The sequence below is a fragment of the Arthrobacter sp. alpha11c genome (assembly GCF_054149985.1).
In genome coordinates this window covers 2,122,965-2,180,635 of record NZ_CP196747.1, presented here as the reverse complement: position 1 = coordinate 2,180,635, position 57,671 = coordinate 2,122,965, and the positions used below count along the sequence as shown (strand labels likewise).

The 57,671-nt window shown below is 63.1% G+C and carries 35 protein-coding genes, 1 tRNA gene and 6 pseudogenes (2 of these 42 cut by a window edge); 28 read left to right on the top strand and 14 right to left on the bottom strand.

Annotated features, from left to right (window positions below; translation table 11 throughout):
• A protein-coding gene (locus ACTAQJ_RS09870; RefSeq protein ID WP_498701863.1) for a TIGR03089 family protein crosses the window boundary here: on the bottom strand, positions 1 to 293 show its beginning. Its footprint begins 403 nt before the window's first position; only the first 293 of its 696 coding nucleotides appear in the window; it begins with the start codon at positions 291 to 293; its stop codon lies beyond the left edge, outside the window.
• 364 nt (positions 294 to 657) lie between these two features.
• Here ACTAQJ_RS09870 and ACTAQJ_RS09865 point away from each other — a divergent pair, with 364 nt between their 5' ends.
• The 3 genes and pseudogenes from ACTAQJ_RS09865 to ACTAQJ_RS09855 all read left to right on the top strand — a co-directional run bounded on the left by ACTAQJ_RS09865 (position 658) and on the right by ACTAQJ_RS09855 (position 6,278).
• Positions 658 to 1,203, top strand: coding sequence for a WhiB family transcriptional regulator (locus ACTAQJ_RS09865; protein WP_431119087.1), 546 nt, complete (start codon positions 658 to 660; stop codon positions 1,201 to 1,203).
• A gap of 29 nt (positions 1,204 to 1,232) precedes the next feature.
• A pseudogene (locus ACTAQJ_RS09860) lies at positions 1,233 to 4,606 on the top strand (glycosyltransferase).
• Complete coding sequence (locus ACTAQJ_RS09855) at positions 4,599 to 6,278, top strand: DUF5719 family protein (protein WP_498701862.1); 1,680 nt, start codon at positions 4,599 to 4,601, stop codon at positions 6,276 to 6,278. The pseudogene ACTAQJ_RS09860 and the gene ACTAQJ_RS09855 overlap by 8 nt, the downstream one beginning before the upstream one ends.
• 3 nt (positions 6,279 to 6,281) lie before the next feature.
• Here the strand turns inward: ACTAQJ_RS09855 and ACTAQJ_RS09850 are convergent.
• Positions 6,282 to 6,799 (bottom strand): annotated as a pseudogene (locus tag ACTAQJ_RS09850) (metallopeptidase family protein).
• A 111-nt stretch (positions 6,800 to 6,910) separates the two neighbouring features.
• On the opposite strand from ACTAQJ_RS09850, the gene ACTAQJ_RS09845 reads away from it, so the two are divergent.
• From ACTAQJ_RS09845 to ACTAQJ_RS09825, 5 genes are all read left to right on the top strand, one after another.
• Entirely contained in the window at positions 6,911 to 7,318 is a 408-nt protein-coding gene (locus ACTAQJ_RS09845) for a DUF3499 domain-containing protein (RefSeq protein ID WP_431119095.1), read from the top strand.
• Positions 7,319 to 7,462: 144 nt separating this feature from the next.
• Entirely contained in the window at positions 7,463 to 7,681 is a 219-nt protein-coding gene (locus ACTAQJ_RS09840) for a Trm112 family protein (protein WP_498701861.1), read from the top strand.
• Positions 7,682 to 7,735: 54 nt separating this feature from the next.
• On the top strand, positions 7,736 to 9,214 hold the full coding sequence (gene ahcY / locus ACTAQJ_RS09835) for an adenosylhomocysteinase (protein WP_498701860.1): 1,479 nt from the start codon (positions 7,736 to 7,738) through the stop codon (positions 9,212 to 9,214).
• Between the two features lie 147 nt (positions 9,215 to 9,361).
• Positions 9,362 to 10,582 (top strand): L,D-transpeptidase, encoded by a 1,221-nt coding sequence (locus tag ACTAQJ_RS09830; RefSeq protein ID WP_498701859.1) that lies wholly within the window; start codon positions 9,362 to 9,364, stop codon positions 10,580 to 10,582.
• A 207-nt stretch (positions 10,583 to 10,789) separates the two neighbouring features.
• On the top strand, positions 10,790 to 11,617 hold the full coding sequence (locus ACTAQJ_RS09825; RefSeq protein ID WP_498701858.1) for a pentapeptide repeat-containing protein: 828 nt from the start codon (positions 10,790 to 10,792) through the stop codon (positions 11,615 to 11,617).
• Between the two features lie 104 nt (positions 11,618 to 11,721).
• Here ACTAQJ_RS09825 and ACTAQJ_RS09820 read toward each other — a convergent pair whose 3' ends face one another.
• Positions 11,722 to 12,525, bottom strand: coding sequence for an RDD family protein (locus tag ACTAQJ_RS09820; protein WP_431119105.1), 804 nt, complete (start codon positions 12,523 to 12,525; stop codon positions 11,722 to 11,724).
• 126 nt (positions 12,526 to 12,651) lie between these two features.
• Here ACTAQJ_RS09820 and ACTAQJ_RS09815 point away from each other — a divergent pair, with 126 nt between their 5' ends.
• Positions 12,652 to 13,647 (top strand): stage II sporulation protein M, encoded by a 996-nt coding sequence (locus ACTAQJ_RS09815; protein ID WP_498701856.1) that lies wholly within the window; start codon positions 12,652 to 12,654, stop codon positions 13,645 to 13,647.
• 154 nt (positions 13,648 to 13,801) lie between these two features.
• A complete protein-coding gene (locus tag ACTAQJ_RS09810; RefSeq protein WP_498701854.1) occupies positions 13,802 to 14,914 on the top strand; it encodes a TIGR01906 family membrane protein in 1,113 nt (370 codons plus the stop codon).
• A gap of 11 nt (positions 14,915 to 14,925) precedes the next feature.
• On the opposite strand, the gene ACTAQJ_RS09805 is transcribed toward ACTAQJ_RS09810, so the two are convergent.
• Together ACTAQJ_RS09805 and ACTAQJ_RS09800 are read right to left on the bottom strand one after the other, a co-directional pair.
• Positions 14,926 to 16,758 carry an AMP-dependent synthetase/ligase gene (locus tag ACTAQJ_RS09805; RefSeq protein WP_498701853.1) on the bottom strand — a complete coding sequence of 611 codons (1,833 nt, stop codon included), beginning with the start codon at positions 16,756 to 16,758 and terminating at the stop codon, positions 14,926 to 14,928.
• A 10-nt stretch (positions 16,759 to 16,768) separates the two neighbouring features.
• Positions 16,769 to 18,524, bottom strand: a pseudogene (locus ACTAQJ_RS09800) (dolichyl-phosphate-mannose--protein mannosyltransferase).
• A 138-nt stretch (positions 18,525 to 18,662) separates the two neighbouring features.
• On the opposite strand from ACTAQJ_RS09800, the gene rsmI reads away from it, so the two are divergent.
• Both rsmI and ACTAQJ_RS09790 read left to right on the top strand, forming a co-directional pair.
• Positions 18,663 to 19,592 (top strand): 16S rRNA (cytidine(1402)-2'-O)-methyltransferase, encoded by a 930-nt coding sequence (gene rsmI, locus ACTAQJ_RS09795; RefSeq protein ID WP_498701852.1) that lies wholly within the window; start codon positions 18,663 to 18,665, stop codon positions 19,590 to 19,592.
• Between the two features lie 160 nt (positions 19,593 to 19,752).
• Positions 19,753 to 21,234 carry an NAD-dependent succinate-semialdehyde dehydrogenase gene (locus ACTAQJ_RS09790; RefSeq protein ID WP_223936356.1) on the top strand — a complete coding sequence of 494 codons (1,482 nt, stop codon included), beginning with the start codon at positions 19,753 to 19,755 and terminating at the stop codon, positions 21,232 to 21,234.
• A gap of 130 nt (positions 21,235 to 21,364) precedes the next feature.
• Here ACTAQJ_RS09790 and ACTAQJ_RS09785 read toward each other — a convergent pair whose 3' ends face one another.
• From ACTAQJ_RS09785 to ACTAQJ_RS09775, 3 genes and pseudogenes are all read right to left on the bottom strand, one after another.
• Complete coding sequence (locus ACTAQJ_RS09785; RefSeq protein ID WP_498701851.1) at positions 21,365 to 23,890, bottom strand: transglutaminase TgpA family protein; 2,526 nt, start codon at positions 23,888 to 23,890, stop codon at positions 21,365 to 21,367.
• Positions 23,887 to 25,489: pseudogene (locus ACTAQJ_RS09780) on the bottom strand (DUF58 domain-containing protein). The gene ACTAQJ_RS09785 and the pseudogene ACTAQJ_RS09780 overlap by 4 nt, the downstream one beginning before the upstream one ends.
• A 12-nt stretch (positions 25,490 to 25,501) precedes the next feature.
• Positions 25,502 to 26,590 carry an AAA family ATPase gene (locus tag ACTAQJ_RS09775; protein WP_431119118.1) on the bottom strand — a complete coding sequence of 363 codons (1,089 nt, stop codon included), beginning with the start codon at positions 26,588 to 26,590 and terminating at the stop codon, positions 25,502 to 25,504.
• A gap of 158 nt (positions 26,591 to 26,748) precedes the next feature.
• Here ACTAQJ_RS09775 and ACTAQJ_RS09770 point away from each other — a divergent pair.
• The 5 genes and pseudogenes from ACTAQJ_RS09770 (at position 26,749) to ACTAQJ_RS09750 (ending at position 32,841) form a co-directional block, all read left to right on the top strand.
• A pseudogene (locus tag ACTAQJ_RS09770) lies at positions 26,749 to 27,644 on the top strand (TatD family hydrolase).
• A 294-nt stretch (positions 27,645 to 27,938) separates the two neighbouring features.
• Positions 27,939 to 29,081, top strand: coding sequence for a resuscitation-promoting factor (locus ACTAQJ_RS09765; RefSeq protein ID WP_498701850.1), 1,143 nt, complete (start codon positions 27,939 to 27,941; stop codon positions 29,079 to 29,081).
• Positions 29,082 to 29,107: 26 nt separating this feature from the next.
• Complete coding sequence (gene rsmA / locus ACTAQJ_RS09760; protein WP_498701849.1) at positions 29,108 to 29,989, top strand: 16S rRNA (adenine(1518)-N(6)/adenine(1519)-N(6))-dimethyltransferase RsmA; 882 nt, start codon at positions 29,108 to 29,110, stop codon at positions 29,987 to 29,989.
• On the top strand, positions 29,986 to 30,978 hold the full coding sequence (locus ACTAQJ_RS09755; RefSeq protein WP_498701848.1) for a 4-(cytidine 5'-diphospho)-2-C-methyl-D-erythritol kinase: 993 nt from the start codon (positions 29,986 to 29,988) through the stop codon (positions 30,976 to 30,978). Before rsmA ends, ACTAQJ_RS09755 begins: the two co-directional genes overlap by 4 nt.
• A gap of 36 nt (positions 30,979 to 31,014) precedes the next feature.
• On the top strand, positions 31,015 to 32,841 hold the full coding sequence (locus ACTAQJ_RS09750; RefSeq protein ID WP_498701847.1) for an ABC-F family ATP-binding cassette domain-containing protein: 1,827 nt from the start codon (positions 31,015 to 31,017) through the stop codon (positions 32,839 to 32,841).
• Between the two features lie 632 nt (positions 32,842 to 33,473).
• Here ACTAQJ_RS09750 and ACTAQJ_RS09745 read toward each other — a convergent pair.
• Together ACTAQJ_RS09745 and ACTAQJ_RS09740 are read right to left on the bottom strand one after the other, a co-directional pair.
• A pseudogene (locus ACTAQJ_RS09745) lies at positions 33,474 to 34,735 on the bottom strand (IS110 family RNA-guided transposase).
• Between the two features lie 255 nt (positions 34,736 to 34,990).
• Complete coding sequence (locus tag ACTAQJ_RS09740) at positions 34,991 to 35,590, bottom strand: TetR/AcrR family transcriptional regulator (RefSeq protein WP_477520956.1); 600 nt, start codon at positions 35,588 to 35,590, stop codon at positions 34,991 to 34,993.
• Between the two features lie 262 nt (positions 35,591 to 35,852).
• Here ACTAQJ_RS09740 and ACTAQJ_RS09735 point away from each other — a divergent pair.
• The 10 genes from ACTAQJ_RS09735 to sufU all read left to right on the top strand — a co-directional run bounded on the left by ACTAQJ_RS09735 (position 35,853) and on the right by sufU (position 50,594).
• Positions 35,853 to 35,924 (top strand) — tRNA-Gln (locus ACTAQJ_RS09735).
• Between the two features lie 124 nt (positions 35,925 to 36,048).
• Positions 36,049 to 37,548 (top strand): bifunctional UDP-N-acetylglucosamine diphosphorylase/glucosamine-1-phosphate N-acetyltransferase GlmU, encoded by a 1,500-nt coding sequence (gene glmU / locus ACTAQJ_RS09730; protein WP_498701846.1) that lies wholly within the window; start codon positions 36,049 to 36,051, stop codon positions 37,546 to 37,548.
• Between the two features lie 2 nt (positions 37,549 to 37,550).
• Positions 37,551 to 38,531 (top strand): ribose-phosphate diphosphokinase, encoded by a 981-nt coding sequence (locus ACTAQJ_RS09725; protein WP_498701845.1) that lies wholly within the window; start codon positions 37,551 to 37,553, stop codon positions 38,529 to 38,531.
• Between the two features lie 303 nt (positions 38,532 to 38,834).
• Positions 38,835 to 39,410 carry a 50S ribosomal protein L25/general stress protein Ctc gene (locus ACTAQJ_RS09720; protein ID WP_431119133.1) on the top strand — a complete coding sequence of 192 codons (576 nt, stop codon included), beginning with the start codon at positions 38,835 to 38,837 and terminating at the stop codon, positions 39,408 to 39,410.
• A 126-nt stretch (positions 39,411 to 39,536) separates the two neighbouring features.
• Positions 39,537 to 40,121 (top strand): aminoacyl-tRNA hydrolase, encoded by a 585-nt coding sequence (gene pth, locus ACTAQJ_RS09715; RefSeq protein WP_431119135.1) that lies wholly within the window; start codon positions 39,537 to 39,539, stop codon positions 40,119 to 40,121.
• Between the two features lie 143 nt (positions 40,122 to 40,264).
• Complete coding sequence (locus ACTAQJ_RS09710; RefSeq protein WP_498701844.1) at positions 40,265 to 43,006, top strand: helix-turn-helix transcriptional regulator; 2,742 nt, start codon at positions 40,265 to 40,267, stop codon at positions 43,004 to 43,006.
• A 38-nt stretch (positions 43,007 to 43,044) separates the two neighbouring features.
• Positions 43,045 to 45,708: an AAA family ATPase gene (locus ACTAQJ_RS09705; protein ID WP_498701843.1), complete on the top strand. Its 2,664-nt coding sequence runs from the start codon at positions 43,045 to 43,047 to the stop codon at positions 45,706 to 45,708.
• 469 nt (positions 45,709 to 46,177) lie between these two features.
• Positions 46,178 to 48,640 carry an ATP-binding protein gene (locus tag ACTAQJ_RS09700; RefSeq protein ID WP_498701842.1) on the top strand — a complete coding sequence of 821 codons (2,463 nt, stop codon included), beginning with the start codon at positions 46,178 to 46,180 and terminating at the stop codon, positions 48,638 to 48,640.
• A 114-nt stretch (positions 48,641 to 48,754) separates the two neighbouring features.
• Positions 48,755 to 50,083, top strand: a complete 1,329-nt coding sequence (locus ACTAQJ_RS09695) for a cysteine desulfurase (RefSeq protein ID WP_431119142.1) — start codon at positions 48,755 to 48,757, stop codon at positions 50,081 to 50,083.
• 58 nt (positions 50,084 to 50,141) lie between these two features.
• A complete protein-coding gene (sufU, locus tag ACTAQJ_RS09690) occupies positions 50,142 to 50,594 on the top strand; it encodes a Fe-S cluster assembly sulfur transfer protein SufU (RefSeq protein ID WP_223936373.1) in 453 nt (150 codons plus the stop codon).
• A 43-nt stretch (positions 50,595 to 50,637) separates the two neighbouring features.
• On the opposite strand, the gene nhaA is transcribed toward sufU, so the two are convergent.
• The 4 genes from nhaA to ACTAQJ_RS09670 form a co-directional block, all read right to left on the bottom strand.
• Positions 50,638 to 51,936, bottom strand: a complete 1,299-nt coding sequence (gene nhaA / locus ACTAQJ_RS09685) for a Na+/H+ antiporter NhaA (protein WP_498701841.1) — start codon at positions 51,934 to 51,936, stop codon at positions 50,638 to 50,640.
• A 159-nt stretch (positions 51,937 to 52,095) separates the two neighbouring features.
• Entirely contained in the window at positions 52,096 to 52,317 is a 222-nt protein-coding gene (locus tag ACTAQJ_RS09680) for an SCO4848 family membrane protein (protein ID WP_498701840.1), read from the bottom strand.
• A gap of 1 nt (position 52,318) precedes the next feature.
• A complete protein-coding gene (locus ACTAQJ_RS09675; protein WP_431119148.1) occupies positions 52,319 to 52,816 on the bottom strand; it encodes a DUF2505 domain-containing protein in 498 nt (165 codons plus the stop codon).
• Between the two features lie 50 nt (positions 52,817 to 52,866).
• On the bottom strand, positions 52,867 to 54,468 hold the full coding sequence (locus ACTAQJ_RS09670; protein ID WP_498701838.1) for an SDR family oxidoreductase: 1,602 nt from the start codon (positions 54,466 to 54,468) through the stop codon (positions 52,867 to 52,869).
• Positions 54,469 to 54,525: 57 nt separating this feature from the next.
• On the opposite strand from ACTAQJ_RS09670, the gene mfd reads away from it, so the two are divergent.
• Positions 54,526 to 57,671 carry the 5' portion of a transcription-repair coupling factor gene (gene mfd / locus ACTAQJ_RS09665; RefSeq protein WP_498701837.1) on the top strand. Its footprint extends 487 nt past the window's final position, so 3,146 of the gene's 3,633 nt are visible here — the first part of the coding sequence; the start codon lies at positions 54,526 to 54,528; the stop codon falls past the right edge of the window.

Genomic DNA, 57,671 nt, shown 5'->3' with positions numbered 1-57,671 from the left:
GTTACCAGCAGGTCCGCGGCGGAGCCATCGAAGACCACCTCCATGCCCAACTGCCAGGCGGCGAGTGCCCACACAAAAGATTTCCAGTGCGCCGGGAGGTCCAGCCGGATAGCCTTGCCCGGCTCGGCGTCCAGTTCGTCCTGCAACAGGTTGCTGGTTTTGGCCACCCAGTTGTCCAAGACCCGCCCGGAGAGCTCCACGCGCTCGGAATCAGGGCCGTACCACGTCAGTCTCGGGGACGTGGAATGGCCGGATCGCAGGGTGGTCATCAGGTTCGCTGCCGGGATGCTCATGGATCAATCCTGCCACGGCGGGGGCGTCGGCCCGCAGGAGAATGTGAAATGCAACACACCTCCGTTAAGTCCAGTCGATGGACATCCGGGGTGGTCTTGGGAATTCCGCGGAATGTCAGGAGTTGTTCATGCAAAGTGATGCTGGGCTTCCGTTTTAGCCCTGGCTAGCCGCGCCACGGCGGAAAACGTTGGGCGTGGCGCATCCCACGTTTCTACAGATTCTTGATTATTATCCCGGCGCGGCTTGACTGGTGGGTAGTTACACGCGTGTAATTAGTAATCAACGCCGCTGCACAGATTCCGGGAACAACGCCGGGAATCGGAAATACATCCAAGCAGCAGCTGCAAAATCAGGAGGGACGCCATGGGGCAAGCGTTGCGTATCCAGGAAGATGCAGTCGTCGCAGAACATGCGTCGGTGAAATACCGTTCGCGGGAAGTACCAGGGGACTGGTACGTGGACCCAGCGGATCCGGAAGCGGCAGACCGATACAACCAGAACGTGCAGCAGTCGTTGGAGGATCAAGCAACTGCCCTCCTCGCTGCACACGAAGCGTTGATCGGAGACCTGCCTGCCGGGCCGGACGAAGACGTGGATGACCCTCCCATGGAGTTGCGTCGTCCTCAGGAAATCCCAGGACAGCCGGTGTGGATCGGACTGCCGAGCCAAGGTGACTTCGATGACGAGGGCGAACTCGGTTGGCAGACTGACGCCTTGTGCGCCCAGACAGATCCGGAAGCATTCTTTCCGGAAAAGGGTGGATCAACGAGGGATGCAAAGAAGGTCTGCGGAGCGTGCAACGTCCGTTCGCAGTGCCTTGAGTACGCCCTCGCAAACGACGAACGATTCGGCATCTGGGGCGGGCTCTCCGAGCGCGAACGTCGCCGGCTAAGGAAGCGGGCAGTCTAATTCTTAAGGAAGTACACGTTACCGCCGTCGTGGTTGCCCACGACGGCGGGACTATCTCCCCAGGACCTTGGCGGCACTGTCGGACCAAACGCGTTCGGCAGATGCCGCCATTGGCATTGATACAGGATCCACGGACAACTCCCTCGACTTGCTCCGTGAGGCCTTGGGGCAAGCAAACGTCACCAAATTCGTCCAGGCAAAATCTGGCTTTGGCGCCGCTGTCCAGGCGGGCCTGGACGAGCTTGCTCCCAAAGATGCTGCCAAAAACGAGGACGTTGCCAAGAACGCTGAAGCTCCCGGCCCTGTCGAATGGATCTGGCTCCTTCATGACGACGCCGCTCCAGCACCGGATGCCTTGGCCGAGCTTCTCCACGCCGTGGAACGAACCACGTCTGTAACTGTTGCCGGCTGCAAGCAGCTTGGGTGGGACAACGATCGCCACGTGGTGGACGTCGGCTTGTCCACCAGCCGCTGGGCTGAACGCCTCACGCTGATCGACGCCGACGAAGTGGACCAAGGCCAATACGACGCCCGCACTGACACCTTTGCCGTGAACTCTGCGGGCATGCTGATCCGCAGGGACGTCTGGGAACAGCTGCAGGGCTTTGACCCTGCGTTGCCGGGCAGCGGCGACGACGTCGATTTCTGCTGGCGCAACTGGCTGGCCGGAAACCGCGTGGTGGTGGTGCCAAGCGCGCGCATGTTCCATGTGGAGCACCGCCCGCACGGTCTTGGGACGTCCTCGGCGGCGCGCAAGGCACAAATTCACATGCGCCTCAAGCACACGCCGTGGTGGAACCTGCCATTCCAGGCAGTGGGGGCGCTCTTGGGCGCACTCGTCCGTCTGGTGCTGAGTGTTTTGGTCAAGGAACCGGGCTACGGATTCTCCCAGTTCACGGCCACCATCGCCGGCTTGGTGCGGCCCCTCGCTATTGCAAGAGGCCGCGGGATTGCGGCGAGGACCCGCCGCGTGCACCGTTCGGTGGTCCGGGGCCTCCAAGCGTCGTCGCGTGAAGTCCGTGCCAACAGGCGTTCCCTGCTGGAGGCCATCCGCCCCAGCGAGGAAACTACTGTGGCCTCGGATCTCCTCGCCCCCGAACCCAGCGGCGATGCCTCTGACGATTTCGCAGCGCTGGCCACCAACGAACGCGGATGGGTAGGCACCGGCGCAGTTGCCGCTGCCCTCATTGCGTTTGCCGCTTCTTTCGTTGGGCTCTTCGGCCTCCTTCGCACAGGAACTGTGGCCGGAGGGGGGCTCCTCCCGTTATCCGAGTCACCCTCCGATATCTGGGCCAATGCCTCCACGTGGTGGATTTCCCTCGGTGCAGGACTGCCCGGGCACGGTGATCCCTTCGCTTACGTGTTGTGGCTTCTTTCCTTGTTTGGCGGTGGCGATGGCAACGCGGCAACTGTGTGGTTGCTGATCCTGGCCATGCCACTGTCTGCGATCGGTGCCTGGTTCGCCGCCGGGGCCTTGACCACCCGGCGCCGGTTCCGGTTTGTTGCGGCTCTGGCTTGGTCCGGGGCACCTGTACTGCTGGTAGCCATTAACCAAGGCAGGCCGGGAGCCTTGGTGGCCCACGTCCTGATGCCGTTGCTCATGCTGGCGCTGATACGCGCGTCGGGCTCGGCGATAGGCGGGGCCCATGCCGTACGGGCACCTTTCACTCGTCGCCCGACGCCCGTGCTCGGAAAACCGGGCATCAACGGCACGCCGTCCTGGACCGCCGCGGCGGCTGCCGGCTTGGCTATGGCTGCAATCACTGCATCGGCGCCGTCGCTCTTGGGGCCAATGACGGTGGTCGTCGTCCTGGTGGCCGTGGTGCTCGGACCGCGGGGAAAGACACTGTGGTGGTCGCTTTTGCCCAGCGCCGCGCTGTTCATTCCCTACGGCATTTCAGTTCTTGACCGCCCCCGCTCCTTGCTTGCCGATCCGGGCCTGCCGCTCAGTTTCGACGCTGCACCACTGTGGCAGCAGTTCCTGGGCCAGCCCCTGGCTTTCGACATCGACGGCGGCCTCACAGGTCTTGGGATGTTCGGGCCGGGCGCTGTGCCGTGGGCCCTGGTGCTTGCCCTGCTGGTCAGCGTCCCTGTACTTCTCTTGGCCGTAGCGGCGCTGTTCCTTCCCGGCAAGCGCACCGTCCTGGCCCGCGTCTTCTGGTTGGCCGCGCTGGCTACGTTGGCCAGCAGTTGGCTGATGGGCCATGTGGCCACCGGTGTCAACAACAATGTGATTGTTGGTCCGTTCACCGGGCCGGCGGTTTCAGCAGCCGGAATCCTGCTGCTCAGTGCGGCGTTGCTCGGTGCCGATAAGATCTTTGCAGTTCCCACCAGAACGTCTGATGCCGCCCGGTGGAAGTCGCCCTTGCGGCGCGTGGCTTCGGGTGTGGCCCTTGCCCTACTTCTGGGTGGGCCCTTGGCCGGGATTGCGGCATGGGCAGGACAAAACGTCCTGCAGCCCCTACCCGAGGCCCCTGTCGCTACCAATACCGCTGACGCCGCTGCGTCGGAAGCGGGTAAGAAACCATCCTTGGGCTCCGCCCGCCAGGTGCGGCCGGTGGACAACAGCACCTTGCCGGCAACCGCCGTCGACCGTGGCGAGGGACCCGAACGTACGCGAACGTTGGTTATCACCAGCGGCGAGCAGGGCGCCTTTACGTCCTCTTTGATGCGTGGTGCCGGGACTACGCTGGACGACTTGTCCACCATCGCCTCGGCCAGGACCATTATTGGGGCGCCGGGTCGTGAAGAGATTGCTACCGACGACGCCGCTACCGCCTCCCTCCGCAGGGCAGTGGCCACCATTGTGGCCAGCACAGGGGTGGACCCCCGCGACGATCTGGAGCAGCTCGGTGCCGGTTTTGTGGTGCTCAAGGCCGCTGATGACGCAGCCCAGCTGACCGCCAGCAGGATCGACGCCGTTCCAGGCCTCGTTGCTGTTGGACAAACCGACGCCGGGTGGTTGTGGCGCGTAACGCCGCGGAATTCCGCTGCCGCCACCGCCGCAGACACCGCCCATAGAGTTCGCATTCTCAACGCTCAAGGTGAGGCCATCGGCTCTCTGCCCTCGGCAGAGGTGTCCGTAGACACAGCTGTGCCCGCGGGTGACGAGGGCCGTCGGGTGGTCCTGGCTGAACGGTCCGATCCCGGCTGGAGTGCTTGGATGGATGGGCGCCAGCTGAAGTCGACCACCTCCGGATGGTCCCAGGCTTTCGAACTTCCGGCCAATGGAGGCAACCTGGAAATCCGGTACACCAACCCTTGGGGTCTTTGGTTTGGGATCCTGCAGGTCGTGGTGTTTGGTCTGACCGTGCTGCTGGCCGTTCCGATGCCCGCCCGCCGCTCGCGAACCGGCATGTCGAGGGACGAAGTCTCCCTCCGTAAGGAGTACAGCAGTGTCTGAGGACCCAAAGAAGCAGGTGGACGATCACGGGACGCGCGGTTCCACGCAGGATGCACGCAGCTCCACAAAAGACGCCCGCAATTCCGCCAAGGGCGCGCGCAGTTCCAATAAGGGGATCATCACAGGGGTCTTGTCTGCAGCGGTGATCCTTGCCGCGGGAGGCGGAGCGGTTGCGGCCACCTCGATGGTTCCAGGGCCCTCTGGCGGCTCTGCAGTGGACATCCGGCAAGCCGATGTTCCGGCGGGCCGCTCCCTGGGCGTCTGCCCGGAACCTGCGCGCCTTGTCACGGGATCCGATGTGGACACCGATGCTGAGTTCAGCCCGGTTTCCACCACTGCAACCAGTGCGCTCAACGCCCTGGTCCTGAGCAACCCCGCAGGAACCATTCCCGGCAGCAAAGTGACGTCGCTGGCAGGCGACGCAGTTGCGGAGATTGCAAAGACCCCCACGAGCACACCATCGCCCACTTCCGGTCCACCGGTTTTGGCGGCAGCGGCTGCGACTATCAGCCCCGTGACCGCTCCTACCGTGGTGGGTGCTGACCCGATCGGAAACGAACAGGCCTCCTTGGCCGCGAATCTGAGCTATTCAGCCAAGGACGGCGACCTCCGCGGCCTTGCGGCGGCTCCGTGCCAGCAACCCGGAAACGACGCTTGGCTGTTGGGCGCGGACACCGCGCTTGGCCGGACCGCGGTCCTGAACCTCAGCAATGCATCGGAAACGCCCGCTACCGTCAACCTGGACCTCTTCGGTGCCCAGGGACAGATCCAGGCGCCCGGCGCACGGGGTCTCCTGGTGGCTCCGGGGACAACGCGTTCGGTTAACCTTGCCGGCCTTGCCCCCGGCGAATCGCAACTGGCAGTGCACGTCCGCAGCTCGGGCGGACCCGTTGCAGGGACCATCCAGCAGAGCGTGCTGCGCGGACTGGTGCCGGGCGGGGTGGAGTTCCTGTCCCCAGGTTCCGGGCCGTCCAACCTGCAGGTGATGGCCGGCGTCGACATCCAGGATGCAGCGGCGATCAAGGCGCTGGGCAGTAAATCCGGCTTTACCGATGCCGTTCCCGCGCTTCAAATAGCCGTACCTGGGTCCACGGACGCCGTGGTTCAAGTCCGGCTGTACGGAGCCAACGGTGAGCGCCAGCTCCCCAATGGGGGAGTAGTGACCGTCAAGGGCGGCACGGTAGCTACGTTGGACCTCGACGGCGTTCCGGCCGGCAGCTACACCGTGAGCGCGAGTTCCGATGTTGCGTTCGTGGCTTCAACCCGGATTGCCCGGGGGGCCAAAGCGGAGGAGCCAACGGATTTCGCTTGGTCGCCGTCCTCGGCCCGCCTAGGCAGCCAGCATGTGGTGGCAGTGCCCCGTGACGGGCAGAGTTTCTTCAGCTTCGGTGTTCCCGAGGGACGTGCAACTGTTAGCTACGCACCGGTGACAGCCGATGGGAAGGTGGGCAAGTCCGAGGACGTGGACATGTCCGGTGGCACAACATCGCTGATCGAGCTTCCGGCAAAATCCGGACAGGCAGTGGTTGCAGGGTACGTGGTTTCAGCATCAGGGGACCCTGTGTACGGGGCGCTTATCCTGGGTAGGCAGGACCGCGCCGACGTCTCAGTGCTGGGCATCCAGGATGCTGCCGCGGGGCTCGAAAAAGTTCCTGTGACAGTGGGCTATTAGGCGCTACTGGTAACGACGCCGGTACACGGGATCCAGCGTCTCCGGGGGACACCGAGCATTTCCGCGGTGTACTCCACCACGACGTCGTGGACGAGGTCCTGGAGCTCTTCCCGTGTTCCGGCAGTCTGTTCCACCACACGGCGGTACACAGCGATCATGGGTGCTTCGCCGCGGCTGCTTGGAGTGTAGGACCCCATGGGGGCTGCCGTACCTTCGGCGACCAATTGCTCCAGGTTCGGCGGGATTTCGTCGACGGCGAAGAGCACTCCATCCAACTGCTTGCCCCACATGTCCTGGAGGCGTTCAGCTGAGTCCAGCACCATGTCGTCGAAACGCTCGGCACGGGTCCGGAAGCCGGGAAGACTGGGGAGCATGAGTTCCCCACGCAGTCCTCTGCCGTGACGGTTTCTCCGGCGACGCCGGAAACCACGGACATCCGCGCCGGTGTGTTCCTTTGCCTGATCGCCTTCGGCGTCAGTCCACCGGATTGTGAAGCCAGGAACATGTGGCTGTGACTGCATATATCGACTTTAGTCCCGAGGAACCTCCAACGCGACATCATGGTGAACAGCGCGCCGTGACCGGCGCAGACTGCAGCTTCCGGGCGGCCACGGCCAGCCAATGCGCAGGGTATGGGCCAAAGGGCGCTAATCTGGGATGTTGTGGGTGCCATTCGTCAGTGTTCAAGGTCCGCCTGCCGCCAATCCGCGGTGGCTACTTTGACGTACGTGTATGCCGAGTCCACGGCGGTCCTCGGCCCGCTGGCCACGTACGCCGAACCGCATGCGTACGATCTTTGCGCCCAGCATGCAGCATCCCTCACAGTTCCGCGGGGCTGGGAAGTCTTGCGCCTGGCCATGCCAACAACACCTCCCGAGCCTGGTCCGGATGACTTGCTGGCACTTGCCAACGCGGTGCGGGAAGCAGCTTCAGCGGCAACGGACACCCCACCACGTACCAGTCGGCCGCACGTCGAGCCGCCCGCCATGGTTGAAGGTACGCGTCGCGGCCACTTGCGGATTCTGCGCGAACCGTCCTAGGTCCGTCCTGGCTCTGCCAAGTGCGGCCAGCCCGGGACTCAAATCGTCGTCGGCTCCTTGGTGGATGGCCCTGCGCTGTAGGCTGGAATCTGCAGATAAATCCGCCAGCGGCGCCACACCCGCGCCATCCAGGGAGCATCATTCATGCCAAAGGTCAGTCCTGAACTGTTGTCCATCCTGCGCTGCCCCGTAACGGGCTCACCGCTGGTCCAGGAGGGCGAGGAGCTTGTTTCAACGGCTGCCGCCGAGAACGGTGAAAAGGTCCGTTACCCGATCGAGGACGGCATTCCCTTGCTTCTGCCCCCGGAACTGCTTGGTGCCTCCAACGCCGCAAGCTCCGGCCAGCACCACGCCAAAGCCTGAGTACTTCCAGACAGCAATCCCGCACGGTACGCCTAAACATCTATAAGGACTTCCATGACTTTCGACTACAAAGTGGCTGACATTTCCCTTGCCGAGGCAGGCCGCCACCAGATCCGTCTCGCTGAGCACGAAATGCCGGGCCTGATGTCCCTTCGTGCTGAGTTCGGCCCCTCGCAGCCGCTCAAAGGCGCCCGCATCGCCGGTTCGCTGCACATGACGGTCCAGACAGCCGTCCTCATTGAAACCCTCACCGCCCTGGGCGCCGAAGTTCGTTGGGCCTCGTGCAACATTTTCTCCACACAGGACGAAGCCGCTGCCGCCGTCGTCGTCGGTAAAGGTACGCCGGAGGATCCGCAAGGCGTTCCCGTCTTCGCCTGGAAGGGCGAGACCCTCGAGGAATACTGGTGGACCGCAGAGCAGATCCTCACCTGGCCCGGAGCGGACGAAAATCCGGAGCTGGGTCCCAACATGATTCTGGACGATGGCGGCGACGCCACCCTGCTCCTGCACAAGGGCGTCGATTTCGAGGCTGCAGGTGCCGTTCCCGCGGCCACCGAGGATGATCCTGAAGAGTACGTCCTCATCCTGGACCTCCTTCGCCGGACCTTGGCCGCGGACCCGCAGAAGTGGACACGCGTGGCCGCCCGAATCCAGGGCGTCACTGAAGAAACCACCACGGGCGTGCACCGGCTCTACCAGCTCGCGGAACAGGGCAAGCTGCTGTTCCCGGCCATCAACGTCAACGATTCGGTGACCAAGAGCAAGTTCGACAACAAGTACGGCATCCGCCACTCGCTGCCGGACGGCATCAACCGTGCGACGGACGTCCTCATGGGCGGCAAGGTTGCCGTGGTTTGTGGCTATGGCGACGTCGGCAAGGGTGCGGCAGAAGCACTGCGCGGCCAGGGTTCGCGCGTTGTAGTTACGGAGATAGACCCCATTTGTGCCTTGCAGGCCGCCATGGACGGCTACCAAGTGGCCAAGCTGGAATCTGTCCTTGCCCAGGGTGACATCTTCATCACCACCACCGGCAACAAGGACGTCATCATGGCCGAGCACATGCTGGGCATGAAGAACAAAGCGATCGTGGGCAACATCGGCCACTTCGATAACGAGATCGACATCGCCGGGCTTGCCAAGGTTTCTGGCGTCAAGAAGGTGGAGATCAAACCGCAGGTTCACGAGTGGGTCTTCGATGCCGGTTCGGACTCCGAGCGGTCGATCATTGTTCTGTCTGAAGGCAGGCTCCTGAACCTGGGCAACGCAACGGGCCACCCGTCCTTCGTGATGAGCAACTCGTTCACAAACCAGACGATCGCGCAGATTGAACTCTGGACCAAGAAGGACCAGCCGGCCGGGGAACGCGAGTACCAGAAGCAGGTTTACGTCCTGCCCAAGATCCTGGACGAAAAGGTGGCACGCCTGCACCTGGATGCGCTTGGCGTGGAGCTGACGGAACTGAGCAAGGATCAGGCGGACTACCTGGACCTGGATGTCGCAGGCCCCTACAAGCCGGAGCACTACCGCTACTAGGCCAAGTTCAGTTTTGCCGTGGCAGTAACCTCAACGCGGTAGCCTCAAGCCAGCGGTGAAAGGCCGGACACGTGAGCAGCGTGGCCGGCCTTTCGGCTAGAATTGGGTGTTCAGTATTGCTTGCCGGGGGACAGGAAGACAGGAACCATGACGGAAGTCGCCAAACGGAAAACGGGCAAGATCCTTGCCATTGCAGGGGTCTGCGCCGCCATCGTCGTGGGCGGTATTGGCGTTGCCACCGTTCCTGGATTGCTGGCCGGTTCCACCCCGAATGGCGTGGGAACAACCCAATCCTCTCCGACGCCAGAGGCCAAACCCGTTGAGCTGGGCATCACGCCGCTGGACGGCGCTGTGGAGTGGAATCCCGTGGTTGGCCCCCAGATCAAGGCCGTCAACGGCAAGGTCAAGGACGTAGTTTTGGCGCCGGCTGACGGCGGTACACCTGTGCAGGGGAAGACCAGCGCGGATGGCAGCACGTGGACAACCCTTGAGGTCCTGAAGTTCAAGACCCAGTACAGCTATTCCTTCACCGTCGTGGACACTGCAGGTAAGGAAACCAAGAAGACGCAGACCTTCACCACGGTCAGCGCTGCTTACGAAGCCGATGCCTCCATCTATCCCCGTAATGGCACAGTTGCCGGCTCAGGCCAGCCAATCGAAATCAACTTCAGCGAACCTGTGGTTGACAAGGCCGCGATGGAAAAGCGCGTTGCGATCACTGTTTCGTCGGGCCAGCCAGTCGCCTGGCATTGGTACTCGGACAAGAAGGTCCGCATTCGCCCGGAGGCATTCTGGGCGTCGGGAACCACGGTCACAGTGGATATGAAGCTCCTGGGCGTCGACTTCGGCAACAAGATGATCGGCAACGGGGATGTCGTTTCCACTTTCACTACGGGACCGCAGCGCGTGGCTGTAGTGGATGACAACACCAAGACCATGAACGTGTACTTCGATGGCCAATTGATGCACACCGCACCCGTATCGCTGGGTGGCGAAGACTGGCTCTCGCCCACCGGCTACGCCGTGATCCTGGAACAAGAACGCAAATCCAAGTTCAACGCCGGAAGCATTGGTCTCAAACCCGGGGACAAAGGCTACTACGCTCCGATGGTGGTGGATTATGCCAACCGCCTCACATGGTCCGGCGTCTATGTCCATCAGGCCTTGGAGTCCGCTTGGGGCGCCATTGGACGCGTGAACGTCTCCCACGGCTGCGTTGGCTTGCTGCCCGAGGATGCTGCCTGGTTCTTCAACAATATGAAAACCGGTGACGTGGTGCAGATCCTGAATACTGGTGCGCCGGCTGTTGAACCCCTGGAGGGCTTCGGCGACTGGAACATCCCCTGGGCCAGCTACGCCCAGCGGTAGCCACCGTTTCCAACCGGGTACAGAATTGCTATTAACATCGAGGCAGTGATTATTTCTTGCGGTCTTTGATTCTCCTTTCCGGTTCCGCATCTGCCCGGACCTGTTATTTGTGCTGCCCTCCGTGGTGATTACGAGTCTTCCCTAGGGGAACCCGCGCAGGGTTCCCAGCTCCTTCCACCGGATTCCATTTCATCGCTTGGAGCACTAATGACTATTTCGCCAACCCTTCGCCCGGACTGCAGCAATTGCTTCGCCCTCTGCTGCACCGCCCTTGGCTTTGCCCGCTCGGCTGATTTCGCGATCGATAAACCGGCTGCATCAGCCTGCCCGAACATGGCCAGCGACTTTTCCTGCACTATCCATCAACGTTTGCGGCCCCGCGGATTCAGCGGATGTACTGTCTTTGACTGCTTCGGCGCAGGCCAAGCGGTTTCCCAACGCACGTTTGGGGGCACGAGTTGGATCCAGGATCCGGCGTCCACGTCCTCGATGTTCGCTGTCTTCAAAGTCGTCAAGCAGCTGCACGAAATGTTGTGGTACTTGTCCGAAGCTGAGCAACGCGCTTTCGATCCCGAACTCGCGGCCACCGCCCGCCGGCTGTCCACAGAAATTGAAACCACATCCCAAGGCGAAGCGTCCGCAGTCCTGGCTGCCGACGTCGGACATTTACATGCCGAGGTGCGTGCACTTCTCATGGAGGTCAGCGAGGAGGTGCGCGCTTCATACGGGGCTGAGGGCCGTGAAATGCCCGACGGCGGCATCCACCCGGGTGCCGACCTCATGGGCACCAACTTGGCAAAGAGACAACTATGCGGCTCGGATCTCCGCGGTGCTTACCTGATAGGGGCAAACCTGGAGGGCAGCGACCTAACCGCGGTGGACCTCCTCGGCGCCGATCTGCGCGATGCCCGTCTCCACGGCACCAACCTCTCCAGGTCCCTCTACCTGACCCAACCGCAAATCAACGCCGCACAAGGAAACCCCGAAACGCGCCTACCCGAAAGGCTCACGACGCCGGGGCACTGGCAATGCTGACAGGTTTGCACGGCGGTCTCCAGGCATCCGGCAGCGTGCGTCCAAGCGAGGCACGAGCGAGCACGCCGAGGATGGCTGGAGGCCTCCGCCCTCAACGTGGCACTTTAGCGTTGTGTGAACGGCAGCTTCCGGAGCCTTTCGCCGATGGCGGCGTTGCGCTGTTCCGCCGTGCGCAGGCGGACAAGTTCGCGGTTGCGTCGTTCGCCGAGGACCGCCCCTATGTAGTCTTCGGGGATAGTTCCGGCTGGCGGTGGCGGCGCGACGTAGTTGGCCAGCTCGGAGGCCAGCGCTGCGGCCATCCTGGCCCGTGACGATGGTGCCATGAGGTATGCCTGCTGAACGAAGGTTCCGGCCCGGCGGGCTGTGGCGTCGGGGATCCTGCCAATGTCCGCCATCGCTACCCATGGTTGGAGGTAGGGCGGAGCACCGGGAAAGATCCTCGGCTCGGAGGGTACGCGCTGCCGCAGGGAGTAAGTGCCGGCTACGACGTCGCCGAGGCGCTTGGATTTGTCGTTGAAGAGTGCCACGCCGATTGCGAGTCCACCGAAGGTCATGTAAATCTCAAGGAACCCCAAGAGCCCACGGATGACCGCGTGCCGGAACCTGATGGAGCCGCCGTCGTCCCTGACCACGCGCAGGCCCGCGGCCAGTTTCCCCAGTGAGCGGCCGCGGGTGAGCGTCTCCACAGTGACGGGAACGATGACGAAGGAGAAGACGACACAGGCCAGGACCATGGCCCGGACCGCGGCTTCATCGAGATTCCGGGCGGCGGAGAGGACCAGGACGATGAGGAGGATCAACAGCAGGACGTTGGCAATGACGTCCAGAATGAGCCCCAGAGCGCGGGCGGCGAAGGACGCCGGGCGCAACTCCAGGACCACTGCCTCGCCTGTGATGATTGAACTCAAGTCCGCCCCCGGTGCGTAGCATCGCTGCGGGCGTAAGGTACCCGCATCAACGAGTCTAGCCGCGCCCATCCGGGCAGACAGGGATAGGGCAGACAGGGATAGGGCAGACAGGGATAGGGTGGTGCCGTGGACATTGATGCCTTTTCGGCCGTGCATGGGGACAAATGGTCGCGGCTCAGTTTTCTGGCACATAAGCGGCGGCTCACTGGGTCCGAAGCCGATGAATTGCTTCGGCTGTACCAGACTGTCTCTGCACATTTGTCACTGATCCGCTCGGTGGCTCCGGAGACGGCCTTGTCCTCATCCCTGTCTGCCGCACTCGCCCAGGCTCGAACCAGGTTCACCGGGGCACGTTCGAACTTCATGGAAGACCTCGCCCGCTTCTTCGTTATCGCACTTCCCGCGGCGTTCTACAGACTCCGATGGCTGACAGTTTGGTGTGGGGTTTTCTTCGTGCTGGTGAGTGGGGCGTACGCCCTGTGGATCGGGACGTCGCCCGAGGCGCTGCGGGCAGCATTTGGCAGCGATGACAGGGTGCGTCAGTACATTGAAGACGACTTCATCGACTACTACTCGGAGAATCCGGCGGCGTCCTTTGCCGGCGCGGTCTGGACCAATAACGCCTGGATTTCCGCCCAAGCCGTTGCTTTCGGAATTACGGGGTTTTGGGTGCCCATGATTCTCTTCCTCAACGCCCAAGGCGTGGGCGCGGCTGCCGGCGTGTTTGCCTCCGCGGGAAAGTTGGATGTTTTCTTCAGCTACATCCTTCCCCACGGGCTCATGGAACTCACCGCAGTGTTCATCGCCTGCGCAGCGGGGCTCAAGATTTTTTGGTCGATGGTCCGGCCCGGACCCAGGACACGGATGCAGGCCGTCGCCGACGAAGGACGTTCGCTCATCACCGTTGCCCTCGGGCTGGTCCTGGTACTTCTCATCTCGGGCCTGGTGGAAGCGTTCGTGACACCAAGCCCCTTGCCTGTTTGGATGAAGATCGCCATCGGGGCACTGGTCCTGGCGGCCTATTGGACGTACACCCTGGTTCTGGGTCGACGTTCATTCCGTTCGGGCGCTACGGGCGACCTTGACAGCCACGACGCCGGATACCGGGGGATTGCTGTCTAAGCGGACACGCCCGCACCTTACAGTTGCGTTTCGATCTTGCCATACCCGGGGTGGCTCCTCGTCTCCGCCCAAACCCGGACTGTAGGCTCGAATGCAGACAAGAGTGCCGGCAGCATGGTTACGCCGGTGGGATGCCTACGGAAGTGAAACCGCTGTGAGTGACAAGAGCCCAAAACCGCAAGATCCGGGGACGGACGTCCACGAGGACCCCGACGAGCCGGCCTTTGACTGGATGAAGCCCAAGGCATCTGGTGGTTCTGCTGCTGCTCCCTCAGGCCCGGTCCCGGTTCAGCCGGAGAGCCGCGCTGATCGGAAGGCTGCCGAGGCTGTGGACGTTGAGCCGGAGCCACCGCTTTTCGCGGAGACCGTGGCAGATGCGCCCGCAAGTCGCCAACCCGCACACTATTCCGAACCGTTGCCGACGTCGGCCCTCCAGGTTCGTCCGCCGGAGGACGAGGTTGCCAGGCGTAATGCAGAACGCGAACAGGCAGCAAAGGTCAAGCCAATAGGCCCCCGGATTTTCCAGGTACTGCTCGCGGTCTTCTTCCCTGTGATCCTCTTGGTGCTTGCTGTCCGGGCAGTGACCAGCCCCCTGTTCCTCTGGGTTGAATACAACCGGCCGGGTTTCCCCGGCGACGGCTACGGGTTCAGCACGGACGATCGCATGACGTACGGCTCCTATGCCGTGGACTACTTGAGCAACTGGTCAGGGCCCAGGTATTTGGGTGGCTTGGTAAACCAGGACGGCGCCAAGCTTTTCAAAGACAGCGAAGTCGCGCATATGGCGGACGTGAAGATGGTCATCCTGACCTCGTTTGGTGCCGGTCTGCTGCTCATTCTTTTGAGCATCATCGCCATTGCCTACTTGCGTAAGCGCAGTGCAGGCGGTGTTCGGCGTGGGCTTTTCGCCGGCTCCATCGTCACTTTGGTCATCATCGTTGGCCTTGCAGTGTTGGCAGCCCTGAGCTGGCAGCAGTTCTTCACCGAGTTCCACCGGATCTTCTTCGCCAATGGCACCTGGACATTCTCCCTGGAAGACACGCTCATTCGTCTCTTCCCGGGACAGTTCTGGGTGGACGCCGGAATCGTCATTGGAGCGCTCGTGTTCCTGGCCGCAACGGTCACCTTCATCCTTACCTGGCCCACGCGTCGTCGCCGTGGTTTGGACTCAAAGTCAGCGGCCGAAGAAGAAGCATCCTCAACAGAGATCGACGACGAGAGCGATGCCTCCGGCGTCCGTAAGGACACCAACGACACCCTCGCATAACCACCGAGCCGCTACTTTTCGTAAAGCTTTTCCACCAACGACGAGAAGTCCTCAACCACAACGGCCCGCTTCAGCTTGAGCGATGGAGTCAGGTGACCGGACTCGACGCTGAGATCTGCAGTGATAAAGGCAAACTTTCGGATGGATTCAGCCGAGGACACCAGAGTGTTCGCTTCGTCCACGGCGGACTGAACGGCCGCACGAACGGCCTCGTCCCTCGCGGCTTCACTGGGGGACATGGCGTCACGCTTGTTCTCGGCGCACCAGTCCTGGAGCCCTTCAGGATCCAAGGCCACCAGCGCTGCGACGAACGGCCTGCCGTCGCCCACCACCACGGCCTGTCCCACAAGCCGGTGCTCGCGCAGTTTCTCTTCAAGGGGACCGGGAGCGACGTTCTTGCCGCCAGCGGTGACCAACAGGTCTTTCTTCCTGCCGGTGATGGTCAGGAACCCGTCGGGGTCGAGCTCGCCCAGGTCTCCTGTGCGGAAGAAGCCGTCCACGAAGGCCTCAGCGGTGGCGGTCTCATTCCGGTGGTAACCCTTGAACACGCCGATTCCCTTGACCAGCACCTCGCCATCCTGTGCCACGCGGATGGTGGTGCCGGGCAGCGGTATGCCAACGGTCCCTATGCGGGACATGCTTGGCGTGTTGACGGTGCAGGGGGCAGTGGTTTCGGTCAGGCCATAACCCTCAAGGACAGGAATCCCCGCGCCGTGGAAGAAATGGTTCTCCCGCAGGCTGAGGGGGCTGGCCCCGGACACGGTGTAGCCAACGGCGCCACCGAAGACCTCCCGCACCTTGGGGTAGAGGAGCTTGTTGAATGCCGAGTGCTTGAGGCCAAGGAACCAGCCTGGACCGGGCCCCTGCCCGCGGGCGGCGAGGTCTACCGCCATCGAATATTCGACGGCGGTAGCGGACGCGGCGGCGAACAGTCCGGACTTGCCTGACATGGCCGCTTTATGTCCGGCCCCGGCATAGACCTTTTCGAAGATTCGGGGAACCGCGAGCAGGAACGTGGGTTTGAAAGCACCCAGGTCCGCCATGAGGCCACTGGCACCTGGGCTATGCCCCAACGTGACGCCTGCGGTGAGGCAAACCACCTGGACTGCCCTCGCCAGGACGTGTGCCAGAGGTAGGAACATCAACGTTCGCGCGCCGTGCTGCATCAACAGTTCGGGCAGGAACGGGATGACGTTCCGGGCAACCAGCACGAAGTTGCCATGAGTGATTTCGCAGCCCTTGGGTTTGCCGGTTGTGCCGGAGGTATAGACGATCGAGGCGACATCGGACAGGTTGGCGGCGCTGCGCTGGCGCTCAAGTTCGGCATCCATAATGCCAATTCCGACGGCGGCGAGGCTCGTCAGGTTGGGGGCCTCTCCGTCGTGCTCCATGCGGACAATCGTCACCGGGTCCTCACCCAACGCTGTGGACTTCTCAACGAGGGCGCGAACAAGGTCCGCCTTGGACGTGTCTTCCACAAAGATGCGCCGGGCACCGGAATCGGCAAGGATCCACTCGATCTGGCTGGCCGAGGACGTTTCATAAATGGGCACGGTAACTCCGCCGGCCATCCAGATGGCGAAGTCCACCAAGGTCCATTCGAAACTTGAACGGGAGAGCACAGCTACAGGATCGCCGGGGTTGACGCCTCCGGCGATGAGGCCCTTGGCCAGTGCCTGCACGTCCGCGAGGAAGCGCGCAGCAGGCACGTTGAGCCACCCATTGGCTGTCTTGTGGGCGTAAAGGTTGCCGAACGGGTCCTTGGCGCATCGTTCCAGAAGGAGGTCCGTCACGTTGGTATTCTCGTCGGCCTCGACCAGAAGCTCCGTGCTTGCCTCCCTCACGATCCTCCTCCTAGATCCACGATGGCATCCACATTCTCATCCGCCACTCCTGATAGCTGATGACTTCGGCGGTCAGAACAGGATAGAAAAACGCTGTGGCCAGTACGGCCAGCACCACAACCAAGCCCACTATGTAGAGTCCGGATCTCCGCCGCCAAGGAGGATCGCTGCTGCGACCCAGTACCAACCCCAGAACATACGTCAGGGCCAGCACCAGGAACGGTTCGAAGGAAACCGCATAGAAGATGAACATTGTGCGTTCGGGGTACATGAACCACGGCAGGTATCCAGCCCCGACTCCAACGAGGATGGCCCCGGCGCGCCAATCCCGCCGGCCCGCCCACCAGAAGAGCAGGATCACCAGGGCTACGGTGCCGCCCCACCACACAATGGGGTTGCCTACGGGCAGGATGGCCGAGGAACAGGTCTCGGCAATGCAGCCAGGAGTTCCCTGCTTGGGCGATTGGTAATAGAACGAGGTGGGCCTGCCCATGACCAGCCAGGTCCAGGGGCTGGACTCGTAGGGGTGGTCGGCACTGAGGCCCTGATGGAACTTGAACGCCTCAAGGTGGTAATGCGCAAGGGAACGGACGGGAATTGGGCAGCCAATCCCACCCGGGCGCCGGATTAGTGGCCGCCCACTGGCGGTAGTAGGCATCCTTGGAGAGGAACCAGCCGGTCCACGTGGCCACATACGTGGCTGCCGCGATCGGGACAATGGTCAGGAAAGCCGGAAGGCCATCCTTGATAACCGCTGCGCTGGGCCAGCTGCGGATTCCGGCGATGCGGCGGGCGCTCATGTCCCAGAAGACAGTCAACAACCCGAACGCGGCTACGAAGAACAGCGCAGACCATTTGGTGCCTACGGCCAGGCCTAAGCAAATGCCGGCAACAAGGCGCCACCAGCGCATTCCCAACCATGGGCCGGCCAACAGTTGCGCGGCGGAAGGCCGGCCATCGGGTGAAGCAGCCGCAAGGGCGGCGAGCCTGGAAGCAAGGCGACGTCGGCCGTCGTCGCGGTCCAACAGCAACGCGCCAAAGGCGGCAAGGATCCAGAACGTAAGGAAGATGTCCAGCAAGGACGTTCGCGACAACACCACATGGTGGCCGTCAACCGCGAGCAGCAACCCGGCCACTGCGCCAAGAGTGTGGGAACGGAAGAGCTTCAGCGTAATGAGCGAGAGCAGGAAGACCGTGAGCGTCCCGGTGAGGGCGGCACCGAAACGCCAGCCGAACGGATTGTCAGCCCCAAACAACCACATGCCAAAGGCGATCATCCATTTCCCGACCGGAGGATGAACTACGTACTCGGGGGTGTTGAGCAGGATCTCAGGATGGCCGGCATTGAAGGAATCGTTGGCATTGGCTGGCCAGCTGCGCTCGTATCCGCTGATGAGGTACGAATACGCGTCCTTGACGTAATACGTTTCGTCGAACACCAAGCTGTGCGGGACCTCAAGACGGAAGAAGCGCAGGATTCCGCCGATAACGGCGGTGATGGTGGGAATCAGCCAGAACCATAAACGCAGCGACGGCGGGTAATCCCGCCAGCTTTGGATCCCGCCGATCAAACGCGATGCCAAGGCGCTCACCTTGAAGGCCGCAGTGGGACTGGCGATCCAGGGGTGGCCTGCCAGCCCGCGTCCGGGAGACAGTTTGCTGGTGCTGCCGCCTGAGCCGTCCTGTCCGGACGGAGGCCGCCATGAGGTAGTTGCGGTGGCCGCTGTTGTCTGGCCTGGCTCTCCGGAGCCGTTGCTCGCCGCCACGTCCGTCGCTCCGGAAGGTAACGCCGACAGTGCGGGGGTTCCGGAATCGGTGGTGGGAACGGGGGACTGGCTCACCCGCCCATGCTACCGTTCCATCTTACTGCGGCGTTGAAGTGCGCGCGGCATTAGGCTTGGCAGGTGGAAGAACAACACAGCACCCCGGACGAAGCCCCCTTTGATGATGCATCGGCGGTTGATGAACCGGACGCCGGTGCCGCCGCGAGCCCAACCGCAGGAAGCGGCAGGATTGTGCTGGCTGCCACTCCCATCGGCAACGTGGGCGACGCGTCCTCCCGCTTGATCGAACTCCTGGCGACCTCGGACATCGTTGCAGCGGAGGACACCCGCCGCCTGCATCGGCTGGTCCAGGCCTTGGGCGTGGAGGTATCCGGGCGTGTCATCAGCTATCACGAACACAACGAGGTAGCCAAGACTGGTGAACTGCTGGACTACGTGCGGGCCGGCAAAACCATCCTGATGGTCAGCGACGCCGGAATGCCGGCAGTCTCTGACCCCGGCTTCCGTTTGGTGGAGGGAGCTGTTGCCGCTGGCCTGACTGTCACTGCCGTGCCTGGACCTTCGGCCGTGCTGACAGCCCTTGCGCTTTCCGGGCTGCCCACAGACCGCTTCTGCTTCGAAGGCTTCCTGCCCCGCAAATCGGGGGAGCGGAATTCCCGTCTGGCGGACTTGGCTGACGAGCGCCGCACCATGGTCTTCTTCGAGGCTCCGCACCGGCTCGAAGTGATGCTTCGGGCACTGCACGAGCGCTTTGGCGCGGACCGCCGTGTGGCTGTCTGCCGTGAACTGACCAAGACCTACGAGGAAGTCATCCGCGGAACACTGCGCGAACTCCTGGAGTGGGCAGAAAACAATGAAGTTCGCGGTGAAATTGCCGTGGTTGTGGGTGGCGCACCTGAGCAGGCCCCCGGCAAACCGGAAGACCATGTGGCTGCCGTGAACGAGCTCATCTCCCAGGGAATCCGGCTGAAGGAAGCCGTTGCCGCCGTGGCGGATGATGCCCGTGTCAGCAAGCGGGAGCTGTATTCGGCGGTGCTTGCAGCGCGCTGATCATCCCTGTGCAGGTGCACAATTTGGCGAGCGTATGGCAGTGCGTGAAGGCGTAGACACTGCTTCTTGCATGGCAGTACCGTGGCAGTAATTCAAGCCAATTCTGGCAAGGAACCCTAGTGGTGCAACCCTCCAATGCACCCAAGACGAAGGAGTCGCCATGACTGTCACGGTTGAACGCGAAAGCGAACTGCTGGCTTCCGTCCCCACCGGCCTGCTGATCAACGGTCAGTGGCGTCCGGCGGGATCCGGAAAGACCTTTGATGTTGAGGACCCGGCCACCGGCAAGGTCCTGCTCAGCATCTCCGACGCCGGTGCTGAAGACGGTGCCGCGGCCTTGGACGCCGCCGCTGCCGCACAAGCTGACTGGGCACGCACAGCGCCCCGCGAACGCGGCGAAATCCTGCGCCGTGCCTTCGAACTCGTCACCGAGCGCGCCGAAGACTTCGCCCTGCTCATGACCCTCGAAATGGGCAAGCCTTTGGCCGAAGCCCGGGGCGAAGTCACCTACGGCGCCGAGTTCCTGCGCTGGTTCTCCGAGGAAGCCGTCCGCGTGTCCGGCCGTTACTCCGCAGCCCCGGATGGCAAGAACCGTCTCCTCGTGCAGAAAAAGCCGGTAGGCCCCTGCCTGCTCATCACCCCGTGGAACTTCCCGCTGGCAATGGCCACCCGCAAGGTAGCCCCGGCCGTAGCCGCTGGCTGCACCATGGTGCTCAAGCCCGCCAACCTGACCCCGCTGACCAGCCTGCTCTTCGCCCAGGTCATGCAGGAAGCCGGCCTCCCCGCAGGTGTCCTCAACGTCATCCAGACCTCCACAGCGGGTGCGGTCACCGGCCCGCTGATCAAGGATGACCGCCTCCGCAAGATCTCCTTCACCGGCTCCACCCCGGTAGGCCAGGCCCTGATCCGCGAAGCCGCGGACAAGGTCCTGCGCACGTCCATGGAACTGGGCGGCAACGCACCGTTCGTCGTCTTCGAAGACGCCGACCTGGACAAGGCTGTTGAAGGCGCCATCGCCGCCAAGATGCGCAACATGGGCGAGGCCTGCACCGCAGCAAACCGCTTCATCGTGCACGAGTCCATCGCCGATTCCTTCGCCGAGAAGTTCGCCGCGAAGATTGGCTCCCTCACCACGGCACGCGGTACTGAGCCCGAGTCCAAGGTTGGTCCACTGATCGACGGCAAGGCCCGCGATGGCGTTCACGCCCTCGTCACCGAAGCCGTAGCAGGAGGTGCCACAGCAGTCACCGGTGGTGCCGCCGTCGACGGTCCCGGCTACTTCTACCAGCCCACCGTGCTGAAGAACGTCGCCGCCGACTCCCGCATCCTCCAGGAAGAAATCTTCGGACCGGTGGCCCCGATCGTCACGTTCTCCACCGAAGACGACGCCATCCGTCTGGCCAACAACACCGAATACGGCCTGGTTGCCTACGTCTTCACCAAAGACCTCAACCGTGGCCTCCGGGTCAGCGAGAAGCTCGAGACCGGCATGCTCGGCCTCAACGCCGGCGTCATCTCCAACGCCGCGGCACCGTTCGGTGGCGTCAAGCAGTCCGGCCTGGGCCGCGAAGGCGGCTCCGAAGGCATCGAAGAGTACCTCTACACCCAGTACGTAGGTATCGCGGACCCGTACGCCGACTAGCTCCCAGGTCCCGTCCACCGCTCTCGCAACAAGAACGGTAGAGACAAGCAAAGGGCCCGACGACGGAACCTTAAGTTCCGGAGTCGGGCCCTTTGCTGTTCCCGGGCGAGCCGTTGTGGTGTTTGCGGTCTTAGCGGCGTTGCGGAAGAAGCCCCCTGAGTGCGCGCCAGGATCTGGCAATCCCTTGCCCCGTCCGCCGGAACAGGGACCCCACAGCGCGGAACGGGGCACCGAGTGCGTGGAACCAGCGGCGCATGAGCGACGGCGGCAGCCAGTTGGCGCGGAAGCGAACCAGCCAGCCGGTGTTGTTCCGCAACGATTCACGAACGACGGCGATCCTGGCCGCCGCCGGGGAGGCAGCCTCCATCGGGCGACCATAACGTTGCCGTTCGAAGTCCGCGGTGAGTGAAGCGACGGCGGTATGGGCGGCGTCGTCGAGACCCCCGGCCTCACCCAGGACTGAACTTGAACGGAGTCTGGCAGAAAAGTGCCGTGGCGTTTCACTGGGCGTGGACGGGACGCCATAGTCCGTGGCGAGGTCCTGCAACTCTGCCCATGCGAGGGCTGCGGAGTCGTGGCGACCGGGCGATCTGCTATCTGTTGATGCGGCGTCCGGTGATCCACGATCCGCTGGTTCCTTGGGATTTAGCCGGCGGCGTCGCAGGACTGCCCTGCTTAGCCTCGGCGAGCCAAGGAAGGCAGCGAGCAACAGCACTGCCGCAATTGTGGCAATAACCGTTGGCAGAGGGTCACGAGGCGCAGAGGCAGCAGTCTGCGCGTCGCCTCCAGGCAGCGGAACGGTGGTCGGGGGAGGCGTCACTGCCGTGCCTGGAACGTCCTTCTCGTCAGCATTGGTGCTCAGGCTGCCCGGGACTGAGGATTCGGTGGCGTATTCGGGAACAACGCCACGCGATGGAGTCGGCTCAAAGGGCACCCATCCCAGTCCTTCAAAGTAGAGCTCTGGCCACGCATGGGCATCACGGGCGTCTACTTCATACTCAGGGAACGATCCCTGGCCAACCAAAGCCACGGTCTCGCCTGTCAGCCGGCCGGGTGCGTAGCCCACCGCGATGCGGCTGGGGATGCCCTCCACTCGGGCCATCACCGCCATGGCGGAGGAGAAGTGGACGCAATAGCCGCTCTTCACCGCCAGGAAATCCGCCAGCACGGACAACCCGTTGCCGTCATACCCGTTTTGCACCGGAGCTTGAAGGGAATACGTGAATTCACCGGAGCGCAAGTATTTCTGGATGGCCAGGGCCTTGGCGTAGTTGTTGCCTGCCGAAGACGTGAGTTGCTCCGCCGTCTGGCGCACAATGCTTGGCAGGTTCCCTGGAACGCGGAGGAAGTCATCCGAAATGGACTTTGGCTTACCCGTGGCTTGGGACAGGGCCTGTGCCGTGATCTTGGGTGCGGCCGAGAAGACCACATACCGTTGGGCCAGTGTGCTCGTCTCGGTGCTCATGATGCTGAGGGTGGCCGGATCCCAGGTCCAACGGCCGTTCAGCCCGTTAACGGACACGGGGGCGAACGGCGCCGGTAAGTACGGGCTGGTGAACAAACCCGCGTTGATGGACGTCACCGCATTCACGACTTCTCCCTGGATGGAGTAACCCGGCTCTATCCGGTCCACGCCGGGCCGCCGTGTGGCGGAGCGGTCATCCGGTGCCCAGGTTTCGCCGTCGAAGTGGTCAATAGTGACGGATCTCAGGTAGGTGGCTGCGCTGGAACTGGTGGAGTACGTGATCCGTCCTGCCCCCGTGGGACTCCGGAGGCTGTTACCCAGTGTGATCATCGGATTGAGGCCATTCGAGGTACCCCATGGGCTCAGCCGTGAACCTTGCGGGAAGGTCCCGGTTTCAAACCCTGGAATGGCCAGCGGAACAACCAATGCCAAACCCAGGGCCAGCGCCCCCGTCACCAGGGAGCGCCTGATCTGGCCGGAACTTCGTGGTGCTCCGGACTGCAGCCTGGCGTCAGGGGCGAACCAATGGCTGCAACCAAGAATGAGCAGATATCCCACGGTGGCCCCAACGAATCCTGCGACACCTACGCTTTGCGGCTTGATGGTTGCAGGAACCACCATGACCGCAAGGAGTCCGATTCCACTGGCTGCCGGCATCGAGAGCGGGACGGCCAAAGCATCGATCAGGATCACCAGTAGTCCCAGGCAGGCACAGGTGACGAAGACAATACCCGCGTTGGGGGCTACCGGAGCGCTCTCGGACACAACCGTCTCGGCGGCCCGCTTGATGAGCCGGCCTACCGCGGCAAAGGTCCCGGTGGTGGGAATAAAGCCCAGGAAGCTGTCCTGCCGGCAGAACGTGAAACTGAGTATCCCGGCCAACGCTGCCAAGGCACCCAAGGTGGTAACCAAAGGCTGGATCCGGAGGGTCCGCAGGATGGCCAACGTCAGGGCCACCGCTACAACCGTGGTGATCAGGGGCATGAACCAGGCCCAGCCCCTGAAAACTCCGTTCAGGGATAGGGCCGCACCGAGAACAGCCACGGCCACCGAACCAGCCATGATCCACGGGTAGAGGCCGGGCGGCTGGGCCCGCTGTGGGGGAGGAGTGGGGGCATCTCCGCGGGCATCCTGCTGCGGTAGGCCTCGCGGGTACGTTGCGGGGGACCCACGATGGGACGTGGCGGTCATCGCGGCACCGCCGCTCCGCGCCGTACGTCCATTGCCGCACTCGCAGCAACCAGCAGGCCGCCTTCGTCGAAGCCGGACCACGCCGCTGTCAGTGGTGTCTTCGACGTGACGGAGACAGCCTTCCAGCCGCCTTGCCTCAACGTTTCCAGGACATCGTCCTTGCTGCGGAAATCGGGGTTGCGGGAGTCCGGGTTCCGGGAGTCATGGTTGCGGGACTCGTTGTTGCTTTGAGGGTCCGTAACTACTATCGCGAAGGCGTTGGCGCCATAGCCGGCCGCAGGAGCAAGCGCCTTGGCTTCGGCCAGGGTCAGATTGCCAAGCAAGGCAAGAAGCGGCCCGCGCAAGCGATGTGCAGCGAGCTTGTCCATGAGGCGGTCATCGAAGACGGAATCAACGCTTTCCTGGCCCGATACCTCCGATGCCCCACTGCGGTTGAATGCCCCACTGCGGTTAGGTGCCCCGCCGGGGTTAGGCGTGGAACCGGTGGGTTCAGGGGAGCGCTGGGCATGGTCCGGACTGTTTTCTCCGGCCCTGTGGTGTTCAGCCCTGTGGTGATCAACCCAGTGGTGTTTTCGGGCCGCTCAACTCAATGGCGGCCAAACCTTCGGCTATGGCATGAAGGCCGGCGACGCCACTGAACTCTTCCACGCCCGGGTCCGGTGCCGACGGCGAGCGAATGAAGGCCGGGCTACCGAAGGCATCCAGGACGCGCAGCGAGTAGTTCCGTTCGGCCAAGTGCGCGCTGATGGACATTGCCGCTGTCACAACCCACTCAAAATTCGGGCTGGTCACGAGGTCGGAGTCGTCGTCGTGCGAGCTGAAAACCGAGCCACTGCCGGACGCGAACGCCGCGAATCGTTGGTCGAGGATGATGGTGGCTTCCGGAGTGGTGACCGATTCCTCCTGGCGGACCATAAGCTGTCCGTGCCGCGCCGTGGCGGGCCAGTGGACGCGGCGCATGGGATCCCCATGCCGGTATTCGCGGGTCATGATGTCGTCGTCGCTGGGGTTCGCCCTGATCCGGGTGGCCGTTACACCATCGTTCCCACGCGCTCCGGCGAGTCCCGTTACGGGAAGTTCGACGGCGGCCGGCGTCACGGTGAGGAGGTCGCCGTCGTCGATGGCATGGCGCCGCAGCGACAAGCCGAACGGATCGCTGAATTCGGCAGTAACGGGACCTATGCGGAACTGTCCCCGCTTGCCGGATCGCAGATGGTATTCGTAGCGGCTGGTGCCGCCTGTTGCAGTCCGCGCCGGGAAGCGGAAAGCCGGCGGATCACCGAACCGTGGAGGCAGTTGTTCCTCCATGATCACGTGGCCTGTGGAGAACGTGGACCGGGCAACCGCCAGGCGAACGGTGGTGGCAGTGGAGGTTTCCACGGTGGAGGGATTGAATTCCCGGTACACCTGGAACTTGGGTTTCAACACCCGCACACCGGCCAACGCAACCAACGGAAGGATCAATAAGAAGACGGCCAGAGTCAGGAGATCACGTCTGCCCATAATGTAGGCGCAGACCAGCGAGAGGACCCCGGCGGAGAGCAATCCCCAGCCGCGGCTGGTGAACAAATGCTTGGGGAGCCGATCCACGAGTGCCATGCCCGCTGTCTCCTATGCGCTTTGCTTGTCCCTGCGCCACGCGCCAGGCGGTTCCTGGGCAACCGGGAGGGAAGCGAGGATGCCCCGCAGGACGGTTTGAGGCGTATCGCCGGAACTCGCAGCCTTGCGATCCAGGATGATGCGGTGGGCGAGTACCGATTCGGCCACGTCCACGACGTCGTCGGGAAGAACAAAATCGCGTCCGTCCAAAGCTGCCGTGGCCTTCGCGGCGCGCAGCAACTGCAGCAAGGACCGCGGGCTTGCACCGAGCCGAAGGCGGGCACTTTCACGCGTGGCCCGGCCAATCGCCACCGTGTATTCCTTGATGGCCGTGGACACGTAGACCTGCTGGACGGCTGCAATCATGGCTGCCACATCGGCGGCTGTGACCACTGGGGTTACGTTGATGAGGGGAGAAGCTGCCTGATGCGTTTCCAACATCTCGATCTCGGCATCCCTGTCCGGATAGCCCATGGAAATCCTTGCCATGAAGCGGTCGCGCTGGGCTTCTGGCAGCGGATAAGTGCCCTCCATTTCGATGGGATTCTGCGTTGCCACCACCATGAACGGCAATCCCAGCTGGTACGAATGCCCGTCAACCGTCACCTGGTGCTCTTCCATGCATTCCAGGAGCGCGGACTGCGTCTTGGCCGAGGCGCGGTTGATTTCGTCGCCGATCACGATGTTCGCGAACACGGCACCCGGCCGGAACTCGAACTGCCGCGAAGACTGGTTGTAGATGGACACGCCCGTCACATCAGAGGGCAACAGATCCGGGGTGAACTGGATACGGGACACAGTGCAATCCACGGTCCGGGCCAGCGTCTTCGCCAACAAGGTCTTGCCAACACCGGGCACATCCTCCAGCAGGAGATGGCCCTGTGCAAGGAGAACTGTCAAGGCGAGTTTTGCGGCGTCCGCCTTGCCGTCGATGACCTTGCCGATGGATGCCAGAATGCGCTCGCTGGCATCGTGGAAACGTTCGGCGTCCATGACCTGCGGCTTGTGTCCATTGAGCAAGGCGGCATCCCGGGGCAGCGCACTGTACGCCTCGCCCTGGAGTGGGGAAGGTTCAACGGTGACTTGTCGCTTGGACTCCATGGATTGCCCTTCAGCCGTGGCCAACGCCGGTGTCGGCCGTCTGTCCGTTCCAGACTACCCAGACTTTGGCCGTCCCTGACATAGTGCTCCGGGAATTTATGTGCCAACTGGAATTTGTCCCGAAGCATGGGGGACCGCGGTCCGATTAAGGTGGGAACATGTGCAATTCCCTCGCTCCCGCTCCCTACCGCGCGTCCTCCGGTGCAACAGAAGCATCGGATTCCCGCAAAGAGTACCCGCCAGCCCCGGAACCGCTTCCCGTCCCGGTGATGGACAACCACACCCACTTGGACTTCCGGCACGGTTTGATTGAAGTCGGCGTTGCGGACGCCATGGATGCCGCCGAAGCTGTTGGTGTCCAAGGGGCGATCCAGGTTGGCTGCGACCTGGAATCCTCGCGCTTCACAGTGCAAGCTGTCCAGGCTGATGTCCGCTTGCTGGGAGCCGTTGCCATCCACCCCAACGACGCACCCATCTACGCGGGGCGGGGGAGCTCGAATCGGCGCTCGCAGAGATCGAGGAACTCGCCGCCCACCCGCGGATCCGTGCCATCGGCGAGACAGGATTGGACTTCTTCCGAACACACGGTGAGGGCCTGACACATCAGCGGTATTCCTTCCGAAGGCACATCGACATCGCCAAACGGCTTGGCCTCACGCTGCAGATCCACGACCGCGACGCCCACGATGACGTAGTGCAGGTGCTGAACGAGGAAGGCGCCCCTGAGAGGGTAGTTTTCCACTGCTTCTCCGGTGACGAGAAACTCGCGCGCATCTGCAATGACAATGGCTGGTACATGTCCTTTGCAGGGACCATGACGTTCAAGAATGCCGCCAACCTTAGGGCAGCGTTGTCCATTGCGGAACCCAGCCGGATCCTGGTGGAAACAGATTCGCCCTTCCTCACTCCACACCCGTACCGCGGCCGGCCAAATGCGAGCTACATGGTGCCGTACACAGTTCGCTCGATGGCGGAAGTGACAAAAGATGACCTTTCAGAACTTTGCGCCAGGCTTGCTCAAAATACCGTAAATGCCTACGGATCCTGGGGCTGATTGGGGGCATTCGAACGCCTGTGGGACTGACTGCAATGAATACCCGGTATGTAGAATTCTTGGTCCGTTTATAACAGATCGGTTACTGTGTACAACAAGTAGCCGGGGTCGGGGAAGGCCTTCGGACAACTGGCCCGGATCCGTCCGGGCTCTTTAGTTGAATGTATTTGGCGGCGCAGATGCCGGCAGCAGAGGGTGGGACCAGGCTTTTTTGCCTGGCCCCTCAGTTTTGCGGCTGGCATTGTTTTTTGCGCTTTTCCCCGTGCCCGGATGGTCTGAGAGTTATGGGCAATCGTGATCAAGTTCTTCACAACGGATGGCAAGTTCAGCTTTCTCAAAGTCGGTGCCCAGTTGCTGGTTGTTGCAGCACTGGTGGTCGGTGTAGTCGCCTTCGTGGGCAACAACAAGACCATCACCCTGAACGTTGATGGCAAGGTGAGCTCCATCCAGACCTTCGGCGGCACTGTTGACCAAGTGGTCAAAGCAGCCAAGGTCGAGCTGAAGGACGCAGACCGTGTTTCCCCGGATCTTGCTACCCAGGTGGAAAACGGCTCGGTGGTCAACATCAACCTTGCCAAGGCCGTCTCCATCGAATTGGATGGCGCCCGCAAGACCGTCAACACCAACGCCCCGGACGTCGCCGGCCTGGTGAGTGAACTGGGAGTCGCGAGCTCCTCCGAAATCTCCCAGCCCAAGGACGCCTCCCTGGCCGTCACGGGCTCCTTCGTTTCCATCTCCACACCCAAGACCATCAGCTTGGTAGCTGACGGCAAGGACACCAGCGCCACCACGACGGCGCCCGACGTCGCCACCGTCTTGAAAGACGCCGGAGTCACACTGGGCGCCAGCGACCGCGTCTCCCAGCCCGGAAACGCACCGGTCATCCAGGACATGGTGATCAAGGTCTCCCGCGTGGACACCAGCAAGACTGCCGAAGCCACCGAGGAAGTGCCGTTCGAAAGCGTCAGCACCGATAGTGCCGAGCTCTATAAGGGCGACGAGAAAGTAACCCAAAAGGGCGTCGCAGGTTCCGTTGTGAAGACCTTCAAGCTGGTCTTGGTGGATGGTCGTGAAGCTTCCCGCACCCTTGTTTCCAGCAATGTCACCACCCAGCCCGTCACCGAAAAGATCGCGGTCGGAACCAAGGCACGCCCCGTCGCTGCCAAGGCTGCCACGTCCAGTGGTCCCACCGGAGCCCCGAACGAAGCCATGTGGGACAGGATCGCCCAGTGTGAGTCCGGCGGAAACTGGTCCATCAACTCCGGCAACGGTTACTACGGCGGGCTGCAGTTCTCCAGCCCCACCTGGTTGGCTAATGGCGGCGGCGCTTACGCCCCCACGGCCAACCTTGCCACCAAAGCTCAGCAGATCGATATCGCCAACCGCCTCTACGCCAGGAACGGCCTCAGCGACTGGGGCTGCGCGCACGCAGCGTGACCCCGCACAGACGATACGATACCTAGGTGACTGAACCGAATTCCGAACCCGCCGCCGTCGTGCCTTTGATGGGCGCCACAGATATCCGACGGTTAGCCGAGGAAATCGGTGTCCGCCCCACCAAGACTTTGGGCCAGAACTTTGTCATTGACGGTAATACGATCCGCAGGATCGTCTCAGCCGCCAATATCGACGCCGGGGAAACCGTGCTTGAGGTGGGCCCGGGCCTCGGCTCCCTGACACTTGGCCTGCTGGACGCGGCGAAGACCGTTGTGGCCGTTGAAATTGATCCCGTGCTCGCAAGGAAGCTCCCCGAAACTGTTCGTGCATGGCGACCCGAGGCTGAAGAGAACTTCCATCTGGTCCTATCGGACGCCATGAGGGTCACGGAACTGCCAGTGCAGCCGACAGCACTGGTGGCCAACCTCCCATATAACGTGGCCGTCCCCGTGGTGCTGCACTTGCTCCAACACTTCCCGCGCCTGCAGCACGGCTTGGTCATGGTGCAGGACGAGGTCGCAGACCGCCTGGCAGCAACTCCCGGCAGCAAGATCTACGGCGTGCCCTCGGTCAAGGCTGCTTGGTACGGGCACATGCGCAAGGCCGGCGTGATCGGCATGAACGTGTTTTGGCCTGCTCCGAAGATCCACTCAGGACTCGTTGCCTTTACGCGCCATGACCCACCCGCCACGCACGCTACCCGGGAGCAGGTGTTTGCTGTCATTGACGCCGCCTTCGCCCAGCGTCGAAAGACCCTCCGTGCAGCGTTGGCTGGCTGGGCCGGCAGCGCGGCCGAGGCCGAACGGTGCCTCGTCGCCGCCGGCGTTGATCCCACAGCCCGGGGCGAGGTCCTGGACATCTCTGCCTACGTCCGGATTGCCGAAGCCCGCCACCCAGCGGACGCATGAGTCCGAACACCCGCAAACCCAGCGGCCTGCCGTACGTAGGCGATCGCTTCCATGCCCGGACGGTCCGGGTCAAAGCGCCCGGGAAGATCAACGTTTCCCTGAGCGTTGGTCCGTTGCGTCCCGACGGCTACCACTCCGTGGCAAGCGTCTACCTGGCCGTTTCCTTGTACGAGGAAGTGGCAGCCACCAGCACCGAGGCTGAGGGAATTACCGTCAGCATCAGCCCCAACAGCACGCTGGACCTGGACGGCGTCGATATACCCCTGGACGAAAGCAATCTGGCGTACAAGGCAGCAGCCATCATGGCTGAGCTGTCCGAGAAACCAACCGGCGTCCACCTTGAAATCACCAAACGCGTGCCGGTTGCCGGAGGTATGGGTGGGGGCTCCGCCGACGCCGCCGCTACTTTGCTTGCGTGCGATGCCCTGTGGAACAGCGGCCTTTCCCGCGAGGAACTCGCCCACTTGGCAGCCGAACTGGGCGCGGACGTTCCGTTCTCGCTGCTGGGCGGGACCGCCGTCGGACTCGGTGTTGGCGACAAATTGTCGCCCGCACTGGCGAAAGCACAAATGGACTGGGTGCTGGTGTTTGCCGACTACGGGCTCTCTACACCTGACGTGTTCCACAGCCTCGACGGACTCCGGGACTCCGAAGGCGTGGAAATCCCGGAGCCCGTGGACGTTGACCCCACCATCCTCCAGGCCCTGCGCCACGGCGACCCCGAGGCCCTCAGCCGGGTGCTGATCAATGATCTCCAGCGTGCGTCCATCGCGCTTGCCCCACAGCTGAGGGACACCATCGGCCTGGGTGAAGCCCGGGGCGCCCTGGCAGGTATGGTGTCCGGCTCCGGGCCCACCATCGCACTGCTCGCCAGGGACTCGGTGTCCGCCAGCGTCCTCGCTGAAGAGCTGACCCATCGGGGCCACACTGCAGTTGCCGTCCACGGACCCGTGCCCGGCGCCCGGATCATCTCCGATACCCTCCTTTAGTAGCTCCCGCATTCCAGCAGTAGAAAGTAGTACCCATTGGCCCACCTGCTTGGCGGCGAAAACCTCACCGTTTCGTTCGCGACCCGCACTGTCCTCGACGGCGTCACCCTCGGTTTGGAGGATGGCGACCGCATCGGCATGGTCGGCCGCAACGGTGACGGAAAATCAACCCTCATGCGTTTGCTCGCCTTGCGCTCGACGCCCGACTCCGGCCGCGTCACCAAACGCGGGGACGTCAACGTCGGCTACCTCGACCAAGGCGACGTGCTCGACGGCGACCTGACAGTCGGCGCTGCGATCGTCGGCGACCGCGCGGACCACGAATGGGCGGCCAACCCCAAGATCCGCGAAGTCATGGGCGGTTTGGTTGCCGACGTCGATTGGCACGCCAACGTACATGCACTCTCCGGCGGGCAAAAGCGCCGTGTAGCGCTGGCCAAGCTCCTCATCGAAGACCACGACGTCATCATGCTGGACGAACCCACCAACCACCTCGACGTCGAGGGCGTGGCCTGGCTGGCAAAGCACCTCAAGACGCGCTGGCGCGCCAACCAAGGCGCTTTCCTAGTGGTCACACACGATCGCTGGTTCCTTGACGAAGTGTGCAACTACACCTGGGAAGTCCACGACGCCATGGTGGACATGTTCGACGGCGGATACGCCGCCTACGTTTTGGCGAGGGCCGAGCGCGACCGGACGGCCGCCGTCGTCGAAGGTAAACGCCAGCAGCTCGTCAAAAAGGAACTGGCGTGGCTTCGCCGTGGGGCGCCTGCCCGAACGGCCAAGCCGAAGTTCAGGATCGAAGCTGCCAATGACCTGATCGCAGACGTGCCGGATCCCCGGGATTCCGTCGCCCTCAGCAAGATGGCCACCGCTCGCCTGGGCAAAGACGTGCTGGACCTTGAGAACGTGACCCTTGATTTTGTCGATGGAGCGGACGGGCAGAAACTTTTCGACAACATCACCCTGCGGCTCGCACCTGGCGAACGACTTGGTTTGGTGGGCGTCAACGGGGCTGGCAAGTCCACGCTGCTCAAACTCCTTAACGGCGAAATCCAACCAACGTCAGGGAAAGTCAAACGCGGCAAGACCGTGGTCACCGCCGTGCTCACCCAGGACGTGAAAGAGCTCGACGACGTCTCGGACCTTCGCGTCATTGAGGTCATCGAGCGGGAAAAGCGGTCCTTCAGCGTAGGCGGTAAGGAATTCACCGCCGGTCAATTAGTGGAGCAGCTCGGATTCACCAAGGAAAAGCAGTGGACACCCGTCAGCGACCTCTCCGGTGGTGAGCGCCGCCGGCTCCAACTCCTGCGCCTGCTGGTAGGGGAGCCCAACGTACTGATGCTCGACGAGCCCACCAACGACCTCGATACTGACACCCTGGCCGCCGTCGAAGATGTCCTGGACGGTTGGCCCGGCACGCTGGTTGTGGTGAGTCACGACAGGTACCTTCTGGAACGCGTCACGGACAACCAGATGGCACTCCTTGGCGATGGCAAACTCCGTGGCTTGCCTGGCGGCGTGGACCAATACCTCGAACTTCGTGAAGCGGCGCTGGCTTCCGGCGCTGTTGGCGGTGGTTCCGGTGCGCCCACTTCTGCAAGCGGATCTTCTACACCCGTTGCTTCAGGCGCCAGCGAAGCCGAAAGGCGTGAAGCCCGCAAGGACCTCAACCGGATCGACCGCCAGCTCGGCAAGATAGCGCAGCAGGAGGAAAAGCTCCACACCCAAATGGCCGCGAAATCCGAATCCGGGGACTTCGACGCACTGGGCGAACTCAACGCCAAGCTGCAGGAACTCCTTGAGGAGAAAGAAGGCCTGGAGCTCGAGTGGCTGGAGGCCGCCGAAACCCTCGGCGAGTAGTTTCTGCAGGTTTCCCCTGAACGTTCTCTCACATCCTGCAGGTTTCTGCGGAACGTTCTCTCACATTCTCCGCGGTCGTTGGTGGAGGCGGCGCGGTGGCGGCGCGGCGCGCATCCTCCGCGTGCTGCTCCTTCGTCGCTTTGACGCACGCTACCGGATACCCGCCGCCCCGCCTCTGACGTTCTCTCATGTCCTGCGGGTTTTTGAGGAACGTTCTCTCATGTCCTGCGGGTTTTTGAAGAACGTTCTCTCACGTCCTGCAGGGTTTTGCCGTTGCTCGGGGGAGTTCCGTTTAGCGGTGGATCCTAGGTTGGCGTTGATTTTTCCTTCGATGTTGAAGGGGAAAGGGGCCGAGCGGTCACCCGGGATGTGAAAGCACGTTGTGGCTGGCACCCGGCAGCCTGCATTTCAGCGCTTCAGCAGAAGTTTCGGTCAGGGGCGGATTTAGGGGAACCGGATTTTCTCTCACATCCTGCCAACTTTTAGCGGATGCTCTTTCAGTTCCTGCTCCGCGGCTTCCCCCTGCCCAGACCGGTGAGCCGCAATGCCGTCGTGTACTCACAGGTCAGCGAGGAGTGTTCCGACCGCAGCGGCCCTGCGGTCGCGATGTGAGAGTGCCCCTATGTTTTTCGTCAAGTGGTGGCGGGTGTTGGGGGTTGGTAGAGGGCGCCGTCGCGGAGCATTGCGTAGAGGGTGTCACAGCGGCGTCGTGCCAGGGCAATGATTGCCTGGTTGTGGCGTTTTCCTTCGGCGCGTTTGCGTTCGTAGTAGGCCCGGGACGGCGGGTCGTGGAGCGCAGCGAACGCGGAGAGGAAAAGAGTTCGTTTGAGGACTTTGTTGCCTTTTCTGGAGGAGTGGTCGCCGCGGATGGAGGACCCGGATCGCCAGGTGACTGGGGCCAGCCCGGCGTAAGAGGCCAGGTGCCCGGCGGTGGGGAAGTCTTTCCCGGCGACTTCGGTGAGGATTCGTGCGGCGGTCCTGATGCCCACGGCCGGCAGAGACATCAGGACCGGGTGAAGAGGGTGGGCCTCCACGAGTGCTTCGACCTGGGTGAGGACCATGGCGCGGTTTTCGTGAAGCCCGGAGAGCATGGCCGCGAGCTGGGGCAGCACGATGGTCGCGGCATTCGTGCCGACAACAGTGACTGTTTGCCGGCCCAGGGCCTCGATGATTTCATCGGCAAGGCGTTCGCCCATCCGCGGCGCGAGTTTGGTCAGCCGGTTCCCGATCCGGCGCCGGCCTGCGTGACGGAGCTCTTCGGGGGTAGGCCAGGTCCGCAGCAGGTCCAGCACCGCAGGATGATCCATGTAGGGTCCCAACACCCTTTCCAGAGCAGGGTGGATCTGGGTGAGCAGCCCGCGGATCCGGTTCGAGGTCGCCGTGGCCTGCTTGGCCAGGTCATCATCGAAACCACAAAGCATGCTCAGCTCAGCGAGCTGCTCATCGGCCAACTGAACCGAGCGCAATGTATGCGGCATGGTCCTGGCGGCCTCGGCGATGATGAACGCATCCCGGGCATCGGTTTTCGCCTCTCCGGGGTGCAGGTCCGCGATCCGGCGCATCGCCAGCCCCGGCAGATACCCGACAAGAACACCGGCGGCCTGGGCCACCGCTACCGGCAACGCGCCGATGGTTGCTGGCTGGTCAACGACCAACAACACTCGTCCGGCGTCCTCGAGTTCGGCGATGATTTCCCGGATTTTGGCTTCATCGTTGGGCAGCGCCCGGTCCAGCAATTTCTTTCCGGCCCGGTCCACGGCAACGGCATGATGGACGCCCTTGCCAACATCCAGACCAATAAACACTTCGACACCATCGTGGTTCGCGATCATCCGGTCCCTCCAGTCGTAGTCAGCTCCCATGCTGGCCCGGCAGCGGTGTCAGGACCCGGCACCCACGTTACGCACGACGTTCCCGAACTGTCCTGCCCCTATCAGCGGTCTCCCGGCACCTACCAACCCCGGTGACAACACTCTCAAGATCATCGGATCGACAGAGGAACGCAATCATGCCGGGGCAGCAGGCCAGCACACCCACATCCTGCACCAGGAAACGGGCTACGAAAAAGGTAACGAGGGATGGGAGAAACGGGTGGGGATGTGAGAGAACATCCGGGAAAAGGCGTCAGGATGTGAGAGAAGGATGGGGGTCAGCCGTCGGAGCGGAGCTCAGGTTCCTTCTGCAGCCCGGTCAGTCCGTTCCAGGCCAGGTTTACCAGGTGAGCCGCTACCGCGCGTTTGTCCGGCTCACGACTGTCCAGCCACCATTGGCCTGTCATCGCCACCATTCCGACGAGCATCTGAGCGTACATAGCGCCATCTGCAGCGCTGAATCCGCGGCGGGCGAATTCATCCGAGAGCAGGTGTTCCACCCGCGCGGTGACGTGCGAGAGCAGCGTGGAGAAGGCGCCCTCAGGCTGGGAGGGCGGTGCATCGCGCATGAGGATCCGGAAGCCGTCGGTGCGGTCTTCGATGTAGCCAAGGAGCGCCAATGCTGCGCGTTCCACCAGGACGCGGGGTTTGGCCTCCGTGCTCAGTGCCTCGGTGATGGAGTCCAGGAGGATCCGGAATTCGGTTTCGACAACTTGCCGGTAGAGGCCTTCCTTGGACCCAAAATGCTCGTAGATCACCGGTTTGGACACGCCCGCGCTGGCGGCAATTTCTTCAATCGTGGTGCCGTCCAGGCCCTTGGCTGCGAAGAGCGCCCGGCCAATGCCGATGAGCTGGGAGCGTCGCTGTTGTCCCGTCATCCTCAACCGTATTGGGCGGTCTCCCAGGGGCTCAAGGGCGGCCGCGGGCCGGGGAAGTTCAGTGCGCTTGCTCACGTGTCCATCATGCCCTAACCCCTGCGCGGCTGATCGCGAAGGGCCGTAACAGGGCATCCGGAGACCCGTCACAGCGGGTCAAGTCGCGAACCATGCAAAGGTCATGGCAAACTAGATTCTTGTGTGTGCATCCCGGTGATCCGGGAAACCGTCAGGCCCTGCCGCCTGGGGGTGCAAGCATGCACGGTCCGCTCTGGTGTAATGGCAGCACCCCGGCCTTTGGAGCCGTGGAGTATAGGTTCGAATCCTATGGGCGGAACGGTCGGAAAATGCGCTCCACTCTGTACCTGGAACAGCTCGAACGGTGCCTGGGTCCATAGTTGGAATGGCAGCATTCCGAAGCCGGGTTACCCGGGACAAAACCGAGCAAGGAGAGCCAGTACGTGAGCCCCGAAACCACCGGTCCCGCAGCAGTCATCGTCTTGGCTGCAGGTGCCGGAACGCGAATGAAGTCGCGGACTCCCAAGATTCTCCACGAAATCGGCGGCCTCTCCATGGTGGGCCACGCCCTCCTCGCCGCCCGTTCCATCAACCCCCTGAAACTTGCCCTTGTTGTCCGGCACGAGCGCGACCGCGTGGCAGAACATGTCTCCGCGCTGGATCCGGAAGCCGTGATCGTTGACCAGGACGAAATCCCCGGCACGGGACGCGCTGTGGAGGTTGCCCTCAAGGCCCTCGACGCCGAAGCCGAGCTCACCGGAACTGTGGTTGTCACGTACGGAGATGTGCCCCTGCTGACGGGCGAATTGCTCGGCGAACTCGTGGCAACCCATGAAGCCCAGAGCAACGCCGTGACGGTGCTCACTGCGGTCTTGGACGACGCCTCGGGCTATGGCCGCATCCTGCGTGCCGAAGACGGCACGGTCACCGGCATCCGCGAGCACAAGGATGCAAGCGAAGCCGAGCACACCATCCTTGAGGTCAACTCCGGCATTTACGCCTTCGACGCCGCGGTGCTGCGGAACGCGCTGACCCAGGTCACCACTGACAACGCGCAGGGCGAGATGTACCTCACCGATGTCCTCGGGCTGGCGCGCGACGCCGGTGGCCGGGTTGCCGCCGTCGTCACCCAGGACCGCTGGCAGGTTGAGGGCGCCAACGACCGCATCCAGCTTTCCGCGCTCGGCGCCGAGCTAAATCGCCGCATCGTCGAGTCCTGGATGCGGGCGGGTGTGACTGTGGTGGATCCGTCCACCACCTGGATCGACTCCACGGTCAGGCTCGATGAAGACGTCCGCTTGCTGCCCAATACGCAACTGCACGGTTCCACCACCGTGGCGAGGGACGCCGTCGTGGGTCCCGATACAACGCTGACCGACGTCAACATTGGCGAAGGCGCCAAGGTGATCCGCACTCACGGCTCGGGTTCCACCATCGGAGCCGGGGCAAGCGTTGGACCGTTCACCTACCTCCGTCCCGGCACGGTACTGGGAGAGACCGGCAAGATCGGTGCCTTCTACGAAACCAAGAACGTGACCATCGGCCGTGGTTCCAAGCTGTCCCACCTCGGGTACGCAGGTGACGCTGAAATCGGTGAGGACACCAACATCGGCTGTGGCAACATCACGGCCAATTACGACGGCGAGAAGAAGCACCGCACGGTGATCGGCTCGGGCGTGCGGACTGGTTCAAACACCGTGTTTGTAGCTCCCGTGACCGTGGGTGATGGCGCTTACAGCGGCGCCGGTGCCGTCATCCGCAAGGATGTCCCGCCTGGAGCCCTCGCAGTTAGCTTGGCCGCGCAGCGAAACGCCGAAGGCTGGGTACTGGCCAACCGCCCCGGCACCACCTCAGCGAAGCTGGCCGAAGCCGCGCAGGAGTCACTGCTGACCCCCGCCTCCACATCCTCACAATCTCCAGCAACCACAGAAGAGGGCAAATAGGCATGAGCGAAATTACCGCACACGGCGAGAAGAAATTGATTCTCGCCGCCGGAAGGGCACATCCGGAGCTGGCGCAGGAAATCGCGAAGGAGCTGGAGACCGAGCTCCTGCCCATCGACGCCTATGACTTCGCCAATGGGGAAATCTACGTCCGTTCCGCTGAGAGCGTCCGCGGCACCGATGCGTTCGTCATCCAGGCGCACCCGGCCCCGCTGAACAACTGGCTCATGGAGCAGTTGATCATGATCGACTCCCTCAAGCGCGCCTCTGCCAAGAGGATCACGGTTGTTTCACCGTTTTACCCGTACTCCCGCCAGGACAAGAAGGGCCGTGGCCGCGAGCCCATTTCCGCCCGCCTGGTTGCGGACCTGTACAAGACCGCCGGTGCGGACCGCATCATGTCCGTGGACCTGCACACGTCCCAGATCCAGGGCTTCTTCGATGGCCCTGTTGACCACCTGATGGCGATCCCGCTGCTGGCCGACTACATCCGCACCAAGGTTGAGGCGGACAACATCACGGTTGTTTCGCCGGACACCGGCCGCGTCCGCGTGGCCGAACAGTGGGCGGAACGCCTGGGCGGTGCCCCGCTGGCGTTCGTTCACAAGAGCCGCGACCTCACCGTGCCCAACCAGGCCGTCTCCAAGACCGTTGTTGGCCAGGTTGAAGGCCGCACGTGCGTGCTTATTGACGACATGATCGACACCGGTGGAACCATCTCCGGCGCCGTCCAGGTCCTGAAGAACGCCGGTGCCAAGGATGTCATCATCGCTAGCACGCACGCCGTTTTCTCGGACCCCGCAGCGCAGCGCCTCGCTGATTCGGGCGCACGCGAAGTGGTTGTCACCAACACCCTGCCCATCCCGGCAGAGAAGCGTTTCCCGCAGCTCACGGTGCTGTCCATCGCACCGTTGATCGCGCGTGCCATTCGTGAAGTGTTCGACGACGGCTCGGTCACCAGCCTGTTCGACGGCAAAGCCTGACGCCGGACTACTGATATGACGGGTCATCTGCCGCCTCCGGGCGTGTGGGTGGCCCGTTTTCAGTAATGAAGGTATCCGCTGGTAAACTCTTGGGGATACCTTGGCGAGGGAGAGCACATCCGGTGCGCGTTTTGAACCGGAATTGCGGGTCTCCGTTATCGACTGGGTCTGCATCTCCTTCGACACAGGCGGGCTTGCTGCTGGACAGCAACGATCGCCGGGCGTAGAAGGTCCACAGACCTCCGCCCTTGCTGATCGACTTGTCCGGAGTTTCCCGGACGCCACAGTAATCAAGGAGTACACATGTCTGAGCAGAAGCTCACCGCAGAACTGCGCACCGAATTCGGTAAGGGTTTTGCCCGCCGTGCACGCATGGCCGGCCAGATCCCGGCTGTCATCTACGGCCACGGCGCAGAGCCGATCCACATCAACCTGCCCGGCCGCGCCACCACGCTGGCCGTCCGCGTTTCCAACGCCCTGCTGGCAATCGACGTCGACGGCGAGCAGCACCTGACGCTCGTCAAGGACATCCAGCGCGACCCGGTAAAGCAGATCATCGAGCACGTTGACCTCCAGACCGTCCAGGCCGGCGAGAAGGTTACCGTCGACATCGCCATCCACGTTTCCGGTGAAGTTGTTCCGGGTGCTGTTGCCAGCCTCGAAGCCACCACGGTTTCCCTTGAGGCCGAGGCAACCCACGTGCCCACCGCCGTCGAGGTTGACATCGAAGGCCGCAAGGCTGGCGAGAACATCCACGCATCGGACCTCGTCCTCCCGAAGGGTTCCACCCTGCTCACCGAAGGCGACACCCTGGTGGTCCGTATCTCCGAGACTGCTTCTGAAGCTGAAGAAGAAACCACCGCAGCAGCGGCTGAGTAGTCTTTGACTGCTTAAGGCAAACGCCTTTTGAGTGGCCGGGTCCCCTTGGGTCCCGGCCACTTTCTTCTTCCAGCCCACGCAACTCCGCGACCCCGATTTCCTGACCAGATTCCCTAGGATGAGACCATGACTGACACCTGGCTGATAGTTGGCCTTGGCAACCCCGGCAGCGAGTACAGCAACAACCGGCACAACGTGGGCCAGATGGTGCTTGACGAGCTGGCGTCCCGGATGGGCGGCAAGTTCAAGACCCACAAGGCCAGGGCGCAGGTAGTGGAGGGTCGGCTGGGGATTGGCGGGCCCCGCGTAGTGCTGGCCAAGCCAATGACCTACATGAACGTTTCCGGTGGTCCTGTGGCGGGCTTGAGCAAATTCTTCGACATTGCACCGGACCACGTGATTGCTGTCCACGATGAAATCGACATCCCCTTCAACACGGTCAAGCTCAAGATAGGTGGCGGCGAGGGGGGTCATAACGGCCTCCGCGATATCTCCAAGGCGCTGGCAACAAAGGAGTATCTGCGCGTGCGGGTAGGGGTGGGCCGGCCTCCCGGACGTATGGATACCGCGGACTTTGTCCTCCGGGATTTTGCCACCGCCGAGAAGAAGGAATTGCCGTTTCTGCTGGACGAGGCGGCCGACGCGGTTGAACTGCTCATGAATGAAGGGCTGTTGGCGGCACAGCAGAAGCATCATGCCGCAAGAACTTGAGCAAATCTTGAGGAAAGCCTGAGGAAAGCCTGATGATTCGAGGCGCCCTTAGCCCTACCAAACTGTCGGCGCCCGGAGGTAGTGTGCATGGTACGCAGGTAAGCGGTGGGGGACTGTCGCGGATGTTGTAGCGAAGGATGCGAATGTCGGCGGAGTTGCTAAACAGAGGCGGTGGAGGCGCAGCGAGGGCTGCGGCTCCGGACCTTGTGGGCGGTTCATCCGATCGGCAAACATGGTCGCTGTTGGCCAGGAGCCAGGATCTGTCCCGGGCAACCAAGCACCTTGAGTCCCCGGAATCCTACGGTGTGGTGCTCACTGGCGAACGGGGAATCGGCAAGTCAGGCTTGGCCCGGGCAGTAATTTCCTCGCTGGGCCCCAAAATCCATAGCCTGCAATTGCGCAACACGGTTGCCAATGGGCAGACTCCCTACGGGTGCCTCGGATTCCTCCTGGCGAGGCTGCCGTCCGAGGCCGTCAGTTCGCCCACGGGCATTCTCCACGCGATTACCTCACTGATCCGTGCAGAAGCTGCGGGCCGCCAGACTGTCTTCATCGTGGACAATGCCGGCGGTATGGACCCCATGAGTACGGGCGTGCTGCTGAACCTGATGGCGACTGGAACGGCCAAGGTGATCGCCACGGTTCAACGCTCCAGCGATCTCCCCGCCGATTTTCATCGGATGGTGCTTGAGGAGCAACTGGGCGAAGTCCATCTGAATACGCTCAGCGAAGAACAGACCAAGCAGGTTCTCGGTTCGGTGCTGGGCCACTACGTCTCCTCGACGCTGGTTGGTTCACTCCACTCCGCCGTCGGTGGGAACCCGATGCTCCTGCACGCGCTCCTGGACGAGCAACGCCATTCCGGCAACCTCGTCCTCAACGATTCCGTGTGGACGCTCCGGGACCGCATCAAGCTTGAAGGCGCCACGGTTGTGGAGGACTTTGTCCGTTCCAGATTGGCGCGTGAACCCCAGACCAACCGGACCGTCGTCGAGGTCCTGGCCTGCGCGCAGCGCGCGACACTGGTGGATCTTGCTGCGATCTTTGGCACCGAAGTGCTTGTGGAGATGGAGGAATCCGGGCTGCTCACCGTTGACCGGAACGGCGAGCACTGGGTTTCCCTTCGCGATGCCTACGTGGGTGAGGTTGTTCGGGGCTGGGTGAGTACCCGGCGGCGTCGCGAGCTGAGGCTGATGCTTCTTGGACCCAAGGAGCCGGAGCTGGGTGGGCTGGCTCCACAGGATTTGCTGAGCTACGCCGCGTGGATGCACGCCTGTGAGGACGAACCGTCTCCGTCGCCCGCGCATGCCTTGGCAGCAGGACGGGCGGCCCTGGATGATTATGACCCCAACTTTGCCATCCAATGCACACTCTCACTGGATCCGAAGGACGCCGAATGGGTGCCGGGGCAGCGCCTGAAGTCGGCTGCTTACCTCATGTTGGATCTGCCCCTGCACGCGGCCCAGGCTTTGGATGAGGTGTCAGAGGCGCACATTGCAGCTTTGGACCCCATGGAGTTTGCAGAAGTAACAGCGGCCAAATGCCAGGCCATGACATGGATTGACGGCCGTTCGGCAATGGTACCCGGGGTGATCGCGGCGGCGAGTGAAACCTTGGAGGACATGGTTTCGAATCCGGAGAAATACGCGCCGGAGATGATCATGAGGGCCCGGAACCGTCTCCTGCTTTGCAACTACGAATACCAGACGTATATGGGCGAGTACGCAGCTGTGGCCGAGGACCTGGAAGAGGAACTGGCCAAGGACCCGGCAGGGGACCGGGAACACTGGCTCAAGTCCGCCTTTTGCCTCATTGAAGCCCGCTGCGTGATGGGCCGGGAACTGGAAGCGCAGCAACTGGCACGCACCGTGTCCCGGCAGCTGGGGAACAATGACAGGCCAGCGCAGTTGGAGGAGTCTTTCGCGCGGCAAGCTTTCGGAGTGCTGCTGCTGTCCGGACAATGGCGGAAATGCATCGAGCTCATGCGACGGACGCCCTCCACACCTTCGCGCCTGCAGTACCGGGGTGCAATCACCGAACTGGGCGTGGGCCTTGCCTACGCTTACGCCGGCAAGCCCTCTTGCGCGATCGAACCGTTACGTTCCGCCGCCGCCCAGCTGGAGCTCCGCCCGGCCATGAACATGGTCAAAGTTGCCTATGCAGCTACCGCCTTTGCCTATGCCCAGCTGGGCAATTCACTCGAAGCCGGACGGTACCTTGACCTGTACCGCACCTGCCGGGGTGTTGGAACATATTTCTCCGAGTCCGTTGCCGAGTTCTGCGCTGAGATGGCAGGGCGATGGATGGGGGACCCGGACGTCAAACAGCGGCTGCTGGCCAGGGTCCATCAGGACATCGCCAAGCGGCGCTTCACAACAGCTGGCATCTGTCTTTTCGGCGCCACGGTTGAGGGCACGGACGCCGAGTACAAATTGCTGGAAGAAGTTGCTGGAAGCCGTCAAGGCCCTTTGGCGGAGATCGCCCGCGACCTTGCCCGCGGATCCCTGAAGCGGAGTTCCCGTTCTCTCCTGGCTGCGGCCGATGCCGCAGCTGCGCTGGATTTGTTGGTGGTGGAAGCCAGATGCGTGGCCATGGCCTTGGACTTTGCCCGTAATGCCGGTGAAACCATGGCTGCCCGGACCGCACAGCTTAGGCTGGAGCGTCTGGAACAATCGGTCTCGGCGTTGCCGATCCAACCACGAAGCGACGCACCGGTATTGACCGAGCGTGAACGGCAAATTGCCAAACTGGCCGGAAAGGGTGTCAGCAATCGTGAAATCGCTATGGATATTGGGGTGTCTGTGCGGACCGTTGAAGGACACCTGTACCAAGTGTTTACCAAGCTCGGCGTCTCATCGCGAGGCGAGCTCAATGGTCTCCTGTGAGTTGAGGAGTGTAGTTTCCGTCAACCGGGTGCGTGCCCATGCAGGCTGAGTACCTTGTTGGCCGGGACGCGGAGTTGGACCTCGCGACTGAAATATTGAGGCAGGAGGGGGCGGGAGCCGTCCTGCTCCTTGCCGATCCCGGCATTGGCAAAACGGCCATGGCCGCAGAGATCGCCGCCCGCTTGGCCAGCGAAATGGTGGTGATGCGGATCCATGGAAGTCCCGCCCTGTCCGCTGTTCCCTTCGGTGTCCTGGCGCCCTATCTCCTGGACCTGCCTGTGGAACAGGCCACCTCCCCGGTGGCGATCCTCCGCGAGTTTTGGTCCCAGTTCGAGAAAAGGCGCGGAAGCGAAGGTGCAAGGCTCCTTCTGGTTGTAGACGACGCCCATGACCTCGACGAGGCCAGCACACAGATTCTGGCCGAGTTGGTGACGGCTGGCTGGGCGAGGCTCGTGGCGACCAGCAGGCCACGGCCAGGACTTCCTCCTGCCCTGCTCCAGCTCTGGTACGACGGCCTGGCAGAGCGCTTCGAGCTCCATCCCCTGGAAAAGGAAGAAGTGGCCGAGCTCGCCGGGAAAACCTTGGGCGGATCGGTCATGGCAAGCACCACAGATGTTTTGCATTCGGTTTCGGAGGGCAACCCCCTGCTGCTCCGTTGCCTCCTGGAAGACTCAAAAGCTGACGGAAACCTGGTGCGTCGAAATGGGGTCTGGTTCCTCACGAGGGCCCTCTCCGGCACCGGCGAGGGCCTCTCTGAAGTGGTTCGGAACAAAGTCCTGCGAACCAGCGAGGCTGAACGGGAGGCGATGTACATCATCGCCTTGTCCGAACCCGTCCCCGCCGCCGTACTCGACGCGCTGGTGGGCAGGGATACGCTGCGGTCGCTGATGGACAACCGGCTCGTGATTTCCACTAATGGCGCCGGTAGTCCACTGAAAATGTGGCACCCGATGTATGGTGAGGCGCTTCGCCACATCGTTTCGCCCGCCCGTAGCCTCCAGATCCGCCAGCGTATGGTGCAGCACCTGCCCGCGGAGCCATCCACGGCGGAGGGTCTGCTCCGGATGGTGAGTTGGGCGCTGGACTGTGGTGCCGACGTCGACGACGAACAGTTGCTGCGGGCGGCGTTCCTCGCCGCAAAACTCCTGCAGAATCCACTCGCGCTGGAGGCCGCTGCCAAAGTTCGCTCCGAAGCGCTGCGCCCCCGTGCCCGCGCCGTGATGGCAATGGTCAAATACAACGACGGCGACTACCGCAGTGCCGTGCAGCTGCTCGGGGAAGATGCCGGGTTCCTGGACGCCGATCCTTCCGGGCCCTTGGGCGCCGGACTGCTGTGGGGAGCTGCAAGGTCCGCAATGGGAGACAGCTCGGGTGACATCCTGGCCGACGCCCACTCTGCTGCCGACGCACTGGTGGCGGGCCGCAACGCGCAGGATTCTGTGGTTCAGCAGATCCGACGCCATGCGGCAGCTTTGGAATTGGCGGCGCTGGCCCATGACGGCCGCTATGGAGAGCTTCGTGAGGGACTTGCCACGTTCCAGGCCGGTCTTGCCGTGGACGAGCCGGATTTCGTCATGAACCAGCTTTTCCTGTTGGCCATGCAATGCGAGCTCCTGATGGTGGAGGGCCAGGCGGTGCAGGCATTGGAGATGGGCCGGGAAGCGCTGGTGTTGCTGGATGAACACCATGACGACCTCCTGTACTTCACCGACTTCATCCTGGTCCGCTATGCCTTGGCCGCGCTGGAGTCGGGGGACTGGGCGGCAGCCGAGACCGCCCTGAACCGCTACGCCGCCAGCTCCGCCATGGGGCTAATAACGTTCGGTGGCGATATCCAGGCGCTCAAAGGACTGTCCTTGCTCCGGCAGGGACGTTTGGAACAGGCCACCGCTGTGCTGACTCCCGCGGTGGAGGCCCTCCGTGTGAAGGACCCGCAGAGGTTGCGCCGTCTGGGCACCGCGCTGGCGTTTTATGCTGCCGCCAGGTCAGGAAACAACGAACTGGCCCAACGCCTGTCCGTGGATACAGTGGTGGTCCCGGCTGCCGGTGGCGCCTATGTTGAAGCCCTGGCTGAGATCTTCACTTTGGCAGCCAAGGAGCATCTGAATAAAGGAACAGGGCTGGAGAAACTGCGGAACCTCCCTGATTCCACGCATCTGCATCAACTCCCGGGCGTCCTGCTCCAGAATCTGGTCCTCAGGGCAGAGCTGGGCGACCAGCACGTAATGGCAGCGATCCGGGAAACTGCATCGTCAATGGCTGGGGCATGGGCAGGCGGCTGGCACATGCTGGCGACCGCGCAGGTGGATGGCGCCGGCGATGCGTTCGTCAATGCGGGCAATCTGCTGGCCGCTGGAGGCATGCCAGGGCCGGCGGCGACAGCTTTCGACAAGGCCGCCACCGCCTTTGATGCCGAGGGCAAACGGCCGGAGGCGCGTCAGGCGGCAGTGCTGCGCGACGTCAGCGAGGCCAGCCTTGGCGACACACAGCTCCACGACCCCCACACCGAGGTAGACCGTTCCGTGCCCCTGACCCGGCGGGAGCAGGATATTGTGGCGCTGGCCGTTTCCGGACTCACTGACCGGCAGATCGCAGAGAAACTCATGGTCTCCGTCCGCACAGTGGAGGGCCACTTGTACCGCAGTTATGCCAAGCTGGGCATCCGCCGGCGCGAGGACCTTGGGGCTGCTGTCCGCAATTGACGCGCGGCCATTTGAGTAGCCCCGGACGCCCGCAAACACCACGTGGGCGCCGTTTTGCACCGATTTCCACCAATCAATGGAGTAACCCGCGCCCTAAGCTTGCCGGGACCAAGTAGTGCCCCTCCAAGGGACTGAGTACAACAGAGTATCGGGGCCCGGAAACCGCCCTACTAATCGAGTACCGATTACTGGTGTTCTGGTTTCCGCCACGCGGTTAACTGATCTTGGAAGGAAGGAAAGCCCCAAGCATCCCCCGAATTCCGAATCGAAATACCGCATCGGTGGTCTCTTTGAGCCGGTGCTCCGGCCGCCGAGAGGCGGTCCGGCCCTGGACGAAGCCGGCGGCGACAGAGTCTTCTGAGACCGAGACTCTCCCCCCAGCCGTCGCCGGCTTCTAGGCCAGGGATCCCGCAAACTCGCGGAAGCCTAAATTCTCCCGGACCAAGGGACTGCTGCTATTGGAGTGTGCATGTTGCCGGATCCCTGGCTGGACGAAGACAGTGTCACAGTCGGGCTGAGGCCGTCAACATTCCCGGACCGGAAGCAGATCCTGGATCTGATCCTCGCGGCAGTACCCTCTCCTTCCACCAACGGCATAGTTGTGATCGGCGACAGGGGATCTGGAAAGAGCCATTTGTTGCTCTCCATCAAAGCAGGACTACCAGACTCCATGGACGTCCGCACTTTCGCCGGCAAACCGGAACTCCAGGCAACCGTCTATGGTGCGTTGAGCGCCGCAGTAGAGCCCTCAGGCGAACAAACGGGACTCCCGGGACTTCATGTCCTGCGGGCGCTCACCCAAAGCCTCGGTCCAGCAGAATACCTGTACACGCCACCGGTTGCACGGCGTCGAAGCAAGCGTCACCCCGAACCTCAACGGCCTCCACTGGTCCTCCTCGTGGACGACATCCACTTCGTTGACCCGGCGTCCCTGGCGGTTTTGCTGCAGCTGATGCCGGGATTCGGAGCCACCTTGGTAGCTACGGCCGACAGCCGCCGCCCGCTTCCGCCGGATCTGTACCAGTTGTGGGAAGACGGCTTCCTGGAGCAGTACTTCCTGGCTCCCTTCACGTTCAGTGAGGCACAGGCTCTGTGCGAGGACGTACTGGGCGGAAAGGTTCAAAGACGCGCCAGCAGTCTTCTGGCGGCGATGTGCGGGTTCAACGTGGGACTCCTTTGCCTCGCGATCCAGGATGCACGCAACGCCAACCTCCTGGTGCAGCGCGACGGTTACTGGACCATCGACGTACGGGCACATTGCCAATGGCCCGGGGTGGTTGAGCACGTCCGGGCCGATATCTCCCACCATGCTGCTGAAGAACTGAAGGCGTTGGAGGTCATTGCGCTCGCCGAGCCTCTGGCCCTGGATGTTGTTGAGCACAGCTTCGGCCAGAAAGCCGTGGAACACCTTCTTGACGCACACCACATCAGGGTGGTGCCCGGAAGGCCGCCGCTTGTCCGAACGAGTTCATGGCTGAGGGGCGAGGGCATCCGGCTGTCCGTTCCCCGCTCGCGCAGCACGGCGCTCCGGCTTGGCATCGAGGAGCCGGGACTCACGGCGGATTCCGCACCCGCCATGCTGCGGTGGATGACGTGGACCCTCGATTGCGGGCTGAGCCTCTCCGACGAACTCATCCTGGCCGCGGCCCCCGCCGCTGACAAACCGTCCACCGCTGAGCTGGCCATCAGGGCTTCCGTGGGCATCAACGGTCCCGGGCACCGGGATGAAGCCAGGATGCTCCGTGCCAGGGCACTCATTGCCGAGGGCCAGCTCAAGGAAGCAGCACCGGAGTTGCGCGAGTTGGTGGGCACAGGATCGCAGGCGGAGGTGCAAGCCGAGGCTGCACGTCGGTTGATGGCATTGAGCCTCCTGGGAGCGGCCCCACCCATGCCGCCAAGGCCCGACGGCGGGGCGCAGGGGCCGGAGGAACCGTCGGATCCAGCCGACCGGGTTATGTGGAATGTCCACAAGGCCGAACAACTCCTGCTTTCCGGGGACGCTCCCCAAGCGCTGGAAAAGTCTTCCGCGGCCATGGCCGCCATCGGCGCCGACCCCGCGCTGGAGATGTTCCGGCCAGGTGTACTGCTCCGCCACGTGGTCTGCCTGCGGCATAACCTGTCATGGAGCCAGGTGGACGCCCTCCTGGATTGCCCCTGGGCTTATGCGGTGCCAGCGCACCTGGCCTGGTGCCTGGACGTAGCGCGGGGATATGCGCAGCTCAGCCAGGGTCTTCCCCGTGCCGCGTTGCGAACGCTGGAACCCGTTGTGGCTGAACTGCACGACGCCGGCCTGCCGCCGGTTCTGCAGCTGGCATCAGCGATGCTGGGGTACTCCGCGGCGCTGTGCGGTGATTCGGAGCAGGCCATGGCAAGGGTGCAGCAAAGCTTGGTGGCGGCAAAGGACGCAGCCACCGAAATCCCTGCCGGCCTGTCTGACAAAGGCCTGTTGCCCCAGCTCAGCGCCCTGTTCGTGGCGGCGGCCCAGGACAGGGTTTCGCGCAATCCCGGCCACTTGTTTGCGGTAGCCGAGGCATTCCACGATCAGCAAAGTCCTTTGATGGAAGCCGAGGCGTTGTCCCTCATGATGCTCAACGCAAGCAGGTCCGCCGTCGAGGACCTTGTGGTGCAGCGCCGCCTGAGTGAGCTTGCCGCCTCGTTGCGGGGCGCTGGCGCCGCGGCGACAGGAACGTTCTCATCGGCTTTGCTGGGCAACGATCCCAAGGTGCTCGAATCCGCTGGCAAGAGTCTTTCCGGGGACCGGCAATTCTCACAGGCTGCCCTCTGTTACGCGCGGGCGGCCAGTGGCTATGAAGCAAGGACCCGCAGCGCGGCGAGCCGCCGCGCCTGGAGCCTGATGGAGCGGCTGCACGGGGCTTTCGACAGCGATGTTGCTCCGCCGCTGGGATGGTTGCCGGGTACTGCAGGTCATTGAAGTACTGTGTGCCACTGAAATACTGCAGACACTGACGTGCTGTACGGCACATCTCCGGGGACGTCGCGCCGTGGGATAATTGAGTGTCCCTGAAGGATTTCCAAGGAGCGCCCCTTGACAGTCGTATCAACTCCCGCCTCACTGCAGCAGTCCGTGGTTCCTGCCATGGACAATGCGGAGGTGCTGCGGATCCGGAACGACTTCCCCGTCCTGGACCAACTGGTCAACGGCAAGCCGTTGATCTATCTCGATTCCGGGGCCACATCGCAGAACCCTTTGAGCGTTATCGAGGCCGAGCAGGAGTTCTACGAGCAACGCAATGCCGCGGTACACCGTGGCGCACACCAACTTGCAGTGAGCGCGACTGAGGTCTTTGAGGACGCCCGCCAAACTGTCGCGGACTTTATTGGTGCCCAGTACGAGGAAACCGTGTGGACGTCCAACGCCACGGAGGGCCTGAACCTCATCAGCTATGCGTTGTCCAACGCCGCTTTGTGGGCTGCGCAGGGCCGTGGCAGTTCGGCGTTGAAAGAGCTGGCTATCGGCCCCGGGGACGAAATCGTGGTCACGGAGATGGAGCACCACGCCAACCTGATCCCCTGGCAGGAGCTCGCTTTCCGGACTGGAGCCACGCTCAAGTACATTCCCATCACCGATGACGGCAGCCTTCGCCTGGACGCCGCGGAAGAGATCGTGGGGAAGCGGACCCGCTTGCTGGCTTTCACCCACGCCTCCAATGTGCTGGGAACCATCAACCCGGTTGCCGAACTCGTGGCTCTCGCCCGACGCGTGGGTGCGTTGGTGGTTCTGGATGCTTGCCAGTCAGTTCCTCACATGCCCATTGACGTCAAGGACCTGGACGTTGACTTCGCGGTGTTCTCGGGCCATAAGATGCTGGCTCCCACGGGCGTCGGCGTCCTGTATGGCAAGCAGGAACTCCTGGACGTCCTCCCGCCGTTCCTCACAGGTGGCTCCATGATCACTACGGTCACTATGGAGCGCGCCGAGTACTTGCCTGCTCCGCAGCGCTTCGAAGCCGGAACCCAGCGCATCTCCCAGGCGGTTGCCCTTGCCACTGCCATCAACTACTTGTCCGAAACCGGGATCGACCGCATCCATGCTTGGGAAGCCACGTTAGGTCAGCGCCTGGTCAAGGGGCTTGAGGGCATCGACGGCATCCGTGTAGTGGGTCCTGCCTCTGGGGCCGAACGCATCGGGCTGGCAGCTTTCGACGTCGCCGGTGTCCATGCGCACGACGTCGGCCAGTTCCTTGACGATCGCGGCATCGCCGTCCGCGTCGGCCACCATTGCGCCCAGCCGCTGCACCGCCGCCTGGGGCTGACTGCTACTACCCGGGCAAGTACGTACCTTTACAACACCACGGACGACGTCGATGCCTTCCTCGACGCCGTGTCTGGCGTTAGGGCCTATTTCCAGGCCTGACCCACGCGGCCACATTGCAGCCGCTCCCACAAACTTCCACGAACGGGTAACCAGCACCATGAGCCTTGACCAGCTGTACCAGCAGATCATCCTGGACCACTCCAAGCAGCGGCACGGCAGCGGGCTCGCGGACACGGAAGCCCCTACGGGCACGTCAACCGGCCAATCCCACCAGCTCAACCCGGTCTGTGGGGACGAGGTAACGCTCCGCCTGGCTGTTGCCGATGGAACGGTCAAGCAGATCAGTTGGGACGGTGCAGGCTGTTCCATCTCCATGGCGTCGGCCTCGGTGTTGACCGACCTTGGCGAAGGAATGTCGGTAGAGGAACTGCACGCCGTGATCGACAACTTCCGTGAAGTCCTCCGCTCGCGTGGAAAGGTGCAGGCGGATCCAGAGATTCTGGGAGACGCTGCCGCCTTCGAAGGCGTGGCCCGCTACGCCGCCCGGGTCAAATGCGCCATGATTTCGTGGGTTGCTGCCGAGGATGCGCTGAACCAGGCAACGGCCTAGCAGCCGCGAGGAGCTCGCCTGGCAGTCGCGGGGCAGCCCGGCGCTAGGCGCGGCTAAAGACGTCAGGCACGCCGTCGCCGTCGTCGTCCCGTTGTTCTTCTGCCTGAACCAGGCGGTACCGCCGGTTCCTGGCCCTGAGCACGACGGCGGCCAGCAGCGCCGCGATCAGCGAACCTGCCAGGATGGCCACCTTGGCGTGGTCATTGTGTGCAGACCCTGCGCCGAAACTTAGCTCGCCGATCAACAGGGAGACGGTGAATCCGATCCCGGCCAGCAAGGCCAGCCCAAAGAGGTCGATCCACGCAATGCTGGAATCCAGGCTCGCACGGGTGGTTTTGGTCACCAGGAACGTGGTGCCAAAGACGCCAATGGCCTTGCCCAGCACCAACGCCGCAACAATTCCCACGGCCACCGGATCACTGAGCGCGGCCCGCATGCCGTCGAACCCTCCCAGCGCCACCCCTGCGGAGAAAAAGGCGAAGACAGGTACGGCGAATCCCGCCGAGAAGGGGCGCAGCCGGTGTTCGAAGTGCTCGGCGAGCCCTTGGGCCGGCTCGCCCTTTCTTCCGCTGTTGAAGACCGGAACCGCAAAGCCCAGCAGCACCCCGGCCACGGTGGCGTGGATACCGGAGGCATGGACGAAACCCCACGTGGCCAGGGCAAGGGGGAGCAGGACGTACCAATTGCGGATCCGCTTCTGGACCAGGAACGTGAACAGGCCCAGCGGCACCAAGGCTGCCAGGAGCATGAGCGGCTGGATCCCTGTGGAGTAGAAGAAAGCGATGATGCCGATGGCGATGAGGTCGTCCACTACTGCGAGAGTCAGCAGGAAAGTCCGCAGGGCAGCGGGCAGGTGCGTGTTGATCACGGCAAGGACGGCCAGCGCAAACGCGATGTCCGTGGCCGTGGGAATGGCCCAGCCTTTGAGCGTCTCCGAGGCGGAGCCGAGGTTGAACAGGACGTAGATCAGGGCGGGGATGAGAACTCCACCGACGGCCGCGGCCACGGGTACAACAGCGCGGGCAGGTTTGCGGAGTTCCCCGGCGACGAACTCCCGTTTGAGCTCAAGGCCTGCGAGGAAGAAGAACACGGCCAGCAGGCCGTCGGAGGCCCAATGCCCCAGGCTTAGCTGCAGGTGCCAGGGTTCATAGCCTATTTTGAGGTCGCGTAGTGCGAAGTAGCCGTCAGCGGCGGGCGAGTTGGCCCAGATCAGCGCAATCACCGTGGCGGCCAAAAGGAGGGCGCCGCCCACGGTCTCCGTCCGGAGAATCGAGAGGATCCGGCGGTACTCGGGATAGCTGGAGCGGCTGAAAACAATGGTGTTCAGGGGTTGTTTGGCCACGGGGGCTCCTGTGGGTCGAGTGGTCAAAGGGCAGGCATCGCAAAGACACCGCCGACCAGACTTCCCGGCACACCAAAGTCCATTCTACCCAAGTGAGTCGCAGCAGTGCGCGTTATGAGCTCTCAAAACGCGCACTGCTGCGACTTAGTTGGGAGAAACCTAGGAAACGAGGCCTGCAATTCCGATGGCCCCCGTCGCGAGTCCCAGCACCATGGAAATGGAGACCAGGACGACGTGGACTGTGAGGAACCTGGTGGCCTTGCCTGCGGCGTCGCGGGCCCGGGGGTCCTTCATGACGCGCTTCAGGAACTGCGGCCATACAACCAGCGACCATAGGCCGGCAACGATCAGGACCCAGCCCAGAACGGCGGGGAGCTGCATGCTAGTGGCTTTCGAGCCAGGCCTGCGCCTGCTGGGACTGGATGTTCAGGGCCTTGCCAACCATCGGCTCAGCAGCATCGGCAATCTTGCCGCCGAGGAACGGAACGGAGGACGAAACGTTGCCCTCAAGCTCGATCCGGGTGTTGGCGCCTTCAGCCACGAGGCGCTGGACGGCGGTGACATCAAGCGGGGCACCGGAGACTTTCAAGGCAATCTTGCTGGCGCGGGAGCCGTCTGCTGCGGGTGCTTCCCACTGCTCGGTCTGCGTGACGGTCAGGCGCTCGCCCACGAACTTGCGGGCGATATCCGGCAAGCGGGTAGTGGGCAGCGTGCGAACCGTGGTGGTGCTGAAGGCGCCGGCAGGGTCGCCGTCGATCGTGAACGATTCCAGGGAGCCGCCCACCAGTTCGCTCGTGTGACGCAGGAAGTCTTCGTCGACAAATACGGCCGCTACTCGGTCAACGCTGTGCGGCAGGGTGGTGGATGCACTCAGGGCCATGGGTCCTCCGTGGATATGTTGGTGGTGAAGCTCTTTTAGCTCCCAACATCCTACGGGGTGTCCGTGGCCACGCCGGAACCGGCCTGTTGTTGAACTTCATGTGGCACGCTCTCCTGCATCGCTGAGGCCGCCGCAGAAATGTTCCGTGCCATCGACGGGAAGATGATCCCGTGGAACGGGTACACGCCAAGCCAGTAAAGCCTGCCCGCCAGACCGCGTGGAAAGAAGATGGCGCGCTGCTTGTAAAGGCTCCCGCCGGCGTCGGGCTCCACTGCCAACTCAAGCCATGCCCGCCCGGGCGCCCGCATCTCGGCCCGGAGACGCAGCAAATGTCCGCGGTCTATGGCTTCCACCCGCCACCAGTCCACCACTTCGCCGCTGCCCAGCTTTTTCGGATGCCGGCGGCCCCGCAGCAGCCCCGCCCCACCGGTGAGCTTGTCCAACCACCCACGCACACGCCATGCCAGTGGAAGTGAGTACCAGCCGTTCTTGCCACCGATGCCCTCAATGACGGTCCACACATGCTCAGGCTTCGCGTCGCTGTGGAAGGTCCGCTCGTCCAGGAAGACCTTGTAACCGGCCCAATCGGGATCGCTGGGGAGGGGGTCGGCGTCGATTCCGGCATTTGCCCAGGTGGTCTCCACCTGCCCGTCCCGTTCCTTGCCCAAAGCCAAGGCGACGGCACGGCGGTAGGGTGTCAGGCCGCCGTCGGGCTGTGGAATGTAATGATCGACGTCGTGCTCCCGCGACACTGCGTCGTGCTGCAGTGACTGCACCAGCGGCAAAGACATGGACAGCGGAATGGGCGTGACCAGTGCAACCCACAAACCTGCGAGCTTGGGCGCCGGAACCGGAAGGGCGATCACCAAACGGCGGGGCAGGCCCCGCTCCACGGCGTACTCGTTCATCATGTCCTTGTACTTCAGGACGTCACGGGATCCGATATCGAACGTCCGGTTCAGGCCGTCCGGGAGCGTGGCAGCAGCCACAAGGTAGTGCAGCACATCCCGGACGGCGATGGCTTCGATGCGGTTATTAACCCAGCTGGGTGCCGGCATGACGGGCAAGGTATCGGCCAAGTGGCGGATCATTTCGAACGACGCCGAACCCGACCCGATGACGACGCCGGCCTGGAACACGATGGAATCCACCGCGGATTCGAGGAAGACGCATCCGACCGTCTCGCGGGAACGCATGTGCGTGGAGAGCTCCGCGTTCTCCGGATGCAGGCCGCCGAGGTAGATAATCCTGTTGACGTGGGCCCGGGTGGCTGCATCTGCCACGAGCCGGGCCATGGCTTCTTCCTTCGCCTCGAATCCACTGCCCGAAGCCATGGAGTGAACCAGGTAATAGAGCACATCCACACCCTGGAGTGCGTTCTCCAGGCTTCCAGTGTCGGAGAGGGAATCCGTGATGATTTCGACGTCGTCGTGCCAAGGAACGTCGGCGATCTTCTGAGGGGAGCGGACCACCACCTTCACCCGGTAGCCAGCCTCGAGAAGCCGGGGGACCAGGCGGCCTCCGATGTAACCGGTGGCGCCCGTGACGAGGACGGTCTTGGAAGGTTGGTCTGGAGATGACTGGTTTGGGGATGGCTGCAACGGAACTCCTGGGCTGGAGGGAGGGGTAGGCTGGAATGACCCGGCATTCATTCGAATTTCCGGGCATTTGTGTTGCCTGCCCTTGGACCCACCCTAGGAGTTTCAGCCATGAGCCTCAACGGTCTGCGCCGCGCACTGGCGGAGGACAAGACTTTTGCGCGCGTCCGAACTGAGGCTCAGCGGCCCTTTTCGGCCCGGAGCACGGACTACCAGATCAGCGCCCCCACCGGGATGCGGGCAGTGCTGCTGGCAGAAATGGCCGACGCCCTGGCTGCTCAAGGTACTGAAGCCGGGAGCACGCCTGTTGTCCTGGCAGTCACCGCCACCGGGCGTGAGGCGGAAGACCTGACAGCGGCGCTCGCCTCCTATCTCCCCGCGGACTCCGTGGCCACTTTCCCCAGTTGGGAAACCCTGCCTCACGAGCGGCTCTCGCCGCGGTCGGACACCGTGGGCCGAAGGCTCTCCGTCCTGCGCCGCCTGACCCACCCTGAAACCTCGACGGCGGCGCCCTTGCGCGTGGTGATTGCTCCGGTTCGCGCCGTGGTCCAGCCGATTGTTGCGGGTTTGGGCGACCTCGTTCCCGTCACGCTGCAGGTAGGCCAGGAACGCTCGTTCACCGACGTTGTCCGGGCCCTCTCCGACGCCGCCTACGCCCGCGTGGACATGGTGACGCACCGGGGCGAATTCGCGGTTCGCGGCGGCATCCTGGACGTTTTCCCGCCCACGGAGGACCACCCCATCCGTGTGGAGTTCTTCGGCGATGAAGTTGACCAGATGCGCTGGTTTGCCGTGGCCGATCAGCGCTCTCTGTCCGCACCCGGGATCCACCACCCCACGGAACTGCATGCACCGCCCTGCCGTGAAATCCTGATCACGCCCTCCGTCATGTCCCGTGCCGCCAAGCTCAAGGCCGATATGCCGGCCGCGGCTGACATGCTGGAGAAGATCGCCGGTGGCATCGCCGTTGAAGGCATGGAGTCACTGGCCCCGGTGCTGGTGGATGCCATGGTCCCGTTCGTGGACCAACTTCCGGCCGGGTCCCTGAGCGTGGTCATCGAACCGGAAAAGGTGCGCACCCGCGCGCACGACCTCGCTGCTACCAACGAAGAGTTCCTGGAAGCTGCTTGGTCAACGGCGTCCGACGGCGGCTCGGCGCCTCTGGATCTGTCCTCCCAGGCATCCACTGACTTGCACGCCGCGAGCTTCCGTTCTCTGACGGACACCCGATCCGCCGCGTTGGAACACGGCGTGTCCTGGTGGTCCATCACGTCGCTCGCGACTGATGAGGACCTGGTGCTGGACATCGACGTCCTGAACCTCCATGCCCGGGAACCGCGCGGTTACCAAGGCGAGGTCGCGGAAATGCTGGACTTCATTGGCTCCCGTGTCCGCGAGCAGTGGCGCTTGGTGGTGGTAACCGACGGTCCGGGACCAGCGCAGCGCCTCGTTGAACTTTTCCACGACGCCGATATCCCCTGTGCCCGCGTGGACTCGCTGGATAAGGATCCGCAGCCGGGCATCATCGAGGTGACCACTGCCGCCGTCGGACGTGGTTTTGTCCTGGACGGCCTCAAACTGGGCCTCTTGACCGAAGCGGACCTGCTGGGCCGCGCCACCGCCAGTTCCACCAAGGACATGCGGCGCATGCCGTCCAAGCGGCGCAATGCCGTGGACCCGTTGCAATTGCACGCAGGCGACTTTGTGGTGCATGAGCAGCATGGAATCGGCCGGTTCGTGGAGCTCATTCAGCGCAAGGTGACCGGTACGTCGTCGTCCGATGCCGGGCTGCGTGAGTACCTGGTCCTGGAGTATGCAGCATCCAAGCGCGGTGCTCCGGGGGACCGTCTGTTCGTTCCCACGGACCAGCTGGACCAGGTCACCCGCTATGTCGGCGGAGACGCCCCTGCCCTGAGCAAGATGGGCGGCGCTGACTGGGCCAGCACCAAGTCCAAGGCACGCAAGGCCGTCAAGGAGATCGCCGGAGAGCTGATCCGGCTCTACTCGGCCCGGATGGCCTCCCGCGGACACGCCTTCGCACCCGACACTCCGTGGCAGCGTGAGCTCGAGGAAGCCTTCCCGTACGTGGAGACTCCTGACCAACTGACCACCATCAACGAGGTTAAAGCGGACATGGAGCGGGAAATCCCCATGGACCGCCTGGTTTCCGGCGACGTGGGCTACGGCAAGACCGAGATCGCCGTCCGCGCTGCTTTCAAGGCCGTCCAGGACGGCAAGCAGGTGGCGGTCCTGGTGCCCACCACGCTGTTGGCGCAGCAGCACTACGAGACCTTCACCGAACGTTTCTCCGGATTCCCGCTGCGGGTAAAACCCCTTTCGCGGTTCCAGAGCGGCAAGGAAGCCAAAGAGACAGCCGAGGGTGTCAAAAGCGGCGCGGTCGATGTTGTGATCGGTACGCACCGGCTGCTGTCCAAGGACTTTGAGTTCAAGGACCTGGGGTTGGTGATCGTGGATGAAGAGCAGCGTTTTGGTGTGGAACATAAGGAAGCACTGAAGAAGATGCGTACCAACGTGGATGTGCTGGCCATGAGCGCCACGCCGATTCCCCGTACGTTGGAAATGTCCCTGACGGGCATCCGTGAGACGTCCACCCTGGCAACCCCGCCGGAGGAACGCCACCCGGTGCTCACCTATGTGGGTCCCTACACGAACAAGCAGACGTCAGCGGCCATCCGCCGTGAGCTCATGCGCGAAGGGCAGGTGTTCTTCGTGCACAACCGCGTGTCCTCGATTGAACGAATTGCCGCGCAGATCCGCGAGCTGGTCCCCGAGGCCAGGGTGGAAGTGGCGCATGGGCAGATGTCCGAGAGCCGCCTCGAGAAGATCATTGTGGACTTCTGGGAGAAACGGTTCGACGTTTTGGTCTGCACCACCATCATCGAAACCGGGCTGGACATCTCCAATGCCAACACCCTGATTGTGGACGGCGCCGACAAATACGGACTTTCGCAGCTCCACCAGCTCCGTGGCCGCGTTGGTCGTGGCCGTGAACGTGCCTACGCCTACTTCCTCTATCCCTCGGAAAAGCCGCTGGGCGAGGTAGCACTGGAGCGACTCAAGGCTGTGGCGGCGCACAACGAACTCGGCGCCGGCATGCAGTTGGCCATGAAGGACCTCGAAATCCGTGGTGCCGGCAACCTGCTGGGCGGGGAGCAGTCCGGCCATATCCAGGGAGTGGGCTTCGACCTTTACATCCGGCTCGTGGGCGAGGCTGTTGCCGAGTACCGCGGCGAGGC

What these genes read in the sequence shown, in the direction of transcription:
- ACTAQJ_RS09840 (WP_498701861.1), top strand. Translation starts at nt 7,463, where the DNA reads ATGCCAAAGGTCAGTCCTGAACTGTTGTCCATCCTGCGCTGCCCCGTA.
- ACTAQJ_RS09720 (WP_431119133.1), top strand. Translation starts at nt 38,835, where the DNA reads ATGTCTGAGCAGAAGCTCACCGCAGAACTGCGCACCGAATTCGGTAAG.
- ACTAQJ_RS09845 (WP_431119095.1), top strand. Translation starts at nt 6,911, where the DNA reads ATGGGCCAAAGGGCGCTAATCTGGGATGTTGTGGGTGCCATTCGTCAG.
- ACTAQJ_RS09700 (WP_498701842.1), top strand. Translation starts at nt 46,178, where the DNA reads ATGTTGCCGGATCCCTGGCTGGACGAAGACAGTGTCACAGTCGGGCTG.
- ahcY (WP_498701860.1), top strand. Translation starts at nt 7,736, where the DNA reads ATGACTTTCGACTACAAAGTGGCTGACATTTCCCTTGCCGAGGCAGGC.
- sufU (WP_223936373.1), top strand. Translation starts at nt 50,142, where the DNA reads ATGAGCCTTGACCAGCTGTACCAGCAGATCATCCTGGACCACTCCAAG.
- pth (WP_431119135.1), top strand. Translation starts at nt 39,537, where the DNA reads ATGACTGACACCTGGCTGATAGTTGGCCTTGGCAACCCCGGCAGCGAG.
- ACTAQJ_RS09675 (WP_431119148.1), bottom strand. Translation starts at nt 52,816, where the DNA reads ATGGCCCTGAGTGCATCCACCACCCTGCCGCACAGCGTTGACCGAGTA.
- ACTAQJ_RS09755 (WP_498701848.1), top strand. Translation starts at nt 29,986, where the DNA reads ATGAGTCCGAACACCCGCAAACCCAGCGGCCTGCCGTACGTAGGCGAT.
- ACTAQJ_RS09825 (WP_498701858.1), top strand. Translation starts at nt 10,790, where the DNA reads ATGACTATTTCGCCAACCCTTCGCCCGGACTGCAGCAATTGCTTCGCC.
- ACTAQJ_RS09705 (WP_498701843.1), top strand. Translation starts at nt 43,045, where the DNA reads ATGCAGGCTGAGTACCTTGTTGGCCGGGACGCGGAGTTGGACCTCGCG.
- ACTAQJ_RS09790 (WP_223936356.1), top strand. Translation starts at nt 19,753, where the DNA reads ATGACTGTCACGGTTGAACGCGAAAGCGAACTGCTGGCTTCCGTCCCC.
- ACTAQJ_RS09725 (WP_498701845.1), top strand. Translation starts at nt 37,551, where the DNA reads ATGAGCGAAATTACCGCACACGGCGAGAAGAAATTGATTCTCGCCGCC.
- ACTAQJ_RS09775 (WP_431119118.1), bottom strand. Translation starts at nt 26,590, where the DNA reads ATGGAGTCCAAGCGACAAGTCACCGTTGAACCTTCCCCACTCCAGGGC.
- ACTAQJ_RS09865 (WP_431119087.1), top strand. Translation starts at nt 658, where the DNA reads ATGGGGCAAGCGTTGCGTATCCAGGAAGATGCAGTCGTCGCAGAACAT.
- ACTAQJ_RS09830 (WP_498701859.1), top strand. Translation starts at nt 9,362, where the DNA reads ATGACGGAAGTCGCCAAACGGAAAACGGGCAAGATCCTTGCCATTGCA.
- ACTAQJ_RS09785 (WP_498701851.1), bottom strand. Translation starts at nt 23,890, where the DNA reads ATGACCGCCACGTCCCATCGTGGGTCCCCCGCAACGTACCCGCGAGGC.
- ACTAQJ_RS09710 (WP_498701844.1), top strand. Translation starts at nt 40,265, where the DNA reads ATGTCGGCGGAGTTGCTAAACAGAGGCGGTGGAGGCGCAGCGAGGGCT.
- ACTAQJ_RS09740 (WP_477520956.1), bottom strand. Translation starts at nt 35,590, where the DNA reads ATGACGGGACAACAGCGACGCTCCCAGCTCATCGGCATTGGCCGGGCG.
- ACTAQJ_RS09680 (WP_498701840.1), bottom strand. Translation starts at nt 52,317, where the DNA reads ATGCAGCTCCCCGCCGTTCTGGGCTGGGTCCTGATCGTTGCCGGCCTA.
- ACTAQJ_RS09670 (WP_498701838.1), bottom strand. Translation starts at nt 54,468, where the DNA reads ATGAATGCCGGGTCATTCCAGCCTACCCCTCCCTCCAGCCCAGGAGTT.